The sequence below is a fragment of the Paracoccus sp. SSK6 genome (genome assembly GCF_039770665.1).
Classification (GTDB): Bacteria; Pseudomonadota; Alphaproteobacteria; order Rhodobacterales; family Rhodobacteraceae; genus Paracoccus.
The window spans coordinates 1-56,042 of sequence record NZ_JBDPNJ010000009.1 but is presented as its reverse complement, the minus strand read 5'-3'; the positions used below and the strand labels follow the sequence as shown (position 1 = coordinate 56,042).

The following is a 56,042-nucleotide window of genomic DNA, read 5'->3' as shown; positions in this document are numbered from 1 at the left end:
TGGCGGCTGCGAGATGGGGCAGGGACTGAACACCAAGGTCGCCCAGGTCGTGGCCGAGGCCTTCCAGTGCGACATCACCAACATCAAGATCACCCGCACCACGACCGAGAAGGTGCCGAACACCTCGGCCACGGCGGCGTCCTCGGGGACGGACCTGAACGGCATGGCGGCGCTTGACGCGGCGGAACAGATCAAGGCGCGGCTGGTCGAGTTCGTGGCCGAACGCTGGCAGCAGCCCAGGGAGGAGGTGCGCTTCGTCCCCGGCCATATCCGCGCGGGCGACCACGAGATCCCCTGGAACGAGGTGATCGCCCTGGCCTACATGGCGCGGATCCACCTGTCGGCGGCGGGCTTCTACAAGACGCCGAAGATCCATTGGGACCGTTCGACCGGGCGGGGGCGGCCGTTCTATTACTATGCCTATGGCGCGGCGGTGTCCGAGGTCTCGGTCGATACGCTGACCGGCGAATACGTGATCGACCGCGCGGACATGATCCACGATGTCGGGCGTTCGCTGAACCCGGCCTTGGACAAGGGCCAGGTCGAGGGCGCCTTCGTGCAGGGCGCGGGCTGGCTGACCACGGAAGAACTGTGGTGGGACGACAAGGGGCGTCTGCGGACCCACGCACCGTCCACCTACAAGGTGCCGCTGGCCTCGGACCGGCCACGGGTGTTCAACGTGCGTCTGGCCGACTGGTCGGAAAACAGCGAACGCAGCATCAAGCGGTCCAAGGCCGTGGGCGAGCCGCCCTTCATGCTGGGCATCAGCGTCTTCGAGGCGATCAACATGGCCGTGGCCTCGTTCAGCGATTACCGCGAACATCCGCGTCTTGACGCCCCCGCCACGCCCGAGCGCGTGCTGATGGCGATCGAGGCATTGCGTCAGGGATCGGGGGGAAAATGATCCGCGTCCGGGTCATATCGGCCCGCGGGTCCACGCCGCGCGATGCGGGGGCCGAGATGTTCGTCGGTCCCACCTCGGTGGAGGGCACCATCGGCGGCGGCCAGCTGGAATACATGGCCATCGACCGCGCGCGGGCCATGCTGGTGTCGGGCGAGGCCGAGGCGCGCATGGATATCCCCCTTGGCCCCGAGATCGGCCAATGCTGCGGGGGCAGGGTGGTCCTGCACCTGGACTGCCATGGCCCCACGCCCGAGGATCACCCCGACGTTCTGGTCTTCGGCGCGGGCCATGTCGGACGGGCGCTTGCGCTGGCGCTGCAACCCCTGCCGGTCAACGCGACCCTGATCGACAGCCGCGCCGAGGAACTGGCCCAGGCCGCGCACGGCATCGCCGCGAAGCTGACGCCGCTGCCCGAGGCCGAGATCCGCGCGGCCCGCCCCGGCAGCGCCGTGGTGATCCTGACCCACGACCACGCGCTGGATTTCCTGCTGGCCGCCGAGGCCCTCGCACGCGACGACCTGTCCTATGTCGGCATGATCGGCAGCGCCACCAAGCGCGCGCAGTTCAGCCGCTTTTCCCGCGAGCGCGGCATCGACCCTGCGCCCCTGATCTGCCCCATCGGCGCAGGTTTCAGCGTGGACAAGCGCCCGGCGGTCATCGCCGCCTTCACCGCCGCCGAACTGATCGCGCGGCTGACCGCAGCTTCTTCTTTGAACAAATACCCATGCAACAGCTGATCCGGGGCCGCGTCCTTGGCTTTCACGCCGACCCCCACGACACGTCCGACAATCACCGCTATATCGAGGACGGCGCCATCCTGATCGAGGACGGCCGGATTCTGGCCGTGGGCGATTACGCCGATCTTGCGCGCGACGGCGTGGAGGAAATCGACCACCGCCCACACCTGATCCTGCCGGGCTTCATCGACACGCATATCCATTTCCCGCAGGTGCAGGTGATCGCAAGCTGGGGCGCGCAGCTCCTGGACTGGCTGAACACCTATACCTTCCCCGAGGAATCGCGCTTCAACCAGCAGGGCCACGCCCCTGCGATGGCCGATGCCTTCCTGAACCTGCTGACCGGCCACGGCACCACCACCGCCGTCGCCTTCTGTTCCGTCCACCCGGAAAGCGCCGAGGCGCTGTTCAGCGCCGCCCATGCCCGGAACATGGCGATGGTTGCGGGCAAGGTGATGATGGACCGCAACGCCCCGCCCGAGGTGCTGGACACGCCCCAACAGGGATACGACGACAGCAAGGCCCTGATCGACCGCTGGCATGGCACGGGACGGCAGCGTTATGCGATCACGCCGCGCTTTGCGATCACCTCGACCCCCGAGCAGATGGAGATGGCGGGGCAGTTGGTGCGCGAGCATCCCGACTGCCATATCCAGACCCACCTGTCGGAAAACCTGGACGAGATCGACTTCACGCTGAGCCTCTATCCGCAGGCGCGCGACTACCTCGACATCTACGAAACCTATGGCCTGCTCTCGGACAAGCTGCTGCTGGGCCATTCCATCCACCTGCGCCCGCGCGAGATCGCGCGCATGGCCGAAACCGGCAGCCGGGCGGTGTTCTGCCCGACATCGAACCTGTTCCTGGGGTCGGGGCTGTTCGACGAAGCGGGCCTGCGCGCGGCAGGCGTGGTCAGCGGCATCGCCACCGATGTGGGCGGCGGCACCAGTTATTCGATGCTGCAGACGCTCAACGAAGGCTACAAGATCCTGCAACTGCGCGACCAGAAGCTGGCGCCGCTGTCGGCCTTCCACTGGATCACGCGCGGCAATGCGCTGGCCCTGGGCATGGCCGACCAGATCGGTACGCTGGACCCCGGCAGCATGGCGGACCTCGTGGTGCTGGACAGCCGCGCAACCCCGGCGATGGCCCTGCGCATGGACCGGGCCGAGACGCTGGAGCAGGAATTGTTCATCCTGCAGATCATGGGCGACGACCGCAGCATTCGCCAAACCTATGTGGCGGGCAATCCTATGAAAGCCGCAGGTTGAGCAACGCGCGGCCTTTTCCGCTGTCCCCCGGCAGGCTATCCCTTGGCGCATGACAAGGTTGCAAGGGACAGCACCATGACCAAGATCACCCCCGTTCTGATGGCAGGCGGATCGGGAACCCGGCTTTGGCCCGTGTCCCGCAAAAGCTTTCCCAAGCAGTTCGCGCCGTTGGTGGGGGACCAGACGCTGTTCCAGGCATCCGCCCGCAGGCTGGCCGGGCCGGATTTCGCCGATCCGGTGGTGATGACCAATGCCGACTTCCGCTTCATCGTGGCGGAGCAGCTGGACCAGATCGGCATTCCCCCCGGCGCCATCGTGATCGAGCCTTCGGGCCGCAACACCGCCCCCGCGATCCTGGTCGCGGCCCTGATGGTCGCCGCGAAGGATCCCGAGGGGCTGCTGCTGGTCGCGCCCTCGGACCACGTCATCCCCGATGAGACCGCCTTTGCGCGCGCCGTGCGGCAGGGGGTGGACCCCGCCATCGAAGGGCAGATCGTCACCTTCGGCATCGCCCCCGACCGGCCCGAGACGGGCTATGGCTATCTGGAACTGGCCGGGCAGGGCGACGGGCCGCAGCCTTTGGCCCGCTTTGTCGAAAAGCCCGACGCGGCCACGGCGGCGCAGATGCTGGCGCAGGGCAATTTCCTGTGGAACGCGGGGATCTTTCTGTTCAAGGCGCGCGTGATGATCGACGCGTTTCGCGCCCATGCGCCCGAATACCTGTCGCCCGTGCTGACCGCGCTTGACGATGCCAAGGACGACATCGGTTTTCTGCGTCTGGCGAAGACCCCGTGGGACAGCCTGCCCGACCAGTCCATCGATTATGCCGTGATGGAAAAGGCCGACAACCTGACCGTTGTGCGCTTTTCCGAACGCTGGTCCGACCTGGGCGGCTGGGACGCCGTCTGGCGCGAGGCGCTGCTGGAAGCGCCCGCCGACAACGGGGTGGTGACGGACGGCAACTCGACCGCCATCGACTGCCGTGACGTGCTGCTGCGGTCGGACAGCGACGACCTGCAGGTGGTGGGGATCGGGCTGACGGATGTGATGGTCGTTGCGACCTCAGACGCGGTGCTGGTGGCGGATAAAAGCCGCGCGCAGGACGTGCGTCATGCGGTGACCGCGTTGAAGGACAAGGGGCGCAAGCAGGCCACCGCCTTTCCGCGCGACCATCGCCCCTGGGGCTGGTTCGAGACGCTGGCCCTGGCCGACCGCTTCCAGGTCAAGCGCATCGTGGTGAAGCCCGGCGCTGCGCTGTCGCTGCAAAGCCATGTGCATCGGTCCGAACACTGGATCGTGGTCAGTGGCACGGCCAAGGTGACGGTGGACGACAAGGTGACGCTGGTGACCGAAAACCAGTCCATCTACGTGCCCCTGGGGGCCGTCCACCGGATGGAAAACCCCGGCAAGATGCCGATGGTCCTGATCGAGGTGCAGACCGGCAGTTATCTGGGCGAGGACGACATCATCCGGTATGAGGATGTCTATGCGCGCGACAGTGCGGAGTAAGGCGGGGGCGGGGGCGCTTCGCCCAGCCTGCCGCACGGCGGCAGGCGTTCGTCGCTGAAAAAGGTCCACTGGACCTTTTTCCGAGCGCTCCTCACCCCCCGAGGATATTTGTGGTCCAATGCAGGAGGGTTTATCGCGGGGCCTCATAATCTTCTGTAGGATTATGAATTTGCCGGTGCCCGGATAGGCCGCTATACCTGCGCCTTCCTGGCAAGGGTGACATGATGACCGGCAGACTTCCCCGATCCCCCGCTTTCGCGGCGCTTGACCGCGCTGCGACCGAACGGATCCTGATCCTCGACGGGGCGATGGGTACGCAGATCCAGCAGCTTCGACTGGCCGAGGATGACTATACCGGCGCCGGGTCAGGCCATGCCTGCCGCCATCATTCGAACCACCCGCAGCAGGGCAACAACGACCTGCTGGTGCTGACGCAGCCCGAGGCGGTCGAGGAAATCCATTACCGCTATGCCATGGCGGGCGCGGATATCGTGGAAACGAACACCTTCTCCGCCACGACCATCGCCCAAGCCGATTACGGGATGCAGGGGGCGGTGCATGACCTGAACGTCGAAGGCGCGCGCATCGTCCGCCGGGCGCTTGACCGCGCCACCGCGCAGGACGGGCGGCCTCGTTTCGTCGCGGGCGCGATCGGGCCGACGAACCGCACCGCATCCATCAGCCCAGACGTGAACAATCCCGGCTATCGCGCCGTGAGTTTTGACGACCTGCGCATTGCCTATCTGCAGCAGGCGCAGGGCCTGATCGAGGGCGGCGCCGACATCCTGCTGATCGAGACGATCTTCGACACGCTGAACGCCAAGGCCGCGATCTTCGCCTGCATCCAGGCGATGGAGGCGCATGGGCAGGCCTTGCCGCTGATGATCTCGGGCACGATCACCGATGCCTCGGGGCGCACGCTCTCGGGCCAGACGCCGACGGCCTTCTGGCATTCGGTGCGCCATGCCCGGCCCTGGTCGGTGGGACTGAACTGCGCGCTTGGCGCATCGGCCATGCGCCCGCATCTGGCCGAACTGGCGGGTGTCGCGGAAACCAACATCTGCGCCTATCCGAATGCCGGCCTGCCCAATGCCTTCGGCCAGTATGACGAAGGCCCGACCGACACCGCCGTGCAGGTCGCCGAATTCGCCCGCGAAGGCTTGGTGAACGTCGTCGGCGGCTGCTGCGGCACCACGCCCGACCACATCCGCGCCATTGCCGAGGCCGTGGCCCAATACAGCCCCCGAAAGGTGCCCGAATATGCTTGAACGCCACCTGCGCCTTTCCGGGCTGGAACCCTTTGTCCTGACGCCCGACATCCCCTTCGTGAACGTGGGCGAGCGCACGAACGTCACCGGGTCCGCCCGTTTCCGCAAGCTGATCACCAACCGCGACTATGCCGCGGCGCTTGAGGTTGCGCGCGACCAGGTGGAAAACGGCGCGCAGATCATCGACATCAACATGGACGAGGGACTGATCGACTCGCGCGCCGCCATGGTCGAGTTCCTGAACCTGCTGGCGGCCGAACCCGACATCGCCCGCGTTCCGGTGATGATCGACAGCTCCAAATGGGAGGTGATCGAGGCGGGCCTGCAATGCGTGCAGGGCAAGCCGGTCGTGAACTCGATCAGCATGAAGGAAGGCGAGGAGCAGTTCCGCCATCACGCCAGCCTCTGCCTTGCCTATGGGGCGGCGGTCGTGGTCATGGCCTTCGACGAACAGGGCCAGGCCGATACCTGCGCCCGCAAGATCGAGATCTGCGCGCGCGCCTATCGCATCCTGACCGAGGAAGTGGGCTTCCCGCCCGAGGACATCATCTTCGACCCCAACATCTTCGCCGTGGCGACGGGGATCGAAGAGCACAACAACTATGGCGTCGATTTCATCGAGGCCACGCGCTGGATCCGCCAGAATCTGCCGCACGCCCATGTCTCGGGCGGGGTGTCGAACCTGTCCTTCTCCTTCCGCGGCAACGAACCCGTGCGCGAGGCGATGCACGCCGTGTTCCTGTACCACGCCATCCAGGCGGGCATGGACATGGGCATCGTCAACGCGGGCCAGTTGGCCGTCTATGACCAGATCGACGCGGATCTGCGCGAGGCTTGCGAGGACGTGGTCCTGAACCGCTGCCCGGACGCGACCGAGCGCCTGCTGGAGATCGCCGAACGCTTCAAGGGCGAGGGTGGGGCCAAGGCGCGCGAGAAGGATCTGTCCTGGCGCGAATGGTCCGTCGAAAAGCGGCTGGAACATGCGCTGGTGAACGGCATCACCGAATATATCGAGGGCGATACCGAGGAAGCGCGCCTGGCCGCTGAACGCCCCCTGCATGTCATCGAAGGCCCGCTGATGGCCGGGATGAACGTCGTGGGCGACCTGTTCGGCGCGGGCAAGATGTTTTTGCCGCAGGTGGTGAAATCGGCCCGCGTGATGAAGCAGGCCGTGGCCGTCCTGCTGCCCCATATGGAGGCCGAGAAGGCCGCGAACGGGGGCGGCGGCGAACGGCAGGCGGCGGGCAAGATCCTGATGGCAACCGTTAAGGGCGATGTTCACGACATCGGCAAGAACATCGTCGGCGTCGTGCTGGCCTGCAACAACTACGAGGTCATCGACCTGGGCGTGATGGTGCCTGCGCAGAAGATCCTGGAGGTCGCGCGCGAGCAGAAGGTCGATGCGATCGGCCTGTCGGGCCTCATCACGCCGTCACTGGACGAGATGGTGCATGTCGCGAGTGAGATGGAGCGCGAGGGCTTCCATGTGCCGCTGCTGATCGGCGGGGCCACGACATCGAAGATCCACACGGCGGTCAAGATCGCGCCGCGCTATCACCAGGGTGCGGCGGTCTATGTCACCGATGCCAGCCGGGCGGTGGGTGTCGTGTCCTCGCTGCTGTCGCCCTCGCAGCAGGCGGATTATGTCGATGCGATTCGCGCGGAATACCTGGACGTGGCCGAACGCCACGAACGCGCCGAGGCCGCGAAGCAGCGCCTGCCGCTGACTGCGGCGCGGGCCAATGTGCTGAAGGTGGACTGGTCGGATTACCGCGCCACCGTGCCGCAGTTCACCGGCACCCGCGTGATCGACGACTGGGATCTGGGGGAAATCGCGCGCTATATCGACTGGACGCCGTTCTTCCAGACTTGGGAGCTGAAAGGCGTCTATCCCCGCATCCTGGAGGATGAAAAGCAGGGCGAGGCCGCGCGGACGCTGTTTGCCGAGGCGCAGGAGATGCTGGCCCGGATCATCGAGGGCAGGTGGTTCAACCCGCGCGCCGTGGTCGGCTTCTGGCCCGCCAATGCGGTGGGCGACGACATCCGCCTGTTCACCGGCGAGGATCGGCAGCAGCCACTGGCCACGCTGCACACCCTGCGCCAGCAGGTGACGAAACGCGGCGGCCGCCCGAATGTCGCGCTGTCCGACTTCGTCGCGCCCGAAGGCCGGCCCGATTATGTCGGCGGCTTTGTCGTCACCGCCGGCCCCGAGGAGAGCGAAATCGCCGCCCGCTATGAACGCGCGAATGACGACTATGCCGCGATCATGGTCAAGGCGCTTGCCGACCGCATCGCCGAGGCCATGGCCGAGATGCTGCACGAGCGCGTCCGCAAGGAATTGTGGGGCTATGCGCCGGACGAGACCTTCGGCCCGCAGGATCTGATCGGCGAGCCCTACAAGGGCATCCGCCCCGCGCCGGGCTATCCCGCGCAACCCGACCATACCGAAAAGTTGACCCTGTTCCGCCTGCTGGACGCGGAAGCCGCCACGGGCGTGCGTCTGACCGAAAGCATGGCGATGTGGCCGGGATCTTCGGTCTCGGGCCTCTATATCGGCCACCCGGACAGCTATTATTTCGGCGTGGCGAAGATCGAGGAGGACCAGGCCCGCGACTATGCCGCGCGCAAGGGCATGGACCTGGCCGAGGTCGAACGCTGGCTGGCCCCGATCCTGAACTATACGCCACGAAAAAAGGACGAGGCCGCGTAAGCCTCGCCCTTTCACCTTTGCCCAAATATCCCGCGGGGGACCGGGGGCGCGAAGCCCCCGGCGCTTCCTCTCAGAACCCGGCCTTGATCTTCTCGAACTCGGCCAGTTGCTTTTCGCGCTGCGCCGGGTCGTTCGGGGTCTGCGCCAGGATCGGGGCGTCAACCTCGCTCAGCCCTTCCTTCACCGCAGGTTCATCGGCAATGGTCGCCATCGCCTCGGTCGAGGTGTGGCCATAGCCGATCGTGTCCAGCAATCCCTTGCCCGCCGAAGGCTCAAGCCAGGCATTGATGAAGTCATAGGCCTTGTCTTCATTGCCCGGCCCGTTCTTCAGGTTGACGAAGCCGCAGAAGAAGGTGGACGACCCCTCCTTGGGCGCGCGCTGGAAGCCCACAGGGTAGTTGTCATTCTGCAGATAAACCACGCCGTCGTTCCAGGACCAGGCGATGTCCACCGCGCCCGAGGCCATCAGCTGCGCCTGTTCGGAGGGGTCGGCCCAATAGGCGGCGACGTTCTGGTGGGCCTTGCGCAGCCAGTCGGCGGCGGCCTGGAACTGTTCGTCGGTCACGTCCGTCCAGTCGGTCGTGCCCGTCGCCAGATAGGCCAGCGCCCAGACATCGTCCGACGAATCCGGCAGGGACGTGCGGCCTTGGTATTTCGGATCGGTGAAGACCTGCAGGGTGGACACATCCTCGGCAGGGACCGTTTCGGTGTTATAGGCGATGGCCGTCGCGCCCCAATCGGTCGGGATGTACCAGACGCCCTCGTCGTCCTTGAAGACCTCGGACGCCAGGAATTGCGGATCGAGCTTGTCAAAATTCGGGATCTTCGAGGTATCCCAGGGCTCGATCAGCCCGGCGTCACGGTATTTGCTGACCATCTGGCTGCAGGGATGGGCCACGTCGGCCTTGAAACCCGAGGCGATCTTCTGGAAGGCCTCGTCATCGTCGCCGTAAAAGGCATAGGTCGGGCTGTCGCCGTGCTTGTCGATATAGGCCTGGAAGATCGCCGGTTCCTCGAACCCCGCCCAGTCGAAGACGGTCAGTTCCGGGTCCGCCGCCAGGGCGGGCAGGGCGATGGCAGAGGCGAGGGCGGTGGTGGTCAGCAGACGCATGGAAATCGAGCCTTCCTGTTGGGCGGGTTCGTGTCGAACGCTAGCGGCGGGGAACCCCCCGTGCAAGGGCATCGCGCGCTGGTCAAAAACCGTTGATCAGCGCATCCGCAGCGCGCCGTCCAGGCGGATCACCTCGCCGTTCAGATAGCCGTTCTCGACGATATGGGCGCACAGGCGCGCGAATTCGGCCGGGTCGCCAAGCCGGGGCGGGAAGGTGACCTCGGCCGCCAGCCCGTCCTGCACCTCCTGCGGCAGACCCCGCAGCATCGGCGTGGCGAAGATGCCCGGCGCGATGGCGCAGACGCGGATGTTCAGGCTTGCCAGATCGCGCGCAATCGGCAGGGTCATGCCCGCGATCCCGGCCTTGGACGCGGCATAGGCGGCCTGGCCCTTCTGCCCGTCGAAGGCCGCCACGGATGCGGTGTTGACGATCACACCGTTTTCCGTGCGCCCGTTCTTCGCCATTTCGGCCGCCGCCAGCCGCAGCACGTTGAAGCTGCCGATCAGGTTGACCTCGACCACGCGGCGGAAGGCGTCGAGATCATGCGGCCCGTTCCGCCCCACGGTCTTTTCGCCGATCACCACGCCCGCGCAATTCACGCAGATGTCGATCCCGCCCATCAGGTCGGCGGCCCGCGCGATGGCCGCCGCCGCGCTGTCGGCACGGGTCACGTCCGCCTGCACATGATGCGGATCATCGCCCGCCTCGCGGTCCAGCACCACGACCTGCGCCCCCTGCGCGCGGAAATGGGCAGCGGTCGCGGCGCCAAGGCCGGATGCGCCCCCCGTCACGATGGCACGGCTGCCCTTCAACTCCATCGCGGTTCCCCCTTAGTGCTCCAGAAGTTCCGGCCCGCCGGTGATCGCCGGATCGGGGCTGCCGATCAAGTCACCATCCTTGCCCGCGTAATCGACCGCGTTCAGCACGGTCTGGATCGCGGCGATGCGTGCCCTGCGCTTGTCATCGGACCGGATGACATGCCAGGGCGCGATCGGCGAATGCGACCGGTTCAGCGTGTCGTGGATCGCAACGGTGTAGTCGTCCCACCGGGCCAGGCCGTCCACGTCGATCTGGGACAGCTTCCACTGCTTCAGGGGGTCGTTTTCGCGGTCTAGGAAGCGGCGCAGCTGTTCGGCGCGGCCCACGTTCAGCCACAGCTTGACCAGGATGATGCCGTCATCGACCAGGGTCTGTTCGAACCCCGGCAACTGGCGGAAAAAGGCGTTGCGTTCCTGTTCGGTCGAATAGCCGAAGACGCGTTCGACCACGCCACGATTGTACCAGCTGCGGTCGAACAGCGCGATCTCGCCCGCGGCGGGCAGCCAGTCCACGTAACGCTGAAAATACCACTGGCCCGCCTCGCGGGTGGTGGGCTTGGGCAGGGCGACGATATGAGCCGAACGCGGGTTCAGGTTTTCGCGCATCCGTTCGATGGTGCCGCCCTTGCCTGCGGCGTCGCGGCCTTCGAACAGCACGACCAGACGCTTCCTGGTGGCGACGAGGTCATACATCATGCGCACCAGCTGCAACTGCAACTGGTCCATCTGCGCCTCATAGTCCTTCTTGTCCATCTCCTGGCGATAGGGATAGGTCGGGTCCAGGATGTCGTCCTTGCCCGCCTTTTCCAGCACCTTCCTGATGTCCTTCGGCGCGGCCTTCAGCGCCTCGGTGATCTTGCCGACCAAGGGCAGTTCCGGGGTCTGTACCATGTCTTATCCTTCGCCGATGCGGGACAGGTCATATTCCGTCGTCTGATAGATCTCGTTGATCCAGTTACCGTAAAGCAGATGGGCATGGCTGCGCCAGCGGTTCGACGGCGGGCGCGAGGGGTCGTCGTCGGGGTAGTAGTTCGCGGGCACGTTGATCGGCTTGCCCGATGCCACGTCGCGGTCGTATTCCTCTTTCAGCGTCGTGCTGTCGTATTCCAGGTGGTTGAAGATATAGAGCGCGCGGTGTCCGGCATCCTCGATCAGACAGGGACCGCACTGGTCGCTGGCCAGCAGCGTGCGCAGGGCGGGGCGGGCGTCCACGTCGGGCTGGCGCACCTCGGTCCAGCGGCTGACGGGGACCAGAACGTCGTCGGAAAAGCCGCGCAGATAGGGCGAGGCCGGGGCGTGGTTGTGATGGCGGAAGCAGCCGAAGGCCTTGTGGTCCAGGGCGTGCTTGTCCAGCCGGTGGAAATGCCAGGCCATCGCCATGCCGCCCCAGCAGACGCCGAAGGTCGAATGGACATGGCCCTGGGTCCAGTCGAAGACGCGGGTCAGTTCGTCCCAATAGGTCACGTCCTCGAAGGGAAGCTGCTCAACCGGGGCGCCGGTGATGATGAGGCCGTCGAACTTCTCTCCCGTGGCCTCGACATCCCGGAAGGGACGATAGAAGCTTTCCATGTGGTCGGCCGCCGTGTTGCGGCTTTCGTGGTCGGACATGCGGATCAGCTGGAAGTCGATCTGCAACGGCGTGGCCCCGATCAGCCGGGCGAACTGGTTTTCGGTCTGGATCTTCTTGGGCATCAGGTTCAGAAGCCCGATGCGCAGCGGCCGGATGTCCTGCGTCGCGGCCCGGCCCGGAGACATGACCATCACACCCTCATCCGACAGGATGCGGTAGGCGGGCAGGTTCTCGTTCAGCGTGATGGGCATCGGTCTATTCCTTGCGGTCGATGGCGCGGGCGATCAGGCGGTCGAAATCGGCGGGGGTCTTCACCTCGGCCACCTCCTCGGCCAGGACGGTGACGCCGCGCCGCGCCATCGCCTGATAGCGCGGCTGCCTGTGCGCCAGGGCGCGCGCATAGGTCCAGCGGATGAAGTCGTCGGGATTGACCTCATCCTCGTCCAGGCCCTTTTCGACGCGATAGTCGATCCAGGCCCTTTCCAGAAATTTCGGCTGGTAATACATGGGCTTGGGCGCCCGGTCGAAGCGGCGCACCAGTTCCGCCGTGTGCGCGTCCGATCCCTTGATCCAGACCATCAGCAGGTCGCGTTCCAGCGCCTGCAGCACCGGATCGGCGGGATCGTCGGGGTCCACGACCTCGCAGATGGACCCGCCGCTGTCGCAGACGAAATGCGGGATGGCATAGATGTCGCGGGCGCGGTCCATGAAGTGGCGCGTGTCCAGCAGGGCGGCGATTTCCGCCCGGCGGTGCTGGTTCTGACGCAGGCAGTATTCGTCGAAGGGCAGCCCCCCGCGCGAGGGGCTGCCGGGCTTGCCGAGATAGGTGGAGAGCGGCGCGAGGTTGTCGAAGGTGATGTTGCTGGCGATATAGACGCTGTCCGACAGCAGCAGTTCGCGCAGGAAGGGAACCTTCATCGCCTCGCGCTTGAAGTTGTCGGCGATGAATTCGCCCATGTAGCGGGTGCCGATGCGGTAATCGACGGAATAGTGGAACCAGTCGCCCGCGTCGCGCAGCATGTTGGCCAGGTAGGTCTTGCCCAGGCCCGACATGCCAAACAGGACGACGCGCCTTGCGCCTGTCTCCAGCCATTCGCTGCCGCTGCCATAGATCATCGGGTGTTCCTTCGTTTCGGGCGCATAGGTAATGCGCGCCCTGGCGAAAGCAAAGGCCCCGCTTGGGGCGGGGCCTTGCCGTTGTCGCGGTGATGGCGGCTTCAGAAGCTGTAGCCGATGCGGACGCCGACGCCCCAGGCATGGTTGTCGTCCATCGTGGCGACCTTGGTCTTGTTGCCGGTTTCCCCGATGCCCAGGTCCGAACCGCCCAGTTTGGTATAGTTGATGCCGGTCGTGATCTTGATGTTGTCCATCGTGTAGATGGCCGCCAGCGTGACACCCTTGCGCCCGTTGGTGGGGGCAAGCGGCGAAACCGTGTCGCCCTCGCGGGCTTCATACAGGAACGAGACCGAGCCGGACCAGTTTTCGGTGAACTTACGGCCGACGCCGATGGTATAGGTCGTCGTATCCTCGACCTCGACCAGGGGAACCGTCCCGCCTGTCAGCGTCGCGATCGGGAAGACGCCATTGTCCACGATGAATTCAGACCACTTCACCCACCGGATCGAACCGAACACCAGCGTGTCCTGGGCGATGCCGGTCTGTCCTTCCAGGGTCCAGCTGCGCGGCGTCTTGACCGTGTAGCGCCCAGAAATCGTATCGGTCAGGCCGCCGGTCGCCCCCAGGATGACATCTCCCGTTTCGGTCATGTCGAAGTCATGGTCGATGGGAGAGTTGTAGGTCAGCGACACGCGCCCGGCAATCTCGGGGATCTCGTAGGCCGCGCCGATGACATAGCCCACGCCCCATTCGTCGTCGATCGCCAGATCATAGGGCGGTGCGATCCTGCTGTATCCCGCCCCGTCCAGGGTCACGCCGCCATCGGCCCTGGACGCCCGGATCCCCCCGTGGATGGAAAAGTTGTTCTCGAACTTGTATCGGGCCAGTGCCGTGAAGGTCGTTGAATTCACCTCGACCCGCGTTCCCCCCAGAACGGGCGAGCCGGCGGGCGCCACCGGATACAGGATGTCCGCCCCGAACGGCTGTTCCATGATGAAGGCGGCCGACAGGTTGTCGTTGAACTGGTGCTTGTAGGCCAGACCCACGAAGCCATAGCCCTGCGCCACGTCGCCGGTGTTGAAGGGACCGCCGATTGCAGCCGGTGCAGCGTCTTTCCCCTCGACCGTCGGATCCACGCCGCCAAAGCTCAACTCGGCATAGTTCCCTTCCTCGAACAGCACCGCCAGCGATTGCGGCGCGCGTTCGATCCCGCCCGCGATGATCGGAGACGCGGAGATCAGCAGAACCGCGCTGCCGGTCATGATTTTTTTCATAGGTTCCTCCCTTGGCGGTCGTGCGGCCGCTGGATTCAGCTTTACCCCTGATGTCCTATGAATCAATTAACCGTGCAACATGACGCGGCGTCGATGCGCAATCCACGTCAGGCGCGTGACTTTGCAGCAACTTTCGGTTGCATCATCCCATCGGCCGCCCGCAACAAAATCGCCCTTGTCCACTGGACAAAGCCCGCGCCGCGTGAAAGGGGAAACTGCCAACGAAATTGCCGCTAGGACACCCGCCATGCAGATTCGTGAGGCCCTGACCTTTGACGACGTTCTTCTGGTCCCTGCCGCATCCACGGTCATGCCCTCGACCGCCGATGTGACGACGCGCGTGACGCGTGCCATTGCCATGAACATCCCGCTGCTGTCATCCGCGATGGACACCGTGACCGAAAGCCGCATGGCCATTGCCATGGCGCAGGCCGGCGGCATGGGCGTGATCCACCGCAACCTGACGACCGAACGGCAGGCCGATGAGGTGCGCCGCGTCAAGCGGTTCGAATCGGGCATCGTCTACAACCCGATCACGCTGCGCCCCGACCAGACCCTGGCCGATGCCAAGGCCTTCCAGGACCGCTACAACGTCACCGGCTTTCCGGTCGTGGACGAGGATGGCCGCGTCGTCGGCATCGTGACCAACCGCGACATGCGCTTTGCCAGCGACGACCGGACGCCAGTCAAGGCAATGATGTCGTCGGAAAACCTGGCGATTTTGCGCGAGCCCGCCGACCGGGCCGAGGCCATCAGCCTGATGAAGGCGCGCCGGATCGAGAAGCTGCTGGTGACGGACGGGCAGGGCAAGCTGACCGGCCTGCTGACGCTGAAGGATACCGAGAAATCGGTGCTGAACCCGCTGGCCTGCAAGGACGACCTGGGCCGTCTGCGCGTCGCCGCCGCATCCACCGTGGGCGACGAAGGCTTCGAACGCAGCCAGGCGCTGATCGAGGCGGGCGTGGACATGGTGGTGATCGACACCGCCCACGGCCATTCGGCGGGCGTCGCCAAGGCGGTCGAGCGCGTCAAGATGTTCTCGAACGAGGTGCAGGTGGTCGCGGGCAACGTCGCCACGGCCGAGGCCACGCGGGCGCTGATCGACGCGGGCGCGGATGCCGTCAAGGTGGGCATCGGACCGGGATCCATCTGTACCACGCGGATCGTGGCGGGCGTGGGCGTGCCGCAGTTGACGGCGATCATGGACGCGGCAGGTGCTGCAGGCGACGTGCCGATCATCGCGGATGGCGGTATCAAGTTCTCGGGCGATTTCGCCAAGGCGATCGCTGCGGGCGCAAGCTGCGCCATGGTCGGCAGCGCCATCGCGGGCACGGATGAATCGCCGGGCGAGGTGATCCTGTACCAGGGCCGGTCCTTCAAGTCCTATCGCGGCATGGGGTCGCTTGGCGCCATGGCGCGCGGATCGGCCGACCGCTATTTCCAGAAGGACGCGGCAACCGACAAGCTGGTCCCCGAGGGGATCGAGGGGCAGGTGCCCTACAAGGGATCGGCCAGTGCGGTGATCCACCAGCTGGTGGGGGGCCTGCGCGCCGCCATGGGCTATACCGGCTGCGCCACGGTCGAGGAGATGCGCCGCAACTGCCAGTTCGTGCGCATCACCGGCGCGGGGCTGAAGGAAAGCCACGTCCACGACGTGCAGATCACGCGGGAAAGCCCGAACTATCGGCTTGGATAGTCAAGGATCCGGGCCTGCCCGCGCCGGAAGGGCGGCATCAGCCCATTTCCGGCGCGGACAGGACACGCCCTGCTTTCTCGGCCGGCGCTCCCCAGCCGTCCCGGCACGTCGACAAACATGCCGCGAAAGTGGTATGATCTGCCGGGGCACGGCGGGTCGTGCCCCAGGATCGCAGGGAGGGAGTTATGGTCAAATCTCTGACCTCGATGTCTGCGGTGTGTGTTTGCCTCTTTGCAGCCACCGCTGCCTGTGCTGATCCCGCCGAGCACGTCAGGGCGGCCTATGCGGCGTGGGACGCAGCCTTCAACGTAGGGGACGCGAAAGCCGTTGCGGCATTCTACGGGCAGGACGCAATCTTCCTGCCCGCCACGCATGACGTGATCAAGGGCCCCGAAGGGATCGAGAAATTCTTCGGCGGACTCTTCGGCATGGGCGTGACGGGGCACAAGCTGGAATTGATAGAGGCGCAGGGGAACGACGACCTGCTTGTCGGCACGGCCAAATGGTCGGCCAATGGCAAGGACGCCCAAGGGGCCGACCAGCCGTGGGGCGGGGTGGCAACCCATGTCTTCGAGAAGCAGGCCGATGGCAGCCTCAAGCTGATGGTGCATACCTTCAATTGAGCGAAGCGCCGCAGCAGCAAAAAGGCCGGTCGCAGGACCGGCCTTTTTCTTATTCCTCGTCGTTGTCGGCGACATCCGCGATGTCGTCCAGCGACACGTCGCCGTCGTCATCGTCTTCTTCCAGCAGATCGTCGTCCAGATCGCCCGCGTCGTCGCCCAGATCGTCGTCGTCATCGACCAGGTCGTCGTCGTCGCGAACGGCGGTCTTTTCGGTGACCAGCGTCTTGCCGCGGCTGTCCGTCAGGCTTTCCAGCGTGAACGTGTTCCCGCAGGCGGGGCAGGTCATCGGATTGGCGCGCAGGTCATAGAAGCGCGTTGCGCAGTGCGGGCACAGGCGTTTCGTGCCCCATTCCTCTTTGGGCATGGCATTCTCCTTCTGCCGCGTTTAGGGAAATCGGTGGTCCCCTGCCACAGGTGCCGGGGGGTGTCAAAGGCTTTTCTGGCAAAGAGGCGGGCAGGGACGGCGGATGGTCGAGGCGTTCACCATCGGCAACGGGATGCGGATCACCTGGCGGCGGTCGTCGCGGGCGCGGCGCATGACACTGCGGGTGCCGCGCGACGGCGGGCCGGTGGTGCTGACGCTGCCCGCGCATGTGGCGCTGTCCGACGGGGCGGCCTTTGCCGAATCGAAGTCCCGCTGGCTGCTGCAGGCGGCCGAGCGGCGGCCCGCGCCCAGCATCGTCCGTCACGGGGCGGTGCTGCCGGTAGGCGGGGCCATGCTGACCCTGACCCCCGCCGCCACCCGCACGGCCCAGGACGATGGCGATGCCCTGCTGCTGCCCGCCAGCCGCCCGGCGGGTGCGGTGGTGCAGGCCTTCCTGAAGCACATGGCCATGCAGCAGTTGCGCGCGGCCTGCGACCGCCATGCGGCGGCACTTGGCCGTCCCTATCGGGCCATCGTCCTGCGCGATACCCGGTCCCGTTGGGGCAGTTGCACATCCGACGGGCGGCTGATGTTTTCCTGGCGGCTGGCGATGGCCCCGCCCGTGGTGCTGGACTATGTCGCGGCGCATGAGGTCGCGCATCTGCGCCACATGGACCACTCGCCCCGCTTCTGGGCGGCGGTGGCGGCGCTGATGCCGGATTACGCGCGCCACCGCGACTGGCTGAAGCGGCATGGGTCCGACCTGATGGCCTGGCAGTTCCGCGACCCCGCCGGGGATTGACGCGCCGGGCGTTTGTGATCACAAAGCGGGGCATGAACGCCCCCGCCCGACCAACCGACCCCTCGGCCCATGAAAAGCTGTATCGCAACCTGCGCAGCCGGATCATGCTGGGCGAGTTGCCGCCGGGCAAGGCGCTGACCCTGCGCGGCATCGCCCGCGAATACCACCTGTCGATGACCCCCGCGCGCGAAGCCGTGCGCCGCCTGGTGGCCGAGGGCGCTTTGACGTTGTCGGCCTCGGGCCGCGTCACCACGCCTGCGCTGTCGGACGACCGGATCGAGGAACTGGCCGCCTTGCGCGCCCTGATCGAGCCGGAACTGGCCGCCCGCGCCCTGCCGCGCGCGCATTTCGCGCTGATCGACCGGCTGGCGCAGATGAATGCGCGCATCGCCGACGCGGTCGAGAACCACGATGCTGTGGGCTATATCCGCTGCAACCTTGAATTCCACCGGATGCTCTATCTGCGCGCGCAGGCCCCGGCCATGCTGGCGATGCTGGAAACGATCTGGCTGCAGCTTGGCCCGACGATGCGCGCGCTTTATGGCCGGGTGAAGCGGAACGAGCCGCCGCGACATCACCGGATGATCCTGGCCGCGCTGCGGGCGGGGGACGAGCCCGCCCTGCGGCTGGCCGTGCGCGCCGATGTCACGCACGGGCTGCGCCACCTGACCTCGGGCTAGCCGCGGCCCATCTGGGGCATCTGCATCTGCGGCATTTGCGGCAGGCCGAGGCCGCCGAAGCCCAGCGTCGGAATCTCGGACGGGATGACGCGGGTATATTTCGTGCCTTCGATGGATGCGCCTGCCATCAGCCCCGCCTGGCCGAAGATCATCGCCACGACCGGCAGTTGCGCCGTGATCGTGTCCGCGCCAAGCGCCATGCCGCCCTGCGGAATCGCGTAGAAGGCATTGGCCCCGGCCAGCCAGCCGGGTGAGGCGCGGAAGGACGCAAGCGCCGCATCCGTCTGGAAGATCAGGACATGCGCATATTGCTGCGCGCCCGCCTGCAGGCCCACGGTCGCGCGCGTGGCGGAGTAGTAATCCACCGTCGCCCCGCCGATCCGCAGCGCGCCCTGACCATAGGCGCCGCCCAGGCCAAGCGCGGCCTCGGTCATCAGGGGCATGTACAACACGCCGCGCGCGTTCTGCACCAGAGACTGCGCAGACGGATAGTTCTGGATCAGATAGTTATGCGTCGCATCGACCCGCGCGTCCAGTTGCGCGGCGGCGTTCGTGCCCACCGCGTTGCTGCACCCGGCAAGGGCAAGCGCGGCGGTGCCGGCGGCGCCCTTCAGCACCATGCGACGGCCGATCCTGGCCTGGAAATCTCTGCTCATCACGTGCCCCCGCTTTGTCGCGCCGGGTGATCCGGCCTTTTGGCGCGGATGCTAGAGGATTTCCGCCCCCCTGTCACCCGCCCACGGGGCACGGGCGGGGGCACGGGCGGCGGACCGCCTGCGGTCAGGCGCGCGCGGCGATCGCCTCGGCCACCAGGGGCGCGAAATAGGTGAGGATCCCGTCGCAACCCGCGCGCCGGAAACACAAAAGGCTCTCGAACATGGCATCCCGCGACAGCCAGCCGTTGCGGATGGCACCCTCCAGCATCGCGTATTCGCCGCTGACCTGATAGGCGAAGGTCGGTGCGCCGAACTGGTCCTTCACCGCCCGGCAGATGTCCAGATAAGGCAGGCCGGGCTTGACCATGACCATGTCCGCGCCCTCGGCGAGATCCCGGGCGACGCAGCGGATCGCCTCGCCGCGGTTGGCGGGATTGACCTGATAGGTCTTCTTGTCGCCCACCAGCCGCCCCGAGGCGCCGACCGCGTCCCGGAACGGGCCATAGAAGCTGGAGGCGAACTTGGCCGCATAGGACAGGATCGCCGTATGCTTGTGGCCCGCCGCTTCCAGCGCGCCGCGCAGCGCGCCGATGCGCCCGTCCATCATGTCGCTTGGCCCCAGGATGTCGGCCCCGCTTTCCGCCTGGGCCAGGGCCATGCGCACCAGGGCCTCGACCGTTTCGTCGTTCAGGATCTCGCCGTTCACGACGATGCCGTCATGGCCGTTGGCGTTATAGGGATCCAGCGCGATGTCAGTCATCACCGCCAGTTCGGGCACGGTTTCCTTGACCGCGCGGATGGCCTGGTTGCCGATATTGTCGGGATCCCAGGCGCGTTCGCAGGTTTCCGTCTTAAGATCCTGGTCGGAATGGGGAAAGATGCAGATGGCCGGGATGTTCAGCCTTGCCGCCCGTTCCGCCGCGCGCCGCGCGCCGTCCAGGGTCAGCCGTTCCACGCCGGGCATGGATCCGATCTCGCCCTCGGCCCCCGCGACCTCGGTCACGAAGATGGGCCAGATCAGGTTGGCGGGCGTCACGTCGCATTCCGACACCATGGCGCGGATCGCGGGCGTGCGGCGCAAGCGGCGCAGGCGCGAGGCGGGGAAGGGGGCGATGATCGGCGTCGGCATGGCATGTTCCTTATTCGGGCGGGACGGCTTTTCCTTTGCCCATGACCGTTCTAAGGTCGCCCGCGACCAAGGACAAGGAAGCCCGCGTGCCTCAATTCGACAGCCTGATCGGCTTTCTGGACAGCCGGTCCTTTGGCACGATCTGGTACTGGCTCGTGGTGATCGGCACCTGGTCGCTGACCGGCCGCAGCGTGATCGGCGTCCCGGTCGAGATCGTCAGCCGCGCCCGCAGCGCCGTGCAGGCGGGCGAGGGCGAGTCCCCGGCGGTCCTGCACCTGCTGGACTGGCTGTCGCTGATGCTGCCGCGCTGGCGGCTTGGCGCGCAGGAGGGGGTGATCCTTCTGGCGCTGACGGGCTTCGGGCTGACATCGCTGGCGATCATGGGCATCGGCTATGCGCTGGAACTGGCGCTGGCGGGTTTTCTGCTGCTGCTGCCCCTTGCGATCCTGTTCTGGATGCGCGTGGTCCTGGCCCGCCGCCTGATGCCGCTGCTGGAGGCAGCCGAGCAAGGCGCCCGGCCAATCCCCGATACGGCGGCCGAGGCGGTCAGGCGCATGGTCATCCACCGGCGGCTGGTCACGATCCTGTCCATGGCGGCGGTGGCCATCACGGCCCTGTGGGGCGCACTGTGGTCGGTGGTCCATCCCTATGGCTTCTGACCTTGACTCCGCCGTCCCGCACTTTACCTCACGCCCATGGCCGAACACCTGATCCTTTCTGGCGCGCCCGAAGGCTATGACGCCGCCCTGATCGCGCGCGAAGCCGCTCGCGGTTCCCCCGTGATCCACATTGCCCGCGACGACCGCCGCATGGCCGCGATGCGCGCATCCCTGGCCTTCCTGGCGCCCGACCTCGCGATGCTGGATTTCCCGGCTTGGGACACGACGCCCTATGACCGCGTCTCGCCCTCGCCCGATATCCAGGCGGCGCGGATGGCGACGCTGGCCGGTCTGGCGCAGGGAGCGGTCAAGGGGCCGTTCGTGCTGCTGACCACGCTGAACGCCGTGCTGCAGCGGGTGCCCGCCCGCGATCTGGTGGCGGGGGCGAGCTTCGTCGCCCGCGTGGGCGACCGCATCAACGAAGGCGCGCTTCGCGATTTCCTGGTGCGCATGGGCTTCACGCAATCGCCCACGGTGACGGAACCGGGCGACTATGCCGTGCGAGGCGGCATCATCGACATCTTCCCGCCCGGTGAATCCGGTCCCGTGCGTCTGGACCTGTTCGGCGACGTTCTGGACGGCGCCCGCCGCTTTGACGCGGAAACGCAGCGCACCACCGAGAAGCTGTCGCGGATCGAGCTTGCGCCCATGTCCGAGGTGATCCTGGACGAAGACGCGATCACCCGCTTTCGCCAGAACTATCGCACGGAATATGGCGGCGGCACCAACGACCCGCTTTATGAAAGCGTCAGCGCGGGCCGCAAGATGGCGGGGATGGAACACTGGCTGCCCTGGTTCCACGACCGCATGGAAAGCCTGTTCGACTATCTGCCCGGCGCCTCGGTGGTGCTGGACGACCATGTGGGGCAGGTGATCGACGCCCGCCGCGGCATGATCCAGGAACAGTTCGGGGCGCGAAAGGCCGCCATGGCCGCCAAGGGCCGCAGCGACACGGTCTACAAGCCCGTGCCGCCTGACGCGATGTTCCCGACGGATGACGAGTGGAACGACTGGCTGTCGCGCCACCGTACGCTGCGCCTGTCGGTTCTGCCACAGCCGCCGGGGCCGGGGGTGCTGGACGCGGGCGGGCGCGTGGGTCGCAACTTCGCGCCGGAACGCCAGGCCGAAAGCATCAACCTATTCAAGGCTCTGGCCGATCATGTGAAGATGCTTTCCAAGGATCACCGGGTCATCATCGCCAGCTTTTCGGACGGCGCGCGGGATCGCCTGTCGGGGCTGCTGGCCGATGAGGGCCTGGGGGGCACCAAGCGCATTGGCGACATCCGCGACTTGGCCGAGAAGCCTGGCACGGTGGGTCTGGCGGTCTGGCCGCTGGACGAAGGCTTCGTCGCCGACGGGCAGGCGCTTGGCAAGCTGGCAGTGATTTCCGAACAGGACGTGCTGGGCGACCGGCTGATCCGGGGGGCCAAGAAGCGCCGGAAGGCCGACAACTTCCTGAAGGACACCACCAGCCTGACGCCGGGCGATCTGGTCGTGCATGTCGAACACGGCATCGGGCGCTATACCGGGCTGGAGACGATCAAGGCCGCAGGCGTGCCGCATGACTGCGTGGCGCTGGAATATGCGGGCGGCGACCGGCTCTATCTGCCGGTCGAGAATATCGAACTGCTGTCCCGCTACGGGCATGAGGAAGGCCTGCTGGACCGGCTTGGCGGCGGCGCCTGGCAGGCGCGGAAAGCACGCCTCAAGGAACGCATCAAGCTGATCGCCGACAAGCTGATGCGCGTCGCCGCCGAACGCCTGCTGCGCGCCGCCCCCGTGCTGGAGCCCGAGGATCACGACTGGCAGGCCTTCGCCGCCCGCTTCCCCTACAGCGAGACCGAGGACCAGCTTTCTGCCATCGAGGACGTGACCGAGGATTTGGCGGCGGGCCGCCCCATGGACCGGCTGATCGTGGGCGACGTGGGCTTCGGCAAGACCGAAGTCGCGATGCGCGCGGCCTTCATCGCCGCCAGCCAAGGGATGCAGGTTGCGGTGGTGGCGCCGACGACGCTGCTGGCGCGCCAGCACTTCAAGACCTTCGCCGAACGCTTTCGTGGCACCGCCATTGCCGTGCGCCCGCTGTCGCGCTTCGTTTCCGCCAAGGACGCGGCCAAGACGCGCGAAGGGCTGTCTGACGGTACGGTGGACATTGTGGTGGGCACCCATGCGGTGCTGGCCAAGGGGGTCCGCTTCAAGAACCTCGGCCTGCTGATCATCGACGAGGAACAGCATTTCGGCGTGGCCCACAAGGAACGGCTCAAGGAGTTGCGCAGCGACATCCATGTCCTGACGCTGACCGCCACGCCGATCCCGCGCACGCTGCAACTGTCGCTGACGGGCGTGCGCGACCTGTCGGTGATCGGCACGCCGCCCGTGGACCGCCTGTCGATCCGCACCTATGTCAGCGAATTCGACAGCGTCACCGTGCGCGAGGCCCTACTGCGCGAGAAATACCGGGGCGGGCAGAGCTTCTTCGTCGTCCCGCGCCTGGCCGACCTGCCCGATGTCGAACACTGGCTGCAGGAAAACATGCCCGAGGTCAGCTATATCGTCGCCCACGGCCAGCTTGCGGCGGGCGATCTGGACCAGCGGATGAACGCCTTCTACGACGGCAGCCATGACGTGCTGCTGGCGACCACCATCGTGGAAAGCGGCCTCGACATCCCGACCGCCAACACCATGATCGTCTGGCGCGCCGACATGTTCGGCCTGGCGCAGCTTTACCAGATCCGGGGCAGGGTGGGGCGGTCCAAGACGCGCGCCTATTGCTATCTGACCACCAAGCCGCGCCAGCCGCTGACCCCGCAGGCCATGCGGCGGCTGAAATTCCTGGGCTCCATCGACGGGCTTGGCGCGGGCTTCAACCTGGCATCGCAGGACCTGGACCTGCGCGGAGCCGGCAACCTGCTGGGCGAGGAGCAGTCGGGCCATATCAAGGAAGTCGGGTTTGAGCTTTACCAGCAGATGCTGGAGGAAACCATCGCCAAGCTGAAGTCGGGCGAGATCGAAGGCACGCCCGAGGACGAATGGGCGCCGCAGTTGAACCTGGGCGTCCCTGTCACGATCCCGGAAAGCTATATCCCCGACTTGGACGTGCGGCTTGGCCTTTACCGCCGCCTGTCCGGCCTGACCACCAAGGTCGAGCTTGAGGGCTTTGCCGCCGAACTGATAGACCGCTTCGGTCCCCTGCCGCGCGAGGTGAACACCCTGCTGCTGGTCATCCGCATCAAGGCCATGGCGAAACGCGCGAACATCTCGCGGCTGGATGCCGGGCCGAAGGGGGCAACGGTCCAATTCCACATGGACAGGTTCCCGAACCCCGCCGGTCTGGTCGAGTTCCTGACCGAACAGCATGGCCAGGCCAAGGTCACCGACAACAAGATCTTCGTGGCGCGCGACTGGAAGTCCGATGCCGACCGTATCAAGGGCGCCTTCGCCGTCGCCCGCGACCTGGCCGCCAAGGCCAAGGCCGGGAAAGCGCAGGCCGCGCAATAGGAAGCCCCGCCGCGACAGGGTCGGGCGGGGCTTCGTGGCTTGGCTGGCGATCAATCCGCCGTCAGCAGAGGCGTCTTGGATTTGCCGATACGGGGGGCGTCGGGGCCGGTGATGTCGAAGACGGGCTTGTCGTCCTCGATCTTCACGCGGACCACGCCGCCCTTGATCAGCCGGCCGAACAGCAGTTCCTCGGCCAGCGGCTTCTTGATGTGTTCCTGGATCACGCGGCCCAGGGGACGGGCGCCCATCTTGTCGTCGTAACCTTTCTCGGCCAGCCAGTCGGCAGCTTCCGGGGTCAGCTCGATATGGACATTGCGGTCCATGAGCTGGGCTTCCAGTTGCAGCACGAACTTCTCGACCACATGGACCACCACGTCGCGGGACAGCGCGGCAAAGCTGATGATCGCGTCCAGGCGGTTGCGGAACTCGGGCGTGAAGGTCCGCTCGATGGCAGCCGTATCCTCGCCCTCGCGCTTGTCGCGGCCAAAGCCGATCGCCGCCTTCTGCATGTCGGACGCGCCCGCGTTCGAGGTCATGATCAGGATCACGTTGCGGAAATCCACCTGACGGCCGTTATGGTCGGTGAGTTTCCCGTGGTCCATCACCTGCAACAGGATGTTGTAGACATCCGGGTGCGCCTTCTCGATCTCGTCCAAGAGCAGCACGCAATGCGGGTGCTGGTCCACGCCGTCGGTCAGCATCCCGCCCTGGTCAAAGCCCACATAGCCCGGAGGCGCGCCGATCAGGCGGGAAACCGCGTGCTTCTCCATGTATTCCGACATGTCGAAGCGCAAGAGTTCCACCCCAAGGGTCGAGGCCAGCTGCTTGGCGACCTCGGTCTTGCCCACCCCGGTCGGGCCGGCGAACAGATAGTTGCCGATAGGCTTTTCGGGCTCGCGCAGGCCCGCCCGCGCCAGCTTGATGGCCGAGGACAGCGCGGTGATCGCCGCGTCCTGGCCGAAGACCACGCGCTTCAAGGTCGCTTCCAGGTCGCGCAGAACCTCGGCATCGTCCTTGCTGACGTTCTTCGGTGGGATGCGGGCGATCTTGGCCACCACGGCCTCGATCTCCTTGGGGCTGATCGTCTTGCGGCGCTTGCTTTCGCTGACCAGGTGCTGGGCCGCCCCCGCCTCGTCGATCACGTCGATGGCGCTGTCGGGCAGCTTGCGGTCGTTGATATAGCGGCTGGCCAGTTCCACCGCCGACTTGATCGCCTCGTTGGTATAGCGCAGGTCGTGGTGCTTTTCGAAGCTGGGCTTCAGGCCCATCAGGATCTTCACCGTATCGGCCACGGAAGGCTCGTTCACGTCGATCTTCTGGAACCGGCGGGACAGGGCGCGGTCCTTTTCGAAATGCTGGCGAAATTCCTTGTAGGTGGTGGACCCCATGCAGCGCAGCTTGCCGCCCGACAGCGCGGGCTTCAGCAGGTTCGACGCATCCATCGCCCCGCCCGAGGTCGCGCCCGCGCCGATCACCGTATGGATTTCGTCGATGAACAGGATCGCGTCGGGGTGGTTTTCAAGCTCTTTCACGACGGCCTTCAGCCGTTCCTCGAAATCGCCGCGATAGCGGGTGCCCGCCAGCAGCGCGCCCATGTCGAGCGAGAAGATCGTGGCCCCCGCCAGCACATCCGGGGTTTCCCCACGCGTGATCTTCAGGGCCAGACCTTCCGCGATGGCGGTCTTGCCCACGCCCGGATCGCCCACCAGCAGCGGGTTGTTCTTGCGCCGGCGGCAGAGAACCTGAATCGCTCGTTCCACCTCGGCCTCGCGGCCGATCAGGGGGTCCACGTCGCCCTTTTTCGACTTGGCGTTCAGGTCCACGCAATACTTGCCAAGGGCGGTTTCGTCCTTGGATTCCTGCGCGGCCTCGGCCTGCTTCTGCTCGGGCTCGTCCGATCCCACGACCTTGCGGTTTTCGTTGAAGGACGGGTTCTTCGCCACGCCATGCGCGATGAAGTTGACCGCGTCGTAACGGGTCATGTCCATTTCCTGCAGGAAGAAGGCCGCGTTGGATTCGCGTTCGGCGAAGATCGCCACCAGCACATTGGCGCCCGTGACCTCTTGCCGGCCCGAGCTTTGGACATGGATGGCCGCGCGCTGGATCACCCGCTGGAAGGCGGCGGTCGGCACGGCCTCGGAGCCCTCGACATCGGTGATCAGCGTCGAGAGATCGTCCTCGATGAAGTCGATCAGCAGCTTGCGCAGTTCGTCCAGATCGACATTGCAGGCCCGCATCACCTTGACTGCGTCCGGTTCCTCGGTCAGGGCCAGCAGCAGGTGTTCGAGCGTGGCAAGCTCGTGTCGATGTTCGTTCGCCAGGGCAAGCGCCTGGTGAATGGCCTGTTCCAAGGAAGTCGAGAAGCTTGGCACGGTCGTCTCCTGTCAGTCGACTGGCGGTATGGGCATATCTTGGGGCCCACCTGCCCAGACTGTCACGATAGAGTTAAGATTTGGTGGAAATCAGCCGGCATCAAGTGCTTTTTCACGCCCATGCCACGATTTTCCCACTGTTGAGGCAGATGTGATGCGCCGCGGGGCGGATTTCAAGCGCAGCCCCGGCGCGGCGCTTTCACCTGCCGTTCAGAACGCATCCTTCATGGCGCGAAGGCGGGCGAAGACATCGGCGTCAGGCGCGTTCTCCATGCCCAGCGACGCCCGCAGCGCCCCGACCCGCAGGAAGGGGTTGGTGTCGCGTTCAAGCGCAAGGGTTGCGGGCGCGCAGGGCTGGTGGGCCTCCTGCACCGCCGCCAGCCGGTCGCGCAGCGCCTGGTTGCCGGGATCGACGGACAGCGCGAAGGCGCCGTTGCCCGCGCAATAGTCGTGGCCCGAACAGATCAGCGTTTCCGGCGGCAGGGCGCTCAGGCGGGACAGGCTGTCCCACATCATCGCGGGTGTCCCTTCGAACAGGCGTCCGCAGCCAAGCGCCATCAGGCTGTCGGCGGTGAAGGCGTATCCCGATTGCGGGAAATGAAAGGCGACATGGCCCACCGTGTGGCCCGACACGTCGATGACCGCGACCGGCTCGCCCAGGACTTCCAGCGGTTCGCCCGGCGTGATCCGCAGGTCCAGGGGGGGCAGGCGGTGCGCGTCCGCCGCGGCCCCGATCACGGTGGCGCCGGTCTTGCGCACAATCTCGGCCACGCCGTCGGTGTGGTCGGCGTGATGATGGGTCAGCAGGATCGCGGAGAGGGTCCAGCCGCGCTGCGCCAGTTCGCGCAGGATCGGCCCGGCCTCGGGCGCGTCGATCAGGACGGTGCCCTCGTCGCCATGCAGCAGATAGGCATAGTTGTCCTTCAGGCAGCGCAGCGTGACCAGTTCCAGCGGCATTGGCAAATCCTCTTTCCTGTGGTGAGGTCGAGCCTGTCAAAAGCCGGGCCGGGGCGCAATGCACCACGATATCGCGGATCTCCGCAGCTTCTATTACCAGCGGGCGCTTGGCCGCGTCGTGCAGCGCATCCTGCGCGACAGGCTGGTGGCCCGCTGGCTGCCGCAGGGCTGCACCGGCATGAACGTCGCGGGCTTCGGCTTTGCCGCGCCGATGCTGCGGCCCTATCTGGCGACGGCGCGGCGGGTCACGGCGCTGATGCCCGGCCCGCAGGGGGTGATGGCATGGCCCGCCGGGATGCCGAACCACAGCGTCCTGTGCGACGAGATCGCCTGGCCGCTGGAAACCGGCAGTGTGGACCGGCTGGTCATGCTGCATGGGCTGGAGACCAGCGACGACCCCGCCGCTCTGCTGGCCGAGGCATGGCGCGTGCTTGGCCCCGGCGGGCGGATGATGGTCATGGTGCCGAACCGGGCGGGCCTGTGGGCCGCATCGGACCGCACGCCCTTCGGCTTCGGGCGCAGCTATACCAGCGGGCAGATCGAGACGCAGGCGCGCCGCGCGGGCTTTGTCCCCGAATGGCATGGCTCGGCCGTCTATATCCCGCCCTCGGACCGGCGCTTCTGGCTGGGCAGCGCCCAGATGTGGGAACGGACTGGCACGCGCATCAGCCGCGTGCTGATCGCGGGCGTGGTGCTGATGGAGGTGTCGAAGCAGGTGCGCGCGCCCATCGGGCCCGAACAGCGCGTCCACGTTCCCAATCCGCTGGAGATCTTGGACGGTGTCGTGAAGCCGCGCCCGGCCCGCGCCCCGGTGGCCCGAAACTTGCATCATCTGCAGGAAAACTGAGGGGTTTGGCGCCCGAATCGCCTTGGACCTGTCCATAAGGTGAACTGCCGCAGCGCAGCATTATGGCCTATAGCGATGCTTGTAGCGAGTAGCCTGCTGTTACCAAGTGCTTCCGTCTCGCCTGCCCGACGATGCGGTACGGAATGCCTGTCCTGTGCTCGTTGCCAGTGAAGCCCGGCGTGCCCTGTCAGCCGCAAGGCTGGCCGTCCACGCCGGGCTGTTTCTGGCCGGGAAGGCCGCGCGCAAAAAGCCCGAGACGCGCTTTGGTCCGAACTGTCGGCCTGCCTGCGGGGCGATGACCGCGTCCGAAGGTCGCAATCCGTCTTTTTTCCGTGTTCTAGCCGGTTGCCCGAGCCGGATTCACCTGCTAGAGACGCCGCAGATTTCAGAACGGCCCTTTGAAGCCGTCAGAATGCGACCCGCACCCCCGCGACAGACCGGCAAGACAGCCGGCCCGCCAGCGGGGTTTGCGCAAACCGTAAAGGATGACCGTGGCCAACTCTGTTTCCATGTCCCAGAGCATCGCCGGGCGCTATGCGCAGGCCGTCTTCGACATCGCCAGGGAAGAACGGGGGCTGGACGCATTGGCCCAGCAGACCGCCGATCTGCGCGCCGCGTTGGAGGACAGCGCCGATCTGCGCGACCTGATCAACTCGCCCATCTACACGCGCGACCAGCAGTCCGCCGCGATTGCCGCGATCGCGCAGCGGATGGGCTTTTCGCCCGTGCTGGCGAACACGCTGCAGCTGATGGCCCGCAACCGCCGCCTATTCGTGCTGCCGCAACTGGTTCGCCAGCTGCAGGCGCTGATCGCCGACGAACGCGGCGAGGTGACGGCCGATGTGACAAGCGCGGTCGCGCTGACGGACGACCAGCAGGCGCGCCTGCGCGACACGCTGGCGCAGAAGTCGGGCAAGATCGTCAAACTGAACACGCGCGTTGATGAAAGCCTCATCGGCGGCATGATCGTCAAGCTGGGCTCGCAGATGATCGACAGCTCGATCCGCTCGAAGCTCGCTTCCCTCCAGAATACCATGAAAGAGGTCGGATAATGGGAATCCAGGCTGCCGAGATTTCGGCCATCCTCAAGGATCAGATCAGGAATTTCGGCCAGGAGGCCGAGGTGGCCGAGGTCGGCCAGGTGCTGTCGGTGGGCGACGGCATCGCGCGCGTCTATGGCCTGGACAAGGTGCAGGCGGGCGAGATGGTGGAATTCCCCGGCGGCGTCCGGGGCATGGTGCTGAACCTTGAAACCGACAACGTCGGCATCGTGATCTTTGGCGACGACCGCTCGATCCGCGAAGGCGACACCGTCAAGCGCACCCGCTCCATCGTGGACGTGCCGGTCGGCAAGGGCCTCTTGGGCCGCGTGGTGGATGCGCTGGGCAACCCGATCGACGGCAAGGGCCCGATCGACGCGGCCGAGCGCCGCATCGCCGACGTGAAGGCCCCCGGCATCATGCCGCGCAAATCGGTGCACGAGCCGATGGCGACCGGCCTGAAGTCGGTTGACGCCATGATCCCGGTGGGCCGCGGTCAGCGCGAACTGATCATCGGCGACCGCCAGACCGGCAAGACCGCCATCGCGCTGGACACCGTCCTGAACCAGCTGAACTACAATGGCCGCGAAGCCGAGGGCATGAAGACGCTGCACTGCGTCTATGTCGCCGTCGGCCAGAAGCGTTCGACCGTGGCCCAGCTGGTGAAGAAGCTGGAAGAAACCGGCGCCATGGCCTATACGACCGTCGTGGCCGCGACCGCGTCCGACCCCGCGCCGATGCAGTTCCTGGCGCCCTATTCGGGCACCGCGATCGGCGAATACTTCCGCGACAACGGCATGGACGCGCTGATCATCTATGACGACCTGTCCAAGCAGGCCGTGGCCTATCGCCAGATGTCGCTGCTGCTGCGCCGTCCGCCCGGACGCGAAGCCTATCCGGGCGACGTGTTCTACCTGCACTCCCGCCTGCTGGAGCGTTCGGCCAAGCTGAACGAAGCCAATGGTGCAGGCTCGCTGACCGCGCTGCCGATCATCGAGACGCAGGCGGGCGACGTGTCGGCCTATATCCCGACCAACGTGATCTCGATCACCGACGGCCAGATCTTCCTGGAAACCGAACTGTTCTTCCAGGGCATCCGTCCGGCCGTGAACACCGGCCTGTCCGTGTCCCGCGTGGGTTCGGCCGCCCAGACCAAGGCGATGAAATCCGTCGCCGGTCCGGTCAAGCTGGAACTGGCCCAGTATCGCGAGATGGCGGCCTTCGCCCAGTTCGGGTCCGACCTTGACGCCGCGACGCAGCGCCTGCTGAACCGCGGCTCGCGCCTGACCGAGCTGATGAAGCAGCCGCAGTATCGTCCGCTGACGAACGCGGAAATCGTGATCGTCATCTATGCCGGCACCAAGGGCTATATCGACAACGTCCCGGTCAAGGACGTGGTCGCCTGGGAAGAGGGGCTGATCCAGTTCCTGCGCAACCAGAAGGCCGACCTGCTGGACGACATGACCCGCAACGACCGCAAGGTTTCGGGCGATCTGGAAGACGCGATCAAGACCGCTCTGGACGCATACAACAAGACCCGCGCCTGAGAGGGGGAATAGATGCCCAGTCTCAAGGATCTCAAGAACCGGATCGGAAGCGTCAAGAACACGCGGAAGATTACGAAGGCGATGCAGATGGTCGCCGCCGCGAAACTGCGCCGCGCGCAGGACGCGGCGGAGGCTGCGCGCCCCTATGCCGACCGCATGGTGGCGGTGATGGCCGGGCTGACCGCAAATGCGGCCGGTTCGGCATCGGCGCCGCGCCTGCTGGCCGGGACGGGCGCCGACCGCAAGCATCTGCTGGTCGTGATGACCTCGGAACGCGGCCTGGCGGGCGGCTTCAACAGCACCATCGTCAAGCTGGCCCGGCAGCACGCCGACCGCCTGCGGGGCGAAGGGAAAGAGGTCGCGATCCTGACCGTCGGCAAGAAGGGCCGCGAGCAGCTCAAGCGCGACTATGGCAGCCTGTTCGTCAGCCATGTGGACATGTCCGAGGTCAAGCGCGTCGGCTATGACAACGCCCGCGACATCGCGGACGACATTCTGGACCGCTTCGAGGCGGGCGATTTCGATGTCGCGACCCTGTTCTACAACCGTTTCGAATCGGTGATCAGCCAGGTTCCGACCGCGCGCCAGATCATCCCCGCCGAAATGCCCGAAGGCGGGACGACCGGCGGCGCCACGGCGCTGTATGATTACGAACCCGGCGAGGAGGCCATCCTGGCCGACCTGCTGCCGCGTTCGGTCGCGACGCAGATCTTTGCGGCGCTTCTGGAAAATGCGGCCTCCGAACAGGGGGCGCGGATGACGGCCATGGACAACGCCACGCGCAACGCGGGCGAGATGATCGACCGTCTGACGACCGAGTACAACCGCTCGCGTCAGGCCGCGATCACCAAGGAACTCATCGAAATCATCTCGGGCGCCGAGGCGCTCTGACACGTAGGGGTAATCACATGGCAGAGGCCAATGGTAAAATCACGCAGGTGATCGGCGCCGTCGTTGACGTGCAGTTCGACAATCACCTGCCGGCGATTCTGAACGCGCTGGAAACCACCAACAACGGCAAGAAGCTGATCCTGGAAGTGGCCCAGCATCTTGGCGAAAACACCGTCCGCACCATCGCCATGGACTCGACCGAAGGTCTGGTCCGGGGCGAACGCGTGACCGACACCGGCGGCCCGATCACCGTGCCGGTCGGCGACGTGACGCTGGGCCGCATCCTGAACGTCGTGGGCGAGCCCGTTGACGAAGGCGACCCGATCAACGCGACCGAGCGCCGCGCGATCCACCAGCCCGCGCCGGAATTCGCGCAGCAGGCGACCAGTTCCGAGATCCTGGTCACGGGCATCAAGGTCATCGACCTGCTGGCCCCCTATTCCAAGGGCGGCAAGATCGGCCTGTTCGGCGGCGCCGGCGTGGGCAAGACCGTTCTGATCATGGAACTGATCAACAACATCGCCAAGGTGCACTCGGGCTATTCCGTGTTCGCGGGCGTTGGCGAACGGACCCGTGAGGGCAACGACCTGTACCACGAGATGGTGGAATCGGGCGTCATCAAGCCGGACAACCTGGCGGAAAGCCAGGTGGCCCTGGTTTACGGCCAGATGAACGAACCTCCCGGAGCGCGGATGCGCGTGGCCCTGACCGGCCTGACCGTGGCCGAGCAGTTCCGCGACGCCACCGGCACCGACGTTCTGTTCTTCGTGGACAACATCTTCCGCTTCACGCAGGCCGGTTCGGAAGTGTCGGCTCTGCTGGGCCGCATCCCGTCCGCCGTGGGCTATCAGCCGACGCTGGCCACCGACATGGGCGCGATGCAGGAACGCATCACCTCGACCAAGAACGGCTCGATCACCTCGATCCAGGCCGTCTATGTTCCGGCCGACGACCTGACCGACCCGGCGCCCGCCACGACCTTTGCCCACCTGGACGCCACGACCGTGCTGTCGCGTGCGATCTCGGAACTGGGCATCTACCCGGCCGTGGACCCGCTCGACTCGAACAGCCGTATCCTCGACCCGGCCGTTGTCGGCGAGGAGCACTATCAGGTTGCCCGCGACGTTCAGGGGATCCTGCAGAAGTACAAGTCGCTGCAGGACATCATCGCCATCCTTGGCATGGACGAACTGTCGGAAGAGGACAAGCTGACCGTGGCCCGCGCCCGGAAGATCCAGCGCTTCCTGTCGCAGCCCTTCGACGTGGCCAAGGTCTTCACCGGGTCCGACGGCGTCCAGGTGCCGCTGGAAAAGACCATCGCGTCCTTCAAGGCCGTGGTTGCCGGTGAGTATGACCATCTGCCGGAAGCCGCCTTCTACATGGTCGGCGACATCGAAGAGGTGAAGGCGAAAGCCCAGCGTCTCGCGGCTGAAGCCGCGTAAGGGGGCGAAATGGCCGATACCATGCAGTTCGACCTCGTGTCGCCGGAACGGAGCCTTGTCTCCGTTCCCGTGCGCGAGGTGCGCCTGCCGGGCACGGATGGCGACCTGACCGCCATGCCCGGCCATGCGCCCACCATCGTCACGCTGCGGCCGGGTCTGGTCACGGTGATCGGCGCCGACGGATCGGCGACCGATTTCGCGGTGACCGGCGGCTTTGTCGAGATCAGCGGCGATTCGGTCAGCCTTCTGGCCGAACGCGGCCACCGTCGCGAGGAGATCACGCAAGAGGTCTTCAACGAGATGATGTCCGACGTGCATCGCAAGCGCCGCACGGCCGAGGCCAAGCGCGATTCGGCGGGCGAGGATGTCGTCACCGCAGCCGTCAAGCTGCTGGCGGATATGGAGGCCCTGGGCACCCATATCGGCCTGGACCCGAACCATTCGAACTTCCCGGACTGATCCAGTCCCGTTTTTTCGAAAAAACCCCGGCGTGGCATCCCGCGCCGGGGTTTTTCTATGGCGAGGCCGCGGCCCCCGTCCCGCGCTCTCGATAAGGCGTGCTGCCATAGAAGGCGCGGTAGCATTTGGAGAAATGCGAAGGGCTGGAAAAGCCCGATGCCAAGGCGACCTCGATGATCGGCAGTTCGGTCTGCATCAGCAGGTTGCGGGCGCGTGCCAGCCGGGTTTCCATGTAATACCGCTTGGGGCTGCGGTTCAGGTATCGCCGGAACAGCCGTTCCAACTGCCGCGTGGACATGCCCGCGTCCGCCGCCAGTTGGGCCGGGCTGATCGGATCTTCCAGATTCGCCTCCATTCGCGCGATCACGGCGGCAAGGCGCGGATTTCTGACCCCGATCCGCGTGGGGATCGACAGCCGCTGACGGTCCTGATCGGTGCGGATGGCGGTGTGCAGCATCTGATCGGCCACCTCGGTCGCAAGGGCGTCGCCATGCGCCTCGGCGATCAGGTGCAGCATCAGGTCGATCGAGGATGTGCCGCCCGCCGCCGTCAGCCGGTTGCCGTCATTGACGAAAATGGACCGATACAGATCGACCTGCGGGAAAGCCTCGGCAAAGCCGTCATGGTTTTCCCAGTGGATCGTGGCCTTTCGCCCGTCCAGCAGCCCTGCCTCGGCCAGGATCCAGGCGCCGGTGCAGACGGCGCCCATGGTCGCCCCCCCGCGCGCCTGCTTGCGCAGCCAGTTCAGCACCGGCTTCGTCGCCTCGCGCGCGATGTCGGTCCCGCCGCAGACGATGACCACATCGTCGCGCTCGGCCAGGGTATCCACGTCCAGGGATGCGTCCAGGACAACCTTTGTCCCGTTCGAGCAGGTGGCATGATCCTTGCCCGGTCCGACCAGACGCCAGGCGTAAAGCGGCCGGTCGGCTGCGCGGTTCGCCAGCCGCAGCGGCTCGATCGCCGCGGTAAAGGGAAGCATGGTGAAACGGTCCAGCAGCAGGAACGTGAAGCGGCGGGGTTTGTCGGATGGCATGGGGCAGTCTTCGCGCGTGATCGGCGCACATCATCAGGGATTGCGGCCTGCCGCAAGAGGCACGGCGGCCATGCAGTCCGGCTTTTCCTTTGTTCCATTCCCGTCTATACCGTCACGACCATTTTCCAAGGAGTGCGTGCCATGACGCAGGAGAACCGCAAGACCGCCACCCAAAGTTGGGACAAGGCCGGCTGGCGCGCCTATCCCCGCGTCCAGATGCCGGACTATACTGACGACGCGGCGCTCCAGGCGGTCGAGGCGCAGTTGCGCCGCTATCCGCCCCTGGTCTTTGCAGGCGAGGCGCGGCGGCTGAAGGCCGAACTGGCGCAGGCAGCGGCAGGCCGCGCCTTCCTGTTGCAGGGCGGCGACTGCGCCGAAAGCTTCGCCGAATTCAGCGCCGACAACATCCGCGACACCTTCAAGCTGCTGTTGCAGATGGCGGTGGTGCTGACCTGGGGCGCGCAGATGCCGGTCATCAAGGTCGGCCGCATGGCGGGCCAGTTCGCCAAGCCGCGTTCTGCGCCGACCGAGGTGATGAACGGGGTCGAGCTTCCCAGCTATCGCGGCGACATCATCAACGGCTTCGACTTCACGCCGGAAGCGCGGATCCCCGATCCGCAGCGGATGCTGGCGGCCTATACCCAGGCTGCGGCCTCGCTGAACCTGCTGCGCGCGTTCTCGACCGGCGGTTTTGCCGACATGCATCGCGTCCAAAGCTGGATCGCCGATTTCGTGGGTGGGCCGGAAGCCGCGAAGTACCGCGACATCGCGGGCCGCATCGCCGACGCGATGGCCTTCATGCAGGCGGCGGGCGTGAATTCCGACACCGCGCACCAGTTGTCGAAGGTCGATTTCTACACCAGCCACGAGGCGCTGCTGCTGGAGTATGAGGAGGCTCTGGCCCGCGTCGATTCGACCACCGGCCTGCCGGTCGCGGGCTCGGGCCACATGATCTGGATCGGCGACCGCACCCGCCAAGTCGATGGCGCGCATGTCGAATTCTGCCGGGGGGTCCAGAACCCGATCGGGCTGAAATGCGGCCCGACCACCACGGCGGAAGACCTGAAGGTGCTGATGGCCAGGCTGAACCCGGAAAACGAACCGGGCCGGCTGACGCTGATCGCGCGCTTCGGGGCGGGCAAGGTCGGCGACCACCTGCCGCGCCTGATCCAGACGGTGCAGGCCGAGGGCGCGAATGTCGTCTGGTCCTGCGACCCGATGCACGGCAACGTCATCAAGTCCTCGACCGGATACAAGACACGGGCCTTCGATTCGATCCTGCGCGAGGTGCGCGAGTTCTTCGCCGTCCACAAGGCCGAGGGCACCATCCCCGGCGGCGTGCATTTCGAGATGACCGGCAAGGATGTGACAGAATGCACCGGCGGCGTCCGCGCTGTCACGGACGAGGATCTGTCGGACCGTTACCATACCGCCTGCGATCCGCGCCTGAACGCCAGCCAGTCGCTGGAACTGGCCTTCCTGGTGGCCGAGGAACTGCGCAACCGCCGCGAGACGCAGGTCCAGACGCAGGCGAGCGCCCTGGCGGTCTGACGGCTTTTCGCGCGACATGGAACAGCCGCCTTGGCGGCTGTTTTCCTGCGCTGCCAGTGCTGCCATTTTGCCGCGCGGCTGAAAACTTTTGGCGCCGAAATCAATTTTTCTGTATTTTGCGTCCGCTCTGCGGCGTGATGGTTTGGCGGAACATCCGCTGACCGGGCCAGCAGCCCTGCATGGGGTGCCGCCCCGCAACCGTCACAAGGGGGCACCATGCAGCTTCACAGCCCGTCGCCCGCCCTTTACAACGCGGATCTTGCGCCCGCGCAGGAACGCAGATGGGGCGCCTTCTCGATCTTCAACGTCTGGACCTCGGACGTTCACAGCCTTTGGGGCTATTACCTGGCCGCCAGCCTGTTCCTGCTGTGCGGCAGCTTCGTCAATTTCGTGCTGGCGATCGGCATCGGGTCGCTGGTGATCTTCGTGCTGATGACGATGGTCGGCAATGCGGGCGTGCGCACCGGCGTGCCTTTCCCGGTGCTGGCGCGCGCGTCCTTCGGCACTTTCGGGGCCAATGTGCCCGCCCTTGTCCGCGCGGTCGTCGCCTGCTTCTGGTATGGCGCGCAGACGGCGGCTGCCGCAGGCGCCCTGGTCGCGCTGCTGATCCGCAGCCCGGCCATGCTGCAATTCCACGAGACGAGCTTCTTCCTGGGTCATTCGACCCTGACCGTGATCTGCTTCCTGATCGTCTGGGGCGCGCAGCTTCTGATCATCCAGAACGGGATGGAGACTGTGCGCCGCTTCCAGGATTGGGCCGGTCCCGCCGTCTGGATCGTGATGCTGGTGCTGGCGGTCTATCTGGTGGTGAAATCCGGCACCTTCTCCTTCGGGTCGGAAATCCCGCAGGACGTGCTGATCGAGGCCACGCGCGACGCGGGCGTCACCGCCGCACCGGGCAGCTTTGCCGCCCTTGCTGCGGTCGCCGCGACCTGGATTACCTATTTCGCGGCGCTCTACCTGAACTTCTGCGACTTCTCGCGTTACGCCACCGACGAACGCGCGCTGATGAAGGGCAACCTTTGGGGGCTGCCGGTGAACCTGCTGGCCTTCTGCCTGGTCGCGGGCGTCACCACCACCGCCGCCTATGCCGTCTATGGCGAGGTGCTGATCCATCCCGAACAGATCTCGGCCAAGTTCGACAGCCTGTTCCTGGCGATCCTTGCCGCCCTGACATTCGCCGTGGCGACCCTGGGCATCAACGTGGTCGCGAACTTCGTGTCCGCCGCCTTCGATTTCTCGAACACCTTCCCCTCGCGGATTTCCTTCAAGGGCGGCGGCTATATCGCGGCGCTGATCTCGCTGGCGCTGATCTCGCTGGCGCTGTTTCCCTGGGCGCCCTGGGAAACGGGGGCCGCGCATTTCGTGAACTTCATCGGATCGACCATGGGCCCGATCTTCGGCATCATCATGGTGGACTATTACCTGATCCGCAGATCGCGCCTGGATGTCGCGGCACTCTATCAGGAAAACGGAGAGTTCCGCTTCGGCAACGGCTGGCATTCCAAGGCTTTCATCGCCTTTGGCATCGGCATTGTGTTCTCGTCGATCCTACCGACCTTCACCACGCTGCTGCCCGCCTGGTGGGGCACCTATGGCTGGTTCTTCGGCGTGGCCGTGGGTGGCGCCGTCTATTATGCGCTGCGGCGCGGAGATGCGGTATAGGAGAGAATTGGTGGAGCCGAGGGGAATCGAACCCCTGGCCTCGTCATTGCGAACGACGCGCTCTACCAACTGAGCTACGGCCCCACTGGCGCCCTTTTTGTCTCACGGCACGGGAATGTCAAGCGGCTGGCAAAAGGTTTTCGCGCGGCGTCAGCCTGACGGCGATGCCGTCGCGGCCCCGGACGGTCAGGCGGGCGACAGGGACGGGGGGATGCGCGCCCGGTGCCAGGTGGAAGGCCGCGACGATGCGGGCCAGCATCACCACGCCCTTGATCATGGCAAAGCCCGCGCCGGGGCAGACGCGCGGGCCTGCGGAAAAGGGGATGAAGGCGTCGCGGGCGCTGGACTTGCCCTCGGGCCTGCTCCAGCGGCCGGGATCGAAGTCGTCGGGGCGATCCCACAGCCGCTGATGGCGGTGCAGGTGCCAGGGCGACAGGACCAGTTGCGCGCCGGGAGCGACCGGGCGGTCGCGCATGGTCGTGGACTGCAAGGCCTCACGGACCATCATCGGGACGGGCGGATAAAGACGCAGCGTTTCTCGGAACACCGCGCGGGTGGTTCGCAGGGCGTTGATCCCGGCCATGTCGGGGGTCAGGCCCGCTGCCTCGGTAGCCACGGCGTCCTGCCATTCGGGATGCGCCGCCAGCAGCCACAGCGCCCAGGCCAGGGCCGATGCGCTTGTCTCATGCCCCGCCAGGAAGAAGATCGCTACCTGATCCACCATCTGGGGCGCCGAGAAGCACTGGCCCGTCTGCGGGTCGGGGGTGGTCATGATTCGCGTCGCCAGGTCATCGGGCGCGCTGCCGTCCTGGATCGCCTGCATCCGGGCGTCCACCATCCGGGTGATGAGGCTGCGGATCACCGCCGCCGTCTGGCGGGTGCGGCGCGAATGGGGATGGGGCAGCCAGCGCGGCCAGGGCAGCAGGGCTGCGAGGTTGACCACCGGCTGCGCGTCCTGGTGGGCGCGGAAGGCACGGAAGACCTGCGCCGCGATGTCATGTTCGATCGGCATCGAGAACAGCGCGCGAAAGATCACGTCGGCGGCGGCATGGCTGCATTCCGGCTCGATATCCTGTTCTCCGAGGCGCAGGCGGGCGACGGTGGCATCGGCTGCGGCGAAGATGGCGGGCAGGCTGTCATGCAGGCGACCCCCTTCGAAGGCGGGGTCGATGATGCGGCGCGCTGCTGCCCATTGCGCGCCATTGGTGACAAAGACGGATTCGCCCAGCAGGGGGGCCAGTCCGGCGCGCAGGCGATCCGACTTGGGGAAATCGCCGGGGCGGTCCTTCAGGATCAGACGCACAAGGGCCGGATCGTTGCAGAGGAAGCTGTGGATCAGCGGGCTGCGAAACTCGGCCATCCAGGCGCGATACAGCCGTTCGGGTAGCGCCGACAGCAGAACCCGGCGGAAGGCGCGGGCAAGGCGCAACACGCTGCCCCGGCCTTCCCTGGTCTGGGGACGGGGCGGGATCATGGCAGCCCCGGTCCGGCGGGAGTAGTGATGCGACCGGGCGAGGGGCGGCGCCCTGCGAAACGCTCGGCCAGAGGGCGCGGCCCGGCGGTGATGGCGAAATAGTCGTAGTCGCCCGGCTGATCGAAGGCGCAAAGGTATTGCAGATGCAGCCGGAACCAGCGCCAGCGCAACGCGCGTTGCTGGCGCGGCGACAGGGTCCGGGTGTAGGCGGCCGAGATCACCAGCGGCCAGCGTTGCCCCGGCCCCGCGACGCCGGTGACGGCGACCGGATCGCATAGGGCAAAGCTGCAGGGATCGCCCGGCGCGGTGACATCCAGCCAGAACAGGTCCGGCTTGTCGGAGAGATAGGAAAGGTCGGCCCGCAGGCGGTGCGCGCGTGGCAGAAAGGCGGCCATCGGCACCACATGCCCCAGGGTCAGCAGCGCCAGGGCAGGGCTATGGGTTGTCACGGCACCCCGGCGGAGGACATCGGCCAGCAGCGACACGGCCAGATAGGCGCCCGAGGAATGGCCCACAACCAGAACCTCGTCGATGTCTTCACTTAGGGCATGGGACACGCGGTCGGCGAATTGCGCCAGCCGGGCCTCCAGTCCGGGCGGATAGGCGCCTTGCAGGCTGGCGGTGAAGGCATAGTCATGCATCAGGTAATGCGCGAACAGCCGGTGGTCCTGGCGTTCGGCAAGGGCCAGGGTGCCCCAGGCGGCAGCAAGGGCAAGGATCGCGGCCAGCCAGGACAGGCCGGTCAGGGCCGCCACCGCCCATCCCACCAACGCCGCGACCATGATCGCGCCAAGCAGCTGCAGCAAGAGCACAGCGAACGGGTAAAGCGCCGCAAGCACCGGCCCCCGCCGCAGCCGCATCAGCCGCCGCAGCGCCCCCGAGCCGATATAGATCCATGCCGTCCGCACCATCTGCGCATAGGTCGCAAGGATGCCGCCCTGCATCGAGGCCTGCACCATGTCGGCCCAGACCAGCACCTCGACCTGTGCCTCGGCCTCGCCTTCGGGGAAATGCGCGCGGGTGCGCCAGCCGAAGCCGCTTCCCAAGGCGGGCTTCTCCATGGTCAGGTCGTAGCCGCCGACCTGCGCCTGCTTCCGCGATTCGCGGCGGTAGAGTTCGCGATAGCGCCGCGGGGGCATCGGATCGAAGCCGGGCAGGTACAAAACCCGGCGGCGGAAGGGTCGCGTCATCATGCTGTCCACTGGTGCGGGCGCAGCATAGGACAACCCCCGCGTGTCGCAAGCCGATTCAGCCCTGCCGCCAGCGGGCTTCCTGCGACTGGATGGCAGCGATGCGGCGCGCCACGGGCGGGTGGGACAAAAGCCAGGCCGGGGCCGTGCCGCGATTTCCCGTCAGCCGGTCCAGCTTCTGGAACAGGGAAATCTGCGGGCCGGTGCCAAATCCCGCGCGGATCATCAGCGCGCTGGCGAAACGGTCGGCCTCGAATTCATCCTCGCGCGACAGGCGGGCGGCAACGGCAGCGGCGACAAGCCCCGCGATCCAGGCGCCAAGACCGGGGAGAATGCGGCCCAGCACCCCGGCCAAGGCCATGCGGATGGCGTTCTGGCCCGCGAAGTCGATCATCCGCCGCCGGGCGTGGCCGTGCGAGACATGGCCCAGTTCATGGGCGATGACGCTGGCCAGTTCCTCGGGCGTGACCTCGCCTGCGTCCAGCTTGCGGATGAAGCCGCGCGTCAGGAAGATCCGCCCGTCGGGGGCGGCAAGGCCGTTGACGGGCTCCACCTCATAGACATGGGCGCGGACGGGGGGCAGGTCCATGGCCCGGCCCAGCCGTTCCAGCATCGGCGTCAGGCGGGGATGGTTCAGCGGCGTCGATTTCTGGTTCAGTTCCTGCTTCAGCCGCCACAGGGAAAAGAACCACATGGCGGCCAGGTACAGGATCAGCAGGATGACCGGCGTAAACTTCAGCATGGCCGCAATATGGTCGCGTCCCGCCCCCTGCGCCAGAGGTCAGCCGAGGATCCGCATGGCTTGCGTCAGCCCGTCCAGCGTCAGGGGCATCATGCGGGCCTCAAAAATCTGCCCGATCATGGCGATGGACTGGGTATAGCCCCAATGCGCCTGCGGCACGGGATTCAGCCAGACGTGGTCGGGCCAGGTCTCGCAGGCGCGGCGCAGCCAGACCTCGCCCGGTTCCGGGTTCCAGTGTTCGTTGGCCCCGCCACCGACCGCGATCTCGTAGGGCGACATCGAGGCATCGCCCACGAAGATACATTTGTAGTCGCGACCAAAGCGGTGCAGCACGTCCCAAGTGGGCATCTGCTCGGTCCAGCGGCGGCGGTTGTCGGTCCACACGCCTTCGTAAAGGCAGTTGTGGAAATAGAAATGCTCCATGTGCTTGAACTCGGCACGGGCGGCCGAGAACAGCTCGTCCACGACGCGGATATGGTCGTCCATCGACCCGCCCACGTCCAGGAACAGCAGCACCTTGACCGCGTTGCGGCGCTCGGGTCGGGTCTGCACGTCGATATAGCCGTGATCGGCGGTGGCGCGGATCGTGGCGGGCAGGTCCAGTTCGTCCGCCGCGCCGTGCCGCGCCCATTGCCGCAGGCGCTTCAACGCGACCTTGATATTGCGGGTGCCCAGTTCCACACCATCGTCGAAGTCGTGGAACTCGCGCTTGTCCCAGACCTTGACGGCGCGGCGGTGGCGGGATTCGTCCTGCCCGATGCGCACCCCTTCGGGGTTGTAGCCATAGGCCCCGAAGGGCGAGGTTCCGCCCGTGCCGATCCATTTGCTGCCGCCCTGGTGGGGGGACTGCTGTTCGGCCAGCCTTTCGCGCAACTTGCGCATCAGCTCCTCGAAGCTGCCGCTGCCCTGGATGCGGGCCTTTTCCTCGTCTGTCAGCAGCTTCTCGGCCAGCTTTTCCAGCCACTCGCGGGGGATCGCCTGCTCAGACACAAGCGCCTCGACCGGGATCGTTTCCAGGCCGCTGAACGCCTCGGCAAAGGCGCGGTCGAAGCGGTCGATGTGGCGCTCGTCCTTGACCAAAGCCAACCGGGCCAGGTGGTAGAAGCCGTCCACCGTCCAACCCGCGACCCCGGCCTGCATCCCGGCCATCAGGTCCAGCCATTCCCGCAGCGAAACCGGAACTCCTTGCCGGCGCAGGCTGTCGAGGAACGGGATGAACATCAGATCATCCGGTCAAGAATGACGGTGGCGAACAGGCCCAGCACGGCAAAGGCCACGGCAAAGGCCGCCGCATATTGCGCCCGGTCGCGCGGCGCTCCGCCCAGCTGACCGGCCCGGCGCCAGCCGAGAGCGGCCCCGATGATGGCGGCGGCGATGACGATCATGATGGCCCCTTGGCATTTCCGTTGAGGCCTTCAGATAGCCGCTGGCTCCCCTGGACGCAACCAAGGCTATCCCCGCAGCATCCTGCGGAAGGCGTGCCAGCTGGCCTTGGGCGTGCGGGCCATGGTGTCGTAATCGACATGGACCAGCCCGAAGCGCGGGCCATAGCCCCAGCCCCATTCGAAATTGTCCAGCAGCGACCAATAGAAGAAGCCGCGCAGGTTGACGCCCTGGTCCATCGCCGCCTTTGCCGCGCGCAGGTGGTCGCCGATGAAGGCGATGCGGTGGGGGTCGGCGGTGATGTCAGGGCCCGCCGCCGCGGACATGCCATTTTCGGTGACAAGGATCGGCAGGTTGCCCACATGGTCGTGGGCAAGGCGGGTCAGGAACTCGGTCAGGCCCTCGGGCCGGATTTCCCAACCCATCTGCGTCTTGGGCAGGGGGCCGTCCACGGCCTCGCCTTGCGGCCAGAGGCCCGCGCCTGCCGCGTAAAGGCGCCGGGTATAGTAGTTGACGCCCAGCCAGTCGAGCGGCGGCGCGATCGTCTCCATGTCGGCTTGCCAGCCTTGGGGCAGATGCGGCTCCAGCCCTTCAAGTGCGGCCTGGGGATAGCCCTGGCCCATGACGGCGCGGATGAACCACTGGTTATAGATGGCATCCTGCACCTCTGCCGCGCGGGCCGCGTCGGGGCCGTCGTCGGCGGGTTGCGCGGTCTCGAAGTTCAGCACGATGCCGAGGTTCTTCGCTCCCTCTGTCCGCAGCGCCTGCATCGCCGTGCCATGCGCCAGCAGGACATGGTGCATGGCGCGCGCGGCCGCGCGGATGTCGCGCAGGCCGGGGGCATGGTGGCCCAGGAAATGCGACAGCCAGGCGATGCACCATGGTTCGTTCAGGGTGGCGGTGCTGGCCACCCGGTCGCCGATCCGGCGGTGGATCGTCACGCAGTAATCGGCAAAGCGCGCGGCAATGTCGCGGTTCTGCCAGCCGCCCAGGTCGGACAGCGCAGCGGGCAGATCCCAGTGATAGCAGGTGAGGTAAGGCGCCAGCCCGCGTTCCAGCATCCCGTCCACCAGCCGGTCATAGAAATCCAGACCCTGCGGGTTCGCCGTCACCCCGTCCGGCATGACCCGCGCCCAGGAGGTCGAGAAGCGATAGGCTGAAAAGCCCGCGTCGCGGATCAGGTCCAGATCTTCGGGCCAGCGATGGTAATGGTCGCAGGCAATGCTGCCGTTGCTGCCGTCGGCAATGGTGCCGGGCGTGGCCGCGAAGCTGTCCCAATGCGACGGACCCGCGCCGCCATGGCCTGATCCCTCGATCTGATAGGCCGAGGTGGCGACGCCGAAGGTGAAATCCGGGGGAAAGGCTTTGCGGTCGGGCAGCATCGCGTCCTCTGTCAGGTTGCGGCGGTGCGCCCTCCGGTCGCCTGCCGCCAGAAGAAGACCAGCGCGAACAGCACGGTCATCACCACGACGATAGTGGGCGCGGGCGCGCTGTCCAGCCAGAAGCTTGCCCAGATGCCCAGAAGGCTTGACCCGATGCCGACCGCGACGGCCAGAGCCAGCATCGCCTGCAACCGCGAGGTCAGCAGGAAGGCGATGGCCCCCGGCGCGATCAGCAGGGCGACCGACAGAATGATCCCCACGGCCGACAGCATGGCGACCACCACGGCCGAGATCATCGCCAGCATCCCGTAATGCAGCCAGCCTGTCGGCAGCCCCGCCACCCGCGCCTGCACGGGGTCGAAGACCAGCAGCGCGAAGTCGCGCCATTTCAGGATCAAGATCAAGCCCACCACGGCCGAGATCGACCCGGCCGAGACGAAGTCGTCGCGCCCAACCCCCAGGATGTTGCCAAACAGGATATGGTCCAGATGCACGTCGGTCGGGAACTGCGTATAGATCACGATCCCCAAGCCGAACATGCCCGCCATGACGACACCAAGTGTGGTGTCGGGCTTGACCCGGCTGTTGGCATCCAGCCAGCCCGCCGACAGCGCGCAGATCATGCCCGCGACGAAGGCTCCGATCAGCAGCGGGATCCCGGCCAGATAGGCCAGGACTATCCCGGGAAGAACCGCATGGCTGATCCCGTCGCCCATCAGCGCCCATCCCCGCAGCACCAGGAAGCAACTGAGAAGGGCGGCGGGGATGCTGACGATGACGGTGATGAGCATCGCCTCGACCATGAAGGGATAGGCGAAGGGGGCGGTCAGCCAGGTCATTCCACGGCCCCCCGGATGCGGCGGCGGCGGCTGGCGAGGAGGCCGTGCGTTGGCGCGAAGATGAAGGCCAGCAGGAAGATCAACGTCTGCATGACCACGATGATGCCGCCTGTCGCGCCGTCCAGGAAGAAGCTGACATAGGCGCCAAGGGCGGAGGTGAGCGTGCCGATGGCGACCGACAGGGCGATGAGCCGCGGAAAGCGGTCGGTCAGCAGATAGGCGGTGGCGCCGGGCGTCACCACCATGGCGATCACCAGGAAGGCGCCCACGGTCTGCATGGCAGCGACCGTGGATGCTGACAGCAGCGTGAAGAACAGCACCCGCAGCCGTCCGGGATGCAGGCCGATGGTGCGGGCGTGGCTTTCGTCGAAGAAGACCACCATCAGGTCGCGCCATTTCGCCAGCAGGATCACCAGCGAGACGCCTCCGATGATCGCCAGCTGCAAGGTGTCGCCGGGCGAAATCGCCAGGATGTTGCCCATGGTGATCGCCTGGAGATCGACCGCGACGGGGTTCAGCGAGATCATGAACAGCCCGATCCCGAAGAAGCCGGTGAAGATCAGGCCGATGATCGCGTCCTCTTTCAGCCCCGTGCGGCTGTTCAGGAACAGCATGGTCAGCGCCGCCAACCCCCCCGACAGGAAGGCGCCAAGCGCGAAGGGCAGGCCCAGCATATAGGCGCCCGCGACTCCGGGGACGATGGAGTGGGACAGGGCGTCACCGATCAGGCTCCAGCCCTTGAGCATCAGATAGGCCGACAGGAAGGCGCAGACGCCGCCGACCAGGGCCGAGACCCAGATGGCATTCGCCATGTAACCATAGGTGAAGGGGATCAGCAGGGTTTCCAGCATCAGGCGTCGGCAGCGGGGGTTTCACACCCCCGCACCCCCGTGGGATATTTGTGCAAAGGTGAATGGGCTTGCGTCATTCGCCATCCTTCCTGCGGGCTCGCTGGTCATAGAAGACCAGAGGGCGTTCGTCGTCGGTGAAGACATCCAGGCTGCGCTGGTCGGCATCGTCATGCAGCGCGGCGCCGCCAAGGACGAAATGCCGCAACACGCCGCCGAAGGCCCGCTTCAGGTTTTCGGGGGTGAAGGTCGTCTCGGTCGGGCCGCTTGCCAGAACCGTGCCCTTCACCATCACCACCCGGTCGCAATATTCGGGGACCGAGCCCAGGTCGTGGGTGGACACCAGCATCACCCGGCCTTCGTCCCGCATCGCCTTGAGGAGCGCGATGATCGCCTCCTCGGTCTTCACGTCCACGCCGGTGAAGGGTTCGTCCAGCAGGATCACCTGCGCCTCTTGCGCGATAGCGCGGGCCAGGAAGACGCGCTTCTTCTGGCCGCCCGACAGTTCTCCGATCTGGCGGTGGCGGAAGTCGGTCATGCCGACGCGGGCCAGCGCCGCATCCACCGCCTGGCGGTCCAGGGGGCGGGGACGGCGGAAGAAGCCCATGTGACCATAGCGGCCCATCATCACCACGTCCTCGACCAGCACGGGGAAGGTCCAGTCCACTTCCTCGGCTTGGGGGACATAGGCGACGAGGTTGCGGGCCAAAGCCTGTTCGACGGTGCCGCCCCCGATGCGGACCTGGCCCGAGGCATGGGGCAGAAGGCCCATCAGCGCCTTGAACAGCGTGGATTTTCCGGCGCCGTTCACGCCGACCAGGGCGGTGACGGAGCCTTGAGGGACGGTGAAGCTGGCGTCCCGCAGCGCGGTCACGCCGTTGCGATAGGCGACGGTCAGGCCCTGGACCTCGATCCCTTCAGTCATGCTGCAATCCGTTCACGATGGTTTCCGAGGTCACGCGCAGCAGGTCCAGATAGGTGGGGACGGGACCATCCGCTTCCGACAGGCTGTCCACATAGAGGACACCGCCATAAGCCGCGCCGGTTTCCGCTGCCACGCGCCGGGCAGGGCGGTCCGAGACGGTGGATTCCGAAAAAACCACGCCGACGTCGTTGTCGCGCATCACGTCGATCACATGGCGGACCTGCTGGGGTGTGCCTTGCGCGTCGGCATTGATCGGCCACAGGTAAAGTTCCTGCAGGCCGAAGTCGCGGGCGAGGTAGGAGAATGCGCCCTCGGAGGTGACAAGCCAGCGGCGGTCGGGGGGCAGGGTGCGGGCGGCGGTGCGCAGGGGGGCGATGGTCGCGGTGATCCGCGCCTTGTAGGCATCGGCATTGGCGCGGTAGGTCGCGGCATTGGCGGGATCGGCCTGGGCCATCGCCGACGCGATGTTGTCCACATAGATCAGCGCGGAGTCCAGCGCCATCCAGGCATGGGGGTTCGGCTTGCCGTTGTAATCGCCGCTGGTGATCGGCATGGGTTCCACCCCATCGCTGACCACGGCCACGGGGACATCGCCCAACTGGTCGATAAACTGCTGGAACCAGGATTCGAGGTTCAGCCCGTTCGCCAGGATCAGCCCGGTGTCCCAGGTCCGCACCAGGTCGCCCGCGGTCGGCTGGTAGTTGTGGATGTCCGCCCCCGGCTTGGTGATCGATTCGACCGTGGCGGCATCGCCCGCGACATTGCGGGCCATGTCGGCGATGACGGTAAAGGTGGTCGCCACCTTCAGCCGCTCCGCATGGGCGGGCAGGGCGAACAGGACGACTGCGAGAACAAGGAATGACCTCATGGTCTATTTATCTGCGAGCGATTCTCAACTGTCAATAGATGAGAATTAGTTGCAACTGAACGCGGGATGAGGCATGGGGGTTTCATGGGAAACCGGGCAACACGGCTGGAACAGGCCCTGCGCGACGCGGGGGTGCGCGTCACGCGCCAGCGCGCGGCGCTGCTGCGTGTGATTGCCGCCAGCGAGGATCACCCCGACGCCGCCGAACTGCACCGCCGGGCCGAGGCTGCGGGGGCAGGGGTGTCGCTGGCAACCGTCTATCGCACGCTGACCACGTTGCAGACCCAAGGCGTGATCGAGAAGCTGGAATTCCAGGGCGAGCCCGCCCGCTGGGAAGCCGCGGACCAGCGGCACCACGACCACATGATCGACGTGGACACGGGCGAGGTGGTCGAGTTCACCAATGACCGGATCGAACGCCTGCAGGCCGAGATCGCGGCCGAGATGGGATACGAGATCGTCCATCACCGGCTGGAGCTTTACGTGCGGCGGCGGGGCGGCTGACGGGCGATGCAGGTCTTCGACAAGATCATCCATGACCGGGGGTCGCGCTATGCGGTCTCGGGCGGACCTGCCGCCACGCGGGCCGAGGCGCAGGCGCTGCTGGCCGAACTAAAGCGCAACAAGCGGTTCGCCAAGGCCACGCATAACAGCTGGGCCGCGATCCTGTCGGGCGGACCTGTGAAGGACGACGATGGAGAGGCCGGCGCGGGGGCGCTGATACTGCAGATGCTGGACCGCGCGGGGCTGCGGGACCACGTGGTCGTCGTGACCCGCTGGTATGGGGGCAAGCAGTTGGGCGGCGACCGCTTCCGCCATGTGGCGGATGCGGTCAGGTTTTACTTGCGCGAAACCGGCCCGGGTTAGCGCCAGCCAAGCGCCGGGGCGACATGGCGCAGGATGCTGTCGAGGACATGGACGTTGTAGTCCACCCCCAGCATGTTCGGCACCGTCAGCAGCAGGGTATCGGCCTCGGCGATCGCCTCGTCCTCGCGCAGCTGGTCGATCAGCCGGTCAGGCTCGTCGGCATAGCTGCGGCCGAAGACGGCCCGGAAGTTGTCGATATTGCCGATCTGGTCGCTGTCCTTGCCGCCGCGTCCGAAATAGCGGCGATCCATGTCGCTGACCAGGGCGAAGATCGACCGGCTGACGGACACGCGCGGGGCGTGCCCATGACCTGCCGCCGCCCAGGCATCCCGATAGACACGGATCTGGCGGGCCTGCTGGACGTGGAAGGGCTCGCCCGATTCGTCCACCTTGAGGGTGGAGCTTTGCAGGTTCATGCCCATCTGCGCCGCCCATTCGGCGGTGGCGTTCGAGGCCGAGCCCCACCAGATGCGGTCGCGCAGCCCTTCGGAATGGGGTTCCAGGCGCAAGAGGCCCGGTGGGTTCGGGAACATCGGGCGCGGGTTCGGACGCGCGAAGCCCTTGCCTTCAAGCTGCTGCAGGAAAACCTCGGTATGACGGCGGGCCATGTCCTGGTCGCTTTCGCCCTCGGCGGGTTGATAGCCGAAATAGCGCCAGCCATCGATCACCTGTTCCGGGCTGCCCCGGCTGATGCCAAGCTGCAGGCGACCGCCAGAGATCAGATCGGCCGCGCCCGCGTCCTCGACCATATACAGCGGGTTTTCATAGCGCATGTCGATCACGCCGGTGCCGATCTCGATCCGGCTGGTGCGCGCGCCGACGGCTGCCAGCAGCGGGAAGGGTGAGGCGAGCTGGCGCGCGAAGTGATGGACGCGGAAATAGGCGCCGTCCGCGCCCAGTTCCTCGGCGGCGACGGCCAGGTCGATGGATTGCAGCAGCACGTCCTGGGCGGTGCGCACCTGGGATCCGCGCTCGGGCGACCAGTGGCCGAAGGACAGAAAGCCGATCTTCTTCATGATATCCCTTCATGCGCGGGATGCGCGTTGCCCCGGATTTAGGGTCTGGCCGGGCGGCCCCACAAGGATCACCGGCGCGCAGGGGCTGTGCGTTCGTGCTGCTTCCAACGACGATGGACCCAGAACCACTGGTCCATGTGCTGCCGGACCAGCATCTCCAGGTCGTCGTTCAGCGCCTGCATCATCTGCGCGGGTTCGCCATGTTCGACGGGTTCGCCCACATGGACGCGGAAGCGCAGCCCGTCGGGGCAGCGGATGCCATGGACCGGCACCAGCAGCGCGTCATATCGGATGGCCAGTTCGGCGGGCGTCAGCACCGTGCGGCTGGGCAGGTCGAAGAAGCGCAGTTCCGGCGCGTGGCGGTCGTATTGGTCAAAGCCGAGCGCCAGCCAGCCGCCGCCCTTGAGGAAGCGCAGCATCGAGGTCAGGCCCGACCGCCCGCGCGGGAACAGCGGTTCGGCGATGGCGTGGATGGCGGGGATGTAGTGGCGGTTGAATGCCTCGTTGTTCATGGGGCGGTAAAGCGCGCCGACCGGCCAGCCGCGCCCGGCAAGGGCCGCGCGCATGGCGTCGTAATTGCCGAAATGGGCGCAGGCGATGATGACGGGGCGGTGCGCGTCGAAGGTGGCTTCCAGCGCGGCAAGGCCGGGGCCTTCCAGGGGATCGGCGTCACGGATGCGGGCGGTGAATTCCTCGCCCGAATAGATCTCGGCCACGGAACGGCCCGCGTTGTCAGGGACGGCGCGGGTCAGCGCCTTGACCTCATCCGCGGACAGGTCGGGACGGGCGAGCGCCAGGTTCCTGCGGATCCGCCCGCGCCAGCCAGCCAGGGGGGCCAGCACATGCGCGAACAGCCAGCCCACGGCGGGGATGCGCTTTTCATAGGGAAGCAGGCGCGCAAGCCCGATCACCGACAGGAAGGCGGTGTTGGCGATGCGGTCGGAAAGGGGCGGGGTCTCGGTCTGGCTCATCAGGTCTTTCGCGCCGCGCGGGCCTCACGCGACCAGACATACAGGCCCGCAGCCACGATAAGGCCAGCCCCCGCCACCGTCCAGAGATCGGGCAACTGCCCGAACAGGAGCCAGCCCCAGAGACCCGCCCAGACCAGCCCGGTATAGCCGAAGGGCGCCAGGACGCCTGCCTCGGCCGTGGCAAAGGCGCGGACCAGCAGGTATTGGCTGAGCGTGCCGAAGACGCCCAGCAGCGCAAAGGCCCAGAGGTCGGCCAAGGCGATCGGCTGCCAGACGAAGGGCACGATGACCGAGGTCAGGACGCTGCCCACCACCGCCGACCACATGACCGAGGTGGCGACCGAATCCGTCCGCGCCATCCGTGTCAGCAGCGCGCCGGTGGCATAGGTGAAGGCGCCTGCCAAGGGCAGCAGGGCAGCGGGCTGAAAGACGCCCATGCCGGGGCGTATGATGATCAGCGCGCCGATCAGGGCCGCGCCGATGCCCGCCAGCCGCCGGGGGCCGATCTTCTCGCCCAGGAACAGCGCGGCGCCAAGGGTGATGAGGACCGGGTTCAGGTCCATGATCGCCGTCGCCTCGGCCAGGCCGATCACCTGGAGCGAGGAAAAGAACAGCCCGACCGAGGCAAGCTGCATCAGGGCCCGGGCGAATTGCAGGCCGGGGCGGCGGGTGCGCATCAGCGGAAAGGCCGCCGTGCGGAAGATCACGACAAAGATCAGCAGGTTGCCGACAAAGCGCGCCCAGACGACCTGCGCGGGGTGATAGAACTGAGTCAGGTATTTGGCCGTCGCGTCCATCATGGTGAAGCCCAGGATCGCGGCCAGCAGCAGCAGGATCCCGGTCGCTTGCGTACTGGCGGGACGGCGAAGACCCGCAGGATTCAAGGTCATTTCTCAGGCCTTCTTCGCCAGGGGATGATGGGTCAGGACCAGGTCGCGCATCCGTTCGTCCAGGACATGGGTATAGATCTCGGTCGTGCCCAGGTCGGCATGGCCCAGCAGGGTCTGGATGGACCGCAGGTCGGCGCCTCCTTCCAGCAGATGCGTGGCAAAGGCGTGGCGGATGACATGCGGCGTCACGCGCGACGGGGACACGCCCGCCTGCACGGCCATGTCGTTCAGCAGTCGCCCGAAGGTCTGGCGCGGCATGTGGCCCGCCGCACCCGGCGCCGGGAACAGCCAGCGCGCGCCCTTGCCCGCGACAAGGCGGCCAAGGGCGCTGTCCTTGGGCGCGTCGTCGCGGATCGCCAGCCAGGCCGCCAGCGCGCGGCGGGCAGGCGCGGTCAGCGGCACCATGCGTTCCTTGTCGCCCTTGCCGCGGATCAGCAGCACGCGGGGATCGCCCCGGCAGGCGGCGGCGGGCAGGGAGACCAGTTCGCTGACGCGCATCCCCGTGGCATAGAGGAGTTCAATCAGGCAGAGGTTGCGGGCGCGGTCGGCCTCGGTGCGCCCGACCTGCGGGGCGGCGGTCAGCAGGGCGTCGATTTCATCGCGGCCAAGCGTCTTGGGCAGCCGCTTGGCGCGGCCCGGCCCGCTGATGCGGATGGCGGGATCGTCGTCGCGCCAGCCTTCCTCCAGCGCGAAACGCGTGAACTGCCGGATGGACGACAGCCGCCGCGCCCGTGTGGCCCGCGACAGGCCCTGCGCGTCGCAATGGGACAGGTAATCCTCGACCAGTTCGCGGGTCAGGTCGGACAGCGCCAGCCTGCGCGTGGCAAGCCAGTCCGACAGGTCGCGCAGGTCACGGCCATAGGCCAGCACGGTGTTGCGCGCCGACCCGGACTCGGCCGCCTTTGCGTCCAGAAAGGCCGATATGGCGCGATGATCGGCGATCATGGGTCTTGCCGCATCACCGGCAGCAGCGACAGTTGCGCCGCCGCCAGATCGGCCTCGGCGGTCAGGCCGAGCGCGCGCAGGGTGGCAAGGCCGCGCCCGGCGCGGGGCAGGTCGCCGTCAAGGCCTGCGTCCACATCGGCCATGGCGTTCAGCAGCGCCTCGCCCTGTTGCGTGGGTGCGGTGGCAGGATCGGCCTTCAGCGCGGGGTCGAGGACCAGCGGCACCGGCGTCGGCAGGCCCTGCCACTGGCGCAGCCAGGTCGCGATCTGGGCCGAACGCCCTTCGCCACCTTGGGGCAGGTCGGCTGCGACCATGGCGGCAAGGACATCGGCCATGCCCGCCTTGCGGAATTCATCAAAGGCCTGGGGCAGGGCGGGCGAGGGATCGCCGCCCGCCAAGGCCGCCTCCAGCGTGCGCATCGCGCCCGCGCGTTCCCAGACCCCGCCCGAGGCAGCGGGCTTCTGTTCGCTGTAAAGCGCCCGCAGGGTTGCAGGCGGAATGGCCCCGGCGCGGGCCAGTCGCTCGGCCGCCTCCAGCCGGGCCTTCCAGCCGTTGTTCGGCCGCAGGTCGGAATGGGCGAATGCGATCGGCAGCGAGGATGTCGGCAGCGGCTGGCCGATCGCCTCGTGGATGCGGAAATCCAGCGGCGTCATGCGGTCGGACGGGGGCAGCATCTGGTCGCTGTCCACATAGGCGTCGTCCAGGAAATGCGTCAGCAGCACCGCCTGCCGCTGGTCCAGCAGGCCCAGGGCCTCGGCCCCGTTCAGGCTGATCGCAGCGGCGGCCCAGTCGCCGGTCTGGGCCAGGCAGAAGATCCGCGCGGCAAAGCTGGGCGCGATGCCGGGGGTGTTGTTCATGATGTCGCAGGCCCGTCCCTCATCCCCCTTCAGCAGCGAGATGTCGAACAGGCGGCGGAAGATTTCGGGATTGCTGGGGCCTGCGGCGATCAGCAGCGCCTGCGCCCGGTCCACCGCGCCCGCATCCAGCAGCCGGTCGGCGCGGGCCAGAAACAGCCTGCCTTGCGGCACGCCGGGTTCCGCAGGGGGCGGGACCAGTTGCGTGACAAGGACGCGGTCCAGCAGGGCGTTCATCGCGGGCAACCGCGCCGGGGTGCGCAGGATCAGGTCGGCCAGTGCGGCGGCGCTGCTGCCCTGCCAAAGGCCGGGCGGAAGGCCCGCCTTGCGCGGCGTCACCAGACCCACGGCATCGGGATTGCCATTGCCAAGCCGGGTGACCTGGACCGCGCCCACCTCTCCGGTCGTGGCGACCGGCTTGGGGCCGGGGGCGCCGGGCAGGCCGGGGGGCGGCTTGTCGCCGGGCCGCCAGGCCGAGCTTTCGCGGTCCGGCCCGCGCACGCTGCCCGACAGCCAGTCGCTGGCCGACAGCGGCTGTTCCGCCAGCGCGGGGCAGGCCAGGCCAAGCGCAAGGGCCAGGGGCAGCAGGCGGCGGCTCACTCGGTCGCGGTCCCGGTTGCGGGGGCCGTGGGGGCGGCGCCGATTGGGCTGCGGACCTCGGACCGGACCGGCTGCATGTCGCCGAAATAGGCATAGCCCACCAGGCCGATCACCGCCGCCAGAATCAGCACCACCAGAACCTTGAGCAGCCGCATCGAATTTCGCCTCGTTCATCTTTGTTTTTGCATGGGATCCGGTCTTTCGCCGGTTCGGCCGGAATATATATGGCATTTCCCGAAAGATCACGCCATTCAGTTGGGCCAATGAAGCAGGGGACAGACATGCGCCAGCGCCTGAGGCGCCATATCGTGCTGGTCGGGATGATGGGGGCGGGCAAGACCGCGCTGGGGACGGAACTGGCCCGGCGGCTGCACGTGCCCTTCACCGATTCGGATGTCGAGATCGAAACGGCGGCCGCCATGTCCATTTCCGAAATCTTCGCCCGCGACGGAGAGCCGTTCTTCCGCGACCGCGAGGCGCAGGTGATCGCGCGCATCCTCAAGGATTCGCCGCGCGTGATCTCGACCGGCGGGGGCGCCTGGATGCAGGACCGCAACCGCGCCGCCATCACGGCGGCGGGCCTGTCGGTATGGCTGTCCTGCGACCTGGACACGCTGTGGCACCGCGTGCGCCAGCGCAGCACACGGCCCTTGCTCAAGACCGCCGACCCCAGGGGCACGCTGGCCCGCCTGCTGGCCGAACGCGACCCGACCTATGCCTTGGCCGAACTGACCTTTCCCGCACGCCCTGGCGACAGCGTCGATGCCGCGACGACCCGGCTGCTGGACGCCATCCGCGCCGCCGACCCCACCCTGATGATCGAGAAGCCATGACCCGCCATCCCGAACCCGCCACCGTCCATGTGCCCCTGGGCGAACGCGCCTATGACGTGCGCATCGGGCCGGGTCTGATCGACCGCGCCGGGGCCGAGATCGCGCCCCTGCTGCGGCGGCCGCGCGTGGCCATCGTGACCGACGAAACCGTGGCGGGGCTGCACCTGAAGCGGCTGCAGGCGGCGCTGAAGGCCCAGGGCATCCTGTCCGAGGCCCTGGTCCTGCCATCGGGCGAATCGACGAAAAGCTGGCCGCATCTGACGGCTTGCGTCGAATGGCTGCTGGAACAGCGCATCGAGCGGCGCGACATCGTGGTGGCCTTCGGCGGCGGCGTGATCGGCGATCTGGTGGGCTTTGCCGCCGCGATCCTGCGCCGTGGTGTGCGCTTCGTGCAGATCCCCACCACGCTTCTGGCGCAGGTGGACAGCAGCGTCGGCGGCAAGACCGGCATCAACAGCCGCCACGGCAAGAACCTGATCGGCGCCTTTCACCAGCCGTCCTTGGTGCTGGCCGACATCGCGGTGCTGGACACGCTGACCCCGCGCGACTTCCTGGCGGGCTATGGAGAGGTCGCGAAATACGGGCTGCTGGGGGATGCCGATTTCTTCGAATGGCTGGAGGCGAACGCCCCGAAGCTGCGCGACGACATGGCGGCCCGCCAGCACGCGGTCGCCCATTCGGTCGCGATGAAGGCCGGGATCGTGACGCGCGACGAAACCGAACAGGGCGAACGGGCGCTGCTGAACCTGGGTCATACCTTCGGCCATGCGCTGGAAGCCGCTACCGGCTATTCCGCGCGGCTTCTGCATGGCGAGGGCGTGGCGATCGGCTGCGCGCTGGCCTTCGACCTGTCGGCCCGCATGGGGCTATGCAGCCAGGAGGCGCCGTCCCGCGTGCTGGCGCATCTGCGCCAGATGGGAATGCCCGCCGCGCTGCGCGACATTCCGGGCGAATTGCCGGACGATGCGGCGCTGATCGGACTGATGGGACAGGACAAGAAGGTCGTGGACGGCCAATTGCGCTTTGTCCTGGCGCGCGGCATCGGCGAGGCTTTCGTCAGCGACGACGTGCGGGCTGACGTGCTGGAAAGCGTTTTGCGGGACGCGCGTTAGGGCAGTTCCTTCCATGCACGGGCGAATGAATAGGGAAACGCACTGCGTTTCCCCCGCCCGCGTGTGACGATTCCATCAGAAACGGTGCCGCCCGAGCCTACGG

General features: G+C 66.7%; 52 protein-coding genes and 1 tRNA gene (1 of these 53 running past the window's edge). 24 read left to right on the top strand and 29 right to left on the bottom strand.

Going from position 1 to position 56,042, the window contains the following annotated elements:
- The 6 genes from xdhB to metH form a co-directional block, all read left to right on the top strand.
- Positions 1-904 carry the 3' end of a xanthine dehydrogenase molybdopterin binding subunit gene (gene xdhB, locus AAIL68_RS08440; protein WP_347139327.1) on the top strand. 1,421 nt of this gene lie to the left of the window's left edge, so only the last 904 of its 2,325 coding nucleotides appear in the window; its start codon lies off the left edge, out of view; its stop codon occupies positions 902-904.
- Positions 901-1,641 carry a xanthine dehydrogenase accessory protein XdhC gene (gene xdhC / locus AAIL68_RS08435; RefSeq protein WP_347139325.1) on the top strand — a complete coding sequence of 247 codons (741 nt, stop codon included), beginning with the start codon at positions 901-903 and terminating at the stop codon, positions 1,639-1,641. Before xdhB ends, xdhC begins: the two co-directional genes overlap by 4 nt.
- Positions 1,629-2,912: a guanine deaminase gene (gene guaD / locus AAIL68_RS08430; RefSeq protein ID WP_347139323.1), complete on the top strand. Its 1,284-nt coding sequence runs from the start codon at positions 1,629-1,631 to the stop codon at positions 2,910-2,912. Before xdhC ends, guaD begins: the two co-directional genes overlap by 13 nt.
- Positions 2,913-2,987: 75 nt before the next feature.
- A complete protein-coding gene (locus tag AAIL68_RS08425; protein WP_347139322.1) occupies positions 2,988-4,421 on the top strand; it encodes a mannose-1-phosphate guanylyltransferase/mannose-6-phosphate isomerase in 1,434 nt (477 codons plus the stop codon).
- A 221-nt stretch (positions 4,422-4,642) separates the two neighbouring features.
- A complete protein-coding gene (locus AAIL68_RS08420; RefSeq protein ID WP_347139321.1) occupies positions 4,643-5,689 on the top strand; it encodes a homocysteine S-methyltransferase family protein in 1,047 nt (348 codons plus the stop codon).
- Positions 5,682-8,399 carry a methionine synthase gene (gene metH / locus AAIL68_RS08415; RefSeq protein WP_347139319.1) on the top strand — a complete coding sequence of 906 codons (2,718 nt, stop codon included), beginning with the start codon at positions 5,682-5,684 and terminating at the stop codon, positions 8,397-8,399. The genes AAIL68_RS08420 and metH overlap by 8 nt, the downstream gene beginning before the upstream one ends.
- A gap of 70 nt (positions 8,400-8,469) precedes the next feature.
- Here the strand turns inward: metH and AAIL68_RS08410 are convergent, their stop codons facing one another.
- From AAIL68_RS08410 to AAIL68_RS08385, 6 genes are all read right to left on the bottom strand, one after another.
- On the bottom strand, positions 8,470-9,510 hold the full coding sequence (locus tag AAIL68_RS08410; RefSeq protein ID WP_347139317.1) for an extracellular solute-binding protein: 1,041 nt from the start codon (positions 9,508-9,510) through the stop codon (positions 8,470-8,472).
- Between the two features lie 96 nt (positions 9,511-9,606).
- Positions 9,607-10,329 carry an SDR family NAD(P)-dependent oxidoreductase gene (locus tag AAIL68_RS08405; RefSeq protein WP_347139315.1) on the bottom strand — a complete coding sequence of 241 codons (723 nt, stop codon included), beginning with the start codon at positions 10,327-10,329 and terminating at the stop codon, positions 9,607-9,609.
- 12 nt (positions 10,330-10,341) lie between these two features.
- Positions 10,342-11,220 carry a polyphosphate kinase 2 gene (gene ppk2 / locus AAIL68_RS08400; protein WP_347139314.1) on the bottom strand — a complete coding sequence of 293 codons (879 nt, stop codon included), beginning with the start codon at positions 11,218-11,220 and terminating at the stop codon, positions 10,342-10,344.
- 3 nt (positions 11,221-11,223) lie between these two features.
- Positions 11,224-12,150 (bottom strand): homoserine O-succinyltransferase, encoded by a 927-nt coding sequence (gene metA / locus AAIL68_RS08395; RefSeq protein WP_347139313.1) that lies wholly within the window; start codon positions 12,148-12,150, stop codon positions 11,224-11,226.
- A gap of 4 nt (positions 12,151-12,154) precedes the next feature.
- Positions 12,155-13,015: an ATPase gene (locus AAIL68_RS08390; protein WP_347139312.1), complete on the bottom strand. Its 861-nt coding sequence runs from the start codon at positions 13,013-13,015 to the stop codon at positions 12,155-12,157.
- Positions 13,016-13,116: 101 nt separating this feature from the next.
- Positions 13,117-14,289: an outer membrane protein transport protein gene (locus tag AAIL68_RS08385; RefSeq protein ID WP_347139310.1), complete on the bottom strand. Its 1,173-nt coding sequence runs from the start codon at positions 14,287-14,289 to the stop codon at positions 13,117-13,119.
- A 247-nt stretch (positions 14,290-14,536) separates the two neighbouring features.
- Between AAIL68_RS08385 and guaB the strand changes: the two genes are divergently transcribed.
- Together guaB and AAIL68_RS08375 are read left to right on the top strand one after the other, a co-directional pair.
- A complete protein-coding gene (guaB, locus tag AAIL68_RS08380; protein ID WP_347139308.1) occupies positions 14,537-15,985 on the top strand; it encodes an IMP dehydrogenase in 1,449 nt (482 codons plus the stop codon).
- Positions 15,986-16,170: 185 nt separating this feature from the next.
- On the top strand, positions 16,171-16,608 hold the full coding sequence (locus tag AAIL68_RS08375; protein ID WP_347139307.1) for a DUF4440 domain-containing protein: 438 nt from the start codon (positions 16,171-16,173) through the stop codon (positions 16,606-16,608).
- 49 nt (positions 16,609-16,657) lie between these two features.
- Here AAIL68_RS08375 and AAIL68_RS08370 read toward each other — a convergent pair whose 3' ends face one another.
- Positions 16,658-16,972 carry an FYDLN acid domain-containing protein gene (locus tag AAIL68_RS08370; protein WP_347139306.1) on the bottom strand — a complete coding sequence of 105 codons (315 nt, stop codon included), beginning with the start codon at positions 16,970-16,972 and terminating at the stop codon, positions 16,658-16,660.
- A 103-nt stretch (positions 16,973-17,075) separates the two neighbouring features.
- On the opposite strand from AAIL68_RS08370, the gene AAIL68_RS08365 reads away from it, so the two are divergent.
- Together AAIL68_RS08365 and AAIL68_RS08360 are read left to right on the top strand one after the other, a co-directional pair.
- Positions 17,076-17,774: a SprT family zinc-dependent metalloprotease gene (locus tag AAIL68_RS08365; RefSeq protein WP_347139304.1), complete on the top strand. Its 699-nt coding sequence runs from the start codon at positions 17,076-17,078 to the stop codon at positions 17,772-17,774.
- Between the two features lie 32 nt (positions 17,775-17,806).
- On the top strand, positions 17,807-18,454 hold the full coding sequence (locus AAIL68_RS08360; protein WP_268940868.1) for a GntR family transcriptional regulator: 648 nt from the start codon (positions 17,807-17,809) through the stop codon (positions 18,452-18,454).
- Here the strand turns inward: AAIL68_RS08360 and AAIL68_RS08355 are convergent.
- Together AAIL68_RS08355 and hemB are read right to left on the bottom strand one after the other, a co-directional pair.
- Complete coding sequence (locus tag AAIL68_RS08355; RefSeq protein ID WP_347139303.1) at positions 18,451-19,110, bottom strand: YSC84-related protein; 660 nt, start codon at positions 19,108-19,110, stop codon at positions 18,451-18,453. The two genes, AAIL68_RS08360 and AAIL68_RS08355, sit on opposite strands and share 4 nt — an antisense overlap.
- A gap of 124 nt (positions 19,111-19,234) precedes the next feature.
- The gene (gene hemB / locus AAIL68_RS08350; RefSeq protein ID WP_347139301.1) at positions 19,235-20,239 is read right to left on the bottom strand and encodes a porphobilinogen synthase; all 1,005 of its coding nucleotides are present in this window, start codon (positions 20,237-20,239) and stop codon (positions 19,235-19,237) included.
- Positions 20,240-20,280: 41 nt separating this feature from the next.
- Here hemB and AAIL68_RS08345 point away from each other — a divergent pair, with 41 nt between their 5' ends.
- On the top strand, positions 20,281-20,898 hold the full coding sequence (locus AAIL68_RS08345; RefSeq protein WP_347139299.1) for a hypothetical protein: 618 nt from the start codon (positions 20,281-20,283) through the stop codon (positions 20,896-20,898).
- Positions 20,899-20,934: 36 nt separating this feature from the next.
- Positions 20,935-24,396, top strand: a complete 3,462-nt coding sequence (gene mfd / locus AAIL68_RS08340) for a transcription-repair coupling factor (RefSeq protein ID WP_347139298.1) — start codon at positions 20,935-20,937, stop codon at positions 24,394-24,396.
- Positions 24,397-24,446: 50 nt separating this feature from the next.
- On the opposite strand, the gene clpA is transcribed toward mfd, so the two are convergent.
- Entirely contained in the window at positions 24,447-26,768 is a 2,322-nt protein-coding gene (gene clpA, locus AAIL68_RS08335; protein WP_347139296.1) for an ATP-dependent Clp protease ATP-binding subunit ClpA, read from the bottom strand.
- Between the two features lie 210 nt (positions 26,769-26,978).
- Complete coding sequence (gloB, locus tag AAIL68_RS08330) at positions 26,979-27,725, bottom strand: hydroxyacylglutathione hydrolase (RefSeq protein WP_347139294.1); 747 nt, start codon at positions 27,723-27,725, stop codon at positions 26,979-26,981.
- A gap of 58 nt (positions 27,726-27,783) precedes the next feature.
- Between gloB and AAIL68_RS08325 the strand changes: the two genes are divergently transcribed.
- The 6 genes from AAIL68_RS08325 (at position 27,784) to AAIL68_RS08300 (ending at position 33,951) form a co-directional block, all read left to right on the top strand.
- On the top strand, positions 27,784-28,572 hold the full coding sequence (locus AAIL68_RS08325; protein ID WP_347139293.1) for a methyltransferase domain-containing protein: 789 nt from the start codon (positions 27,784-27,786) through the stop codon (positions 28,570-28,572).
- Between the two features lie 485 nt (positions 28,573-29,057).
- Complete coding sequence (locus tag AAIL68_RS08320) at positions 29,058-29,624, top strand: F0F1 ATP synthase subunit delta (protein WP_347139292.1); 567 nt, start codon at positions 29,058-29,060, stop codon at positions 29,622-29,624.
- The gene (gene atpA / locus AAIL68_RS08315; protein ID WP_347139291.1) at positions 29,624-31,159 is read left to right on the top strand and encodes a F0F1 ATP synthase subunit alpha; all 1,536 of its coding nucleotides are present in this window, start codon (positions 29,624-29,626) and stop codon (positions 31,157-31,159) included. Before AAIL68_RS08320 ends, atpA begins: the two co-directional genes overlap by 1 nt.
- A gap of 12 nt (positions 31,160-31,171) precedes the next feature.
- Positions 31,172-32,050: a F0F1 ATP synthase subunit gamma gene (locus tag AAIL68_RS08310; protein WP_347139290.1), complete on the top strand. Its 879-nt coding sequence runs from the start codon at positions 31,172-31,174 to the stop codon at positions 32,048-32,050.
- Positions 32,051-32,067: 17 nt separating this feature from the next.
- Positions 32,068-33,492, top strand: a complete 1,425-nt coding sequence (gene atpD / locus AAIL68_RS08305; RefSeq protein WP_347139288.1) for a F0F1 ATP synthase subunit beta — start codon at positions 32,068-32,070, stop codon at positions 33,490-33,492.
- 9 nt (positions 33,493-33,501) lie between these two features.
- Entirely contained in the window at positions 33,502-33,951 is a 450-nt protein-coding gene (locus AAIL68_RS08300) for a F0F1 ATP synthase subunit epsilon (protein ID WP_347139287.1), read from the top strand.
- 55 nt (positions 33,952-34,006) lie between these two features.
- Here AAIL68_RS08300 and AAIL68_RS08295 read toward each other — a convergent pair whose 3' ends face one another.
- Positions 34,007-34,984, bottom strand: coding sequence for a GlxA family transcriptional regulator (locus AAIL68_RS08295; RefSeq protein ID WP_347139286.1), 978 nt, complete (start codon positions 34,982-34,984; stop codon positions 34,007-34,009).
- Positions 34,985-35,125: 141 nt separating this feature from the next.
- Between AAIL68_RS08295 and AAIL68_RS08290 the strand changes: the two genes are divergently transcribed.
- Both AAIL68_RS08290 and AAIL68_RS08285 read left to right on the top strand, forming a co-directional pair.
- Positions 35,126-36,535, top strand: coding sequence for a 3-deoxy-7-phosphoheptulonate synthase class II (locus AAIL68_RS08290; protein ID WP_347139284.1), 1,410 nt, complete (start codon positions 35,126-35,128; stop codon positions 36,533-36,535).
- Positions 36,536-36,751: 216 nt separating this feature from the next.
- Positions 36,752-38,200 (top strand): cytosine permease, encoded by a 1,449-nt coding sequence (locus tag AAIL68_RS08285; protein ID WP_347139283.1) that lies wholly within the window; start codon positions 36,752-36,754, stop codon positions 38,198-38,200.
- 8 nt (positions 38,201-38,208) lie between these two features.
- Here AAIL68_RS08285 and AAIL68_RS08280 read toward each other — a convergent pair.
- The 11 genes from AAIL68_RS08280 to AAIL68_RS08230 form a co-directional block, all read right to left on the bottom strand.
- Positions 38,209-38,284, bottom strand: a tRNA-Ala gene (locus tag AAIL68_RS08280).
- Between the two features lie 34 nt (positions 38,285-38,318).
- Positions 38,319-39,674, bottom strand: coding sequence for a cytochrome P450 (locus AAIL68_RS08275; protein WP_347139282.1), 1,356 nt, complete (start codon positions 39,672-39,674; stop codon positions 38,319-38,321).
- A complete protein-coding gene (locus tag AAIL68_RS08270) occupies positions 39,671-40,864 on the bottom strand; it encodes a hypothetical protein (RefSeq protein ID WP_347139411.1) in 1,194 nt (397 codons plus the stop codon). Before AAIL68_RS08270 ends, AAIL68_RS08275 begins: the two co-directional genes overlap by 4 nt.
- A 58-nt stretch (positions 40,865-40,922) precedes the next feature.
- Positions 40,923-41,606, bottom strand: a complete 684-nt coding sequence (locus AAIL68_RS08265) for a M48 family metallopeptidase (protein WP_347139281.1) — start codon at positions 41,604-41,606, stop codon at positions 40,923-40,925.
- A gap of 39 nt (positions 41,607-41,645) precedes the next feature.
- Positions 41,646-42,827, bottom strand: coding sequence for a VWA domain-containing protein (locus tag AAIL68_RS08260; RefSeq protein WP_347139280.1), 1,182 nt, complete (start codon positions 42,825-42,827; stop codon positions 41,646-41,648).
- On the bottom strand, positions 42,827-42,991 hold the full coding sequence (locus tag AAIL68_RS08255) for a hypothetical protein (RefSeq protein ID WP_347139278.1): 165 nt from the start codon (positions 42,989-42,991) through the stop codon (positions 42,827-42,829). The genes AAIL68_RS08260 and AAIL68_RS08255 overlap by 1 nt, the downstream gene beginning before the upstream one ends.
- A 66-nt stretch (positions 42,992-43,057) precedes the next feature.
- Positions 43,058-44,371: a GH1 family beta-glucosidase gene (locus AAIL68_RS08250; protein ID WP_347139276.1), complete on the bottom strand. Its 1,314-nt coding sequence runs from the start codon at positions 44,369-44,371 to the stop codon at positions 43,058-43,060.
- Positions 44,372-44,382: 11 nt separating this feature from the next.
- Positions 44,383-45,210 (bottom strand): metal ABC transporter permease, encoded by an 828-nt coding sequence (locus AAIL68_RS08245; RefSeq protein ID WP_347139274.1) that lies wholly within the window; start codon positions 45,208-45,210, stop codon positions 44,383-44,385.
- Positions 45,207-46,061 carry a metal ABC transporter permease gene (locus AAIL68_RS08240; protein WP_347139272.1) on the bottom strand — a complete coding sequence of 285 codons (855 nt, stop codon included), beginning with the start codon at positions 46,059-46,061 and terminating at the stop codon, positions 45,207-45,209. The genes AAIL68_RS08245 and AAIL68_RS08240 overlap by 4 nt, the downstream gene beginning before the upstream one ends.
- Before the next feature lie 73 nt (positions 46,062-46,134).
- Positions 46,135-46,983, bottom strand: coding sequence for a manganese/iron ABC transporter ATP-binding protein (locus AAIL68_RS08235; RefSeq protein ID WP_347139270.1), 849 nt, complete (start codon positions 46,981-46,983; stop codon positions 46,135-46,137).
- Positions 46,976-47,851, bottom strand: coding sequence for a metal ABC transporter substrate-binding protein (locus AAIL68_RS08230; RefSeq protein ID WP_347139268.1), 876 nt, complete (start codon positions 47,849-47,851; stop codon positions 46,976-46,978). Before AAIL68_RS08230 ends, AAIL68_RS08235 begins: the two co-directional genes overlap by 8 nt.
- Positions 47,852-47,935: 84 nt before the next feature.
- Between AAIL68_RS08230 and AAIL68_RS08225 the strand changes: the two genes are divergently transcribed.
- Complete coding sequence (locus AAIL68_RS08225) at positions 47,936-48,355, top strand: Fur family transcriptional regulator (RefSeq protein ID WP_347139267.1); 420 nt, start codon at positions 47,936-47,938, stop codon at positions 48,353-48,355.
- A 6-nt stretch (positions 48,356-48,361) separates the two neighbouring features.
- A complete protein-coding gene (locus tag AAIL68_RS08220; protein ID WP_347139266.1) occupies positions 48,362-48,718 on the top strand; it encodes a YigZ family protein in 357 nt (118 codons plus the stop codon).
- Here the strand turns inward: AAIL68_RS08220 and AAIL68_RS08215 are convergent.
- The 6 genes from AAIL68_RS08215 to AAIL68_RS08190 all read right to left on the bottom strand — a co-directional run bounded on the left by AAIL68_RS08215 (position 48,715) and on the right by AAIL68_RS08190 (position 54,149).
- Entirely contained in the window at positions 48,715-49,734 is a 1,020-nt protein-coding gene (locus AAIL68_RS08215; protein WP_347139265.1) for an LLM class flavin-dependent oxidoreductase, read from the bottom strand. The two genes, AAIL68_RS08220 and AAIL68_RS08215, sit on opposite strands and share 4 nt — an antisense overlap.
- Before the next feature lie 68 nt (positions 49,735-49,802).
- A complete protein-coding gene (locus AAIL68_RS08210) occupies positions 49,803-50,705 on the bottom strand; it encodes a lysophospholipid acyltransferase family protein (RefSeq protein WP_347139263.1) in 903 nt (300 codons plus the stop codon).
- On the bottom strand, positions 50,705-51,595 hold the full coding sequence (locus AAIL68_RS08205; protein WP_347139262.1) for a DMT family transporter: 891 nt from the start codon (positions 51,593-51,595) through the stop codon (positions 50,705-50,707). The genes AAIL68_RS08210 and AAIL68_RS08205 overlap by 1 nt, the downstream gene beginning before the upstream one ends.
- A 3-nt stretch (positions 51,596-51,598) precedes the next feature.
- The gene (locus AAIL68_RS08200) at positions 51,599-52,540 is read right to left on the bottom strand and encodes a site-specific tyrosine recombinase XerD (protein WP_347139261.1); all 942 of its coding nucleotides are present in this window, start codon (positions 52,538-52,540) and stop codon (positions 51,599-51,601) included.
- A complete protein-coding gene (locus AAIL68_RS08195) occupies positions 52,537-53,994 on the bottom strand; it encodes a hypothetical protein (RefSeq protein ID WP_347139260.1) in 1,458 nt (485 codons plus the stop codon). Before AAIL68_RS08195 ends, AAIL68_RS08200 begins: the two co-directional genes overlap by 4 nt.
- The gene (locus AAIL68_RS08190) at positions 53,991-54,149 is read right to left on the bottom strand and encodes a hypothetical protein (protein ID WP_347139259.1); all 159 of its coding nucleotides are present in this window, start codon (positions 54,147-54,149) and stop codon (positions 53,991-53,993) included. Before AAIL68_RS08190 ends, AAIL68_RS08195 begins: the two co-directional genes overlap by 4 nt.
- A 108-nt stretch (positions 54,150-54,257) precedes the next feature.
- Here AAIL68_RS08190 and AAIL68_RS08185 point away from each other — a divergent pair, with 108 nt between their 5' ends.
- Both AAIL68_RS08185 and aroB read left to right on the top strand, forming a co-directional pair.
- Positions 54,258-54,827: a shikimate kinase gene (locus AAIL68_RS08185; RefSeq protein ID WP_347139258.1), complete on the top strand. Its 570-nt coding sequence runs from the start codon at positions 54,258-54,260 to the stop codon at positions 54,825-54,827.
- Positions 54,824-55,939: a 3-dehydroquinate synthase gene (gene aroB, locus AAIL68_RS08180; protein WP_347139257.1), complete on the top strand. Its 1,116-nt coding sequence runs from the start codon at positions 54,824-54,826 to the stop codon at positions 55,937-55,939. Before AAIL68_RS08185 ends, aroB begins: the two co-directional genes overlap by 4 nt.
- Positions 55,940-56,042: the final 103 nt, after the last annotated feature.

Bases quoted from the DNA above. Each gene is read 5' to 3' on its own strand.
- AAIL68_RS08320 (WP_347139292.1), top strand. From the start codon at position 29,058: ATGACCGTGGCCAACTCTGTTTCCATGTCCCAGAGCATCGCCGGGCGC.
- AAIL68_RS08185 (WP_347139258.1), top strand. From the start codon at position 54,258: ATGAAGCAGGGGACAGACATGCGCCAGCGCCTGAGGCGCCATATCGTG.
- AAIL68_RS08290 (WP_347139284.1), top strand. From the start codon at position 35,126: ATGACGCAGGAGAACCGCAAGACCGCCACCCAAAGTTGGGACAAGGCC.
- AAIL68_RS08200 (WP_347139261.1), bottom strand. From the start codon at position 52,540: ATGATCGCCGATCATCGCGCCATATCGGCCTTTCTGGACGCAAAGGCG.
- xdhC (WP_347139325.1), top strand. From the start codon at position 901: ATGATCCGCGTCCGGGTCATATCGGCCCGCGGGTCCACGCCGCGCGAT.
- AAIL68_RS08365 (WP_347139304.1), top strand. From the start codon at position 17,076: ATGGTCGAGGCGTTCACCATCGGCAACGGGATGCGGATCACCTGGCGG.
- AAIL68_RS08220 (WP_347139266.1), top strand. From the start codon at position 48,362: ATGCAGGTCTTCGACAAGATCATCCATGACCGGGGGTCGCGCTATGCG.
- AAIL68_RS08385 (WP_347139310.1), bottom strand. From the start codon at position 14,289: ATGAAAAAAATCATGACCGGCAGCGCGGTTCTGCTGATCTCCGCGTCT.
- AAIL68_RS08295 (WP_347139286.1), bottom strand. From the start codon at position 34,984: ATGCCATCCGACAAACCCCGCCGCTTCACGTTCCTGCTGCTGGACCGT.
- AAIL68_RS08240 (WP_347139272.1), bottom strand. From the start codon at position 46,061: ATGCTGGAAACCCTGCTGATCCCCTTCACCTATGGTTACATGGCGAAT.
- aroB (WP_347139257.1), top strand. From the start codon at position 54,824: ATGACCCGCCATCCCGAACCCGCCACCGTCCATGTGCCCCTGGGCGAA.
- AAIL68_RS08230 (WP_347139268.1), bottom strand. From the start codon at position 47,851: ATGAGGTCATTCCTTGTTCTCGCAGTCGTCCTGTTCGCCCTGCCCGCC.
- AAIL68_RS08225 (WP_347139267.1), top strand. From the start codon at position 47,936: ATGGGAAACCGGGCAACACGGCTGGAACAGGCCCTGCGCGACGCGGGG.
- AAIL68_RS08265 (WP_347139281.1), bottom strand. From the start codon at position 41,606: ATGCTGAAGTTTACGCCGGTCATCCTGCTGATCCTGTACCTGGCCGCC.
- AAIL68_RS08215 (WP_347139265.1), bottom strand. From the start codon at position 49,734: ATGAAGAAGATCGGCTTTCTGTCCTTCGGCCACTGGTCGCCCGAGCGC.
- AAIL68_RS08210 (WP_347139263.1), bottom strand. From the start codon at position 50,705: ATGAGCCAGACCGAGACCCCGCCCCTTTCCGACCGCATCGCCAACACC.
- AAIL68_RS08390 (WP_347139312.1), bottom strand. From the start codon at position 13,015: ATGATCTATGGCAGCGGCAGCGAATGGCTGGAGACAGGCGCAAGGCGC.
- mfd (WP_347139298.1), top strand. From the start codon at position 20,935: ATGGCCGAACACCTGATCCTTTCTGGCGCGCCCGAAGGCTATGACGCC.
- hemB (WP_347139301.1), bottom strand. From the start codon at position 20,239: ATGCCGACGCCGATCATCGCCCCCTTCCCCGCCTCGCGCCTGCGCCGC.
- AAIL68_RS08420 (WP_347139321.1), top strand. From the start codon at position 4,643: ATGATGACCGGCAGACTTCCCCGATCCCCCGCTTTCGCGGCGCTTGAC.
- AAIL68_RS08360 (WP_268940868.1), top strand. From the start codon at position 17,807: ATGAACGCCCCCGCCCGACCAACCGACCCCTCGGCCCATGAAAAGCTG.
- guaB (WP_347139308.1), top strand. From the start codon at position 14,537: ATGCAGATTCGTGAGGCCCTGACCTTTGACGACGTTCTTCTGGTCCCT.
- AAIL68_RS08345 (WP_347139299.1), top strand. From the start codon at position 20,281: ATGACCGTTCTAAGGTCGCCCGCGACCAAGGACAAGGAAGCCCGCGTG.
- AAIL68_RS08205 (WP_347139262.1), bottom strand. From the start codon at position 51,595: ATGACCTTGAATCCTGCGGGTCTTCGCCGTCCCGCCAGTACGCAAGCG.
- AAIL68_RS08285 (WP_347139283.1), top strand. From the start codon at position 36,752: ATGCAGCTTCACAGCCCGTCGCCCGCCCTTTACAACGCGGATCTTGCG.
- AAIL68_RS08250 (WP_347139276.1), bottom strand. From the start codon at position 44,371: ATGCTGCCCGACCGCAAAGCCTTTCCCCCGGATTTCACCTTCGGCGTC.
- atpD (WP_347139288.1), top strand. From the start codon at position 32,068: ATGGCAGAGGCCAATGGTAAAATCACGCAGGTGATCGGCGCCGTCGTT.
- AAIL68_RS08355 (WP_347139303.1), bottom strand. From the start codon at position 19,110: ATGAGCAGAGATTTCCAGGCCAGGATCGGCCGTCGCATGGTGCTGAAG.
- AAIL68_RS08370 (WP_347139306.1), bottom strand. From the start codon at position 16,972: ATGCCCAAAGAGGAATGGGGCACGAAACGCCTGTGCCCGCACTGCGCA.
- AAIL68_RS08405 (WP_347139315.1), bottom strand. From the start codon at position 10,329: ATGGAGTTGAAGGGCAGCCGTGCCATCGTGACGGGGGGCGCATCCGGC.
- atpA (WP_347139291.1), top strand. From the start codon at position 29,624: ATGGGAATCCAGGCTGCCGAGATTTCGGCCATCCTCAAGGATCAGATC.
- AAIL68_RS08260 (WP_347139280.1), bottom strand. From the start codon at position 42,827: ATGTTCATCCCGTTCCTCGACAGCCTGCGCCGGCAAGGAGTTCCGGTT.
- AAIL68_RS08300 (WP_347139287.1), top strand. From the start codon at position 33,502: ATGGCCGATACCATGCAGTTCGACCTCGTGTCGCCGGAACGGAGCCTT.
- AAIL68_RS08425 (WP_347139322.1), top strand. From the start codon at position 2,988: ATGACCAAGATCACCCCCGTTCTGATGGCAGGCGGATCGGGAACCCGG.
- AAIL68_RS08275 (WP_347139282.1), bottom strand. From the start codon at position 39,674: ATGATCCCGCCCCGTCCCCAGACCAGGGAAGGCCGGGGCAGCGTGTTG.
- AAIL68_RS08270 (WP_347139411.1), bottom strand. From the start codon at position 40,864: ATGACGCGACCCTTCCGCCGCCGGGTTTTGTACCTGCCCGGCTTCGAT.
- ppk2 (WP_347139314.1), bottom strand. From the start codon at position 11,220: ATGGTACAGACCCCGGAACTGCCCTTGGTCGGCAAGATCACCGAGGCG.
- AAIL68_RS08255 (WP_347139278.1), bottom strand. From the start codon at position 42,991: ATGATCGTCATCGCCGCCGCCATCATCGGGGCCGCTCTCGGCTGGCGC.
- AAIL68_RS08310 (WP_347139290.1), top strand. From the start codon at position 31,172: ATGCCCAGTCTCAAGGATCTCAAGAACCGGATCGGAAGCGTCAAGAAC.
- AAIL68_RS08325 (WP_347139293.1), top strand. From the start codon at position 27,784: ATGCACCACGATATCGCGGATCTCCGCAGCTTCTATTACCAGCGGGCG.
- guaD (WP_347139323.1), top strand. From the start codon at position 1,629: ATGCAACAGCTGATCCGGGGCCGCGTCCTTGGCTTTCACGCCGACCCC.
- metH (WP_347139319.1), top strand. From the start codon at position 5,682: ATGCTTGAACGCCACCTGCGCCTTTCCGGGCTGGAACCCTTTGTCCTG.
- AAIL68_RS08245 (WP_347139274.1), bottom strand. From the start codon at position 45,210: ATGACCTGGCTGACCGCCCCCTTCGCCTATCCCTTCATGGTCGAGGCG.
- metA (WP_347139313.1), bottom strand. From the start codon at position 12,150: ATGCCCATCACGCTGAACGAGAACCTGCCCGCCTACCGCATCCTGTCG.
- AAIL68_RS08235 (WP_347139270.1), bottom strand. From the start codon at position 46,983: ATGACTGAAGGGATCGAGGTCCAGGGCCTGACCGTCGCCTATCGCAAC.
- gloB (WP_347139294.1), bottom strand. From the start codon at position 27,725: ATGCCGCTGGAACTGGTCACGCTGCGCTGCCTGAAGGACAACTATGCC.
- AAIL68_RS08375 (WP_347139307.1), top strand. From the start codon at position 16,171: ATGGTCAAATCTCTGACCTCGATGTCTGCGGTGTGTGTTTGCCTCTTT.
- AAIL68_RS08410 (WP_347139317.1), bottom strand. From the start codon at position 9,510: ATGCGTCTGCTGACCACCACCGCCCTCGCCTCTGCCATCGCCCTGCCC.
- AAIL68_RS08190 (WP_347139259.1), bottom strand. From the start codon at position 54,149: ATGCGGCTGCTCAAGGTTCTGGTGGTGCTGATTCTGGCGGCGGTGATC.